This window comes from Shewanella putrefaciens (assembly GCF_016406305.1).
Classification (GTDB): Bacteria; Pseudomonadota; Gammaproteobacteria; order Enterobacterales; family Shewanellaceae; genus Shewanella; species Shewanella putrefaciens_C.
In genome coordinates this window covers 1490586-1548256 of sequence record NZ_CP066369.1, presented here as the reverse complement: position 1 = coordinate 1548256, position 57671 = coordinate 1490586, and the positions used below count along the sequence as shown (strand labels likewise).

Annotated in this window: 48 protein-coding genes and 1 pseudogene; 11 read left to right on the top strand and 38 right to left on the bottom strand. The window is 47.3% G+C overall.

Annotated elements, in window-relative coordinates; all coding sequences use genetic code 11:
* The first annotated feature begins 18 nt into the window (after positions 1-18).
* A complete protein-coding gene (locus JFT56_RS06605; protein WP_198782887.1) occupies positions 19-996 on the top strand; it encodes a LysR family transcriptional regulator in 978 nt (325 codons plus the stop codon).
* A 428-nt stretch (positions 997-1424) separates the two neighbouring features.
* On the top strand, positions 1425-3716 hold the full coding sequence (locus tag JFT56_RS06600) for an OmcA/MtrC family decaheme c-type cytochrome (protein WP_198782886.1): 2292 nt from the start codon (positions 1425-1427) through the stop codon (positions 3714-3716).
* 390 nt (positions 3717-4106) lie between these two features.
* Here JFT56_RS06600 and JFT56_RS06595 read toward each other — a convergent pair whose 3' ends face one another.
* From JFT56_RS06595 to JFT56_RS06550, 11 genes and pseudogenes are all read right to left on the bottom strand, one after another.
* The gene (locus JFT56_RS06595; protein WP_198782885.1) at positions 4107-4598 is read right to left on the bottom strand and encodes a nuclear transport factor 2 family protein; all 492 of its coding nucleotides are present in this window, start codon (positions 4596-4598) and stop codon (positions 4107-4109) included.
* A gap of 99 nt (positions 4599-4697) precedes the next feature.
* Positions 4698-5192 (bottom strand): AAA family ATPase, encoded by a 495-nt coding sequence (locus tag JFT56_RS06590; protein WP_198782884.1) that lies wholly within the window; start codon positions 5190-5192, stop codon positions 4698-4700.
* Positions 5193-5916: 724 nt separating this feature from the next.
* On the bottom strand, positions 5917-6591 hold the full coding sequence (locus tag JFT56_RS06585) for a DUF2982 domain-containing protein (protein WP_198782883.1): 675 nt from the start codon (positions 6589-6591) through the stop codon (positions 5917-5919).
* A 4-nt stretch (positions 6592-6595) separates the two neighbouring features.
* Complete coding sequence (locus tag JFT56_RS06580; RefSeq protein ID WP_198783510.1) at positions 6596-7294, bottom strand: YdcF family protein; 699 nt, start codon at positions 7292-7294, stop codon at positions 6596-6598.
* A 159-nt stretch (positions 7295-7453) separates the two neighbouring features.
* A complete protein-coding gene (mak, locus tag JFT56_RS06575; RefSeq protein WP_198782882.1) occupies positions 7454-8371 on the bottom strand; it encodes a fructokinase in 918 nt (305 codons plus the stop codon).
* Between the two features lie 68 nt (positions 8372-8439).
* Positions 8440-9243 carry a 3'(2'),5'-bisphosphate nucleotidase CysQ gene (gene cysQ, locus JFT56_RS06570; RefSeq protein ID WP_198782881.1) on the bottom strand — a complete coding sequence of 268 codons (804 nt, stop codon included), beginning with the start codon at positions 9241-9243 and terminating at the stop codon, positions 8440-8442.
* A 219-nt stretch (positions 9244-9462) separates the two neighbouring features.
* Positions 9463-9699 (bottom strand): pentapeptide repeat-containing protein, encoded by a 237-nt coding sequence (locus tag JFT56_RS20085; RefSeq protein ID WP_420136022.1) that lies wholly within the window; start codon positions 9697-9699, stop codon positions 9463-9465.
* Between the two features lie 38 nt (positions 9700-9737).
* Positions 9738-10712, bottom strand: a pseudogene (locus tag JFT56_RS06565) (SDR family oxidoreductase); the annotation flags it as partial.
* A complete protein-coding gene (locus JFT56_RS06560) occupies positions 10693-11454 on the bottom strand; it encodes a phosphatase (RefSeq protein ID WP_198782879.1) in 762 nt (253 codons plus the stop codon). The pseudogene JFT56_RS06565 and the gene JFT56_RS06560, both read right to left, overlap by 20 nt.
* Before the next feature lie 44 nt (positions 11455-11498).
* A complete protein-coding gene (locus tag JFT56_RS06555; RefSeq protein WP_198782878.1) occupies positions 11499-14720 on the bottom strand; it encodes a DEAD/DEAH box helicase in 3222 nt (1073 codons plus the stop codon).
* 215 nt (positions 14721-14935) lie between these two features.
* Complete coding sequence (locus tag JFT56_RS06550) at positions 14936-16759, bottom strand: DUF885 domain-containing protein (RefSeq protein WP_198782877.1); 1824 nt, start codon at positions 16757-16759, stop codon at positions 14936-14938.
* A gap of 604 nt (positions 16760-17363) precedes the next feature.
* Between JFT56_RS06550 and cspE the strand changes: the two genes are divergently transcribed.
* Positions 17364-17573: a cold-shock protein gene (gene cspE, locus JFT56_RS06545; protein ID WP_011790010.1), complete on the top strand. Its 210-nt coding sequence runs from the start codon at positions 17364-17366 to the stop codon at positions 17571-17573.
* Positions 17574-17688: 115 nt separating this feature from the next.
* Here the strand turns inward: cspE and JFT56_RS06540 are convergent, their stop codons facing one another.
* Complete coding sequence (locus JFT56_RS06540) at positions 17689-19635, bottom strand: monovalent cation:proton antiporter family protein (protein WP_198782876.1); 1947 nt, start codon at positions 19633-19635, stop codon at positions 17689-17691.
* Positions 19636-19805: 170 nt separating this feature from the next.
* Here JFT56_RS06540 and JFT56_RS06535 point away from each other — a divergent pair, with 170 nt between their 5' ends.
* Entirely contained in the window at positions 19806-20696 is an 891-nt protein-coding gene (locus JFT56_RS06535; RefSeq protein WP_198783509.1) for a GGDEF domain-containing protein, read from the top strand.
* A gap of 105 nt (positions 20697-20801) precedes the next feature.
* Here the strand turns inward: JFT56_RS06535 and tilS are convergent, their stop codons facing one another.
* The 17 genes from tilS to rpsB all read right to left on the bottom strand — a co-directional run bounded on the left by tilS (position 20802) and on the right by rpsB (position 40586).
* A complete protein-coding gene (tilS, locus tag JFT56_RS06530) occupies positions 20802-22184 on the bottom strand; it encodes a tRNA lysidine(34) synthetase TilS (RefSeq protein WP_198782875.1) in 1383 nt (460 codons plus the stop codon).
* A 61-nt stretch (positions 22185-22245) separates the two neighbouring features.
* Complete coding sequence (gene dnaE, locus JFT56_RS06525) at positions 22246-25719, bottom strand: DNA polymerase III subunit alpha (RefSeq protein WP_198782874.1); 3474 nt, start codon at positions 25717-25719, stop codon at positions 22246-22248.
* A 117-nt stretch (positions 25720-25836) separates the two neighbouring features.
* Positions 25837-26466: a ribonuclease HII gene (gene rnhB, locus JFT56_RS06520; protein WP_198782873.1), complete on the bottom strand. Its 630-nt coding sequence runs from the start codon at positions 26464-26466 to the stop codon at positions 25837-25839.
* A complete protein-coding gene (lpxB, locus tag JFT56_RS06515; protein ID WP_198782872.1) occupies positions 26466-27623 on the bottom strand; it encodes a lipid-A-disaccharide synthase in 1158 nt (385 codons plus the stop codon). The genes rnhB and lpxB overlap by 1 nt, the downstream gene beginning before the upstream one ends.
* A 114-nt stretch (positions 27624-27737) precedes the next feature.
* Positions 27738-28508 (bottom strand): acyl-ACP--UDP-N-acetylglucosamine O-acyltransferase, encoded by a 771-nt coding sequence (gene lpxA, locus JFT56_RS06510; protein ID WP_198782871.1) that lies wholly within the window; start codon positions 28506-28508, stop codon positions 27738-27740.
* Entirely contained in the window at positions 28505-28969 is a 465-nt protein-coding gene (fabZ, locus tag JFT56_RS06505) for a 3-hydroxyacyl-ACP dehydratase FabZ (protein ID WP_198782870.1), read from the bottom strand. Before fabZ ends, lpxA begins: the two co-directional genes overlap by 4 nt.
* Positions 28970-29000: 31 nt before the next feature.
* Positions 29001-30026: a UDP-3-O-(3-hydroxymyristoyl)glucosamine N-acyltransferase gene (gene lpxD, locus JFT56_RS06500; RefSeq protein ID WP_198782869.1), complete on the bottom strand. Its 1026-nt coding sequence runs from the start codon at positions 30024-30026 to the stop codon at positions 29001-29003.
* A gap of 3 nt (positions 30027-30029) precedes the next feature.
* The gene (locus JFT56_RS06495) at positions 30030-30527 is read right to left on the bottom strand and encodes an OmpH family outer membrane protein (protein ID WP_198783508.1); all 498 of its coding nucleotides are present in this window, start codon (positions 30525-30527) and stop codon (positions 30030-30032) included.
* A 63-nt stretch (positions 30528-30590) separates the two neighbouring features.
* Positions 30591-33071, bottom strand: coding sequence for an outer membrane protein assembly factor BamA (bamA, locus tag JFT56_RS06490; RefSeq protein WP_198782868.1), 2481 nt, complete (start codon positions 33069-33071; stop codon positions 30591-30593).
* 31 nt (positions 33072-33102) lie between these two features.
* Positions 33103-34473 carry a sigma E protease regulator RseP gene (gene rseP, locus JFT56_RS06485; protein WP_198782867.1) on the bottom strand — a complete coding sequence of 457 codons (1371 nt, stop codon included), beginning with the start codon at positions 34471-34473 and terminating at the stop codon, positions 33103-33105.
* 44 nt (positions 34474-34517) lie between these two features.
* Entirely contained in the window at positions 34518-35708 is a 1191-nt protein-coding gene (ispC, locus tag JFT56_RS06480) for a 1-deoxy-D-xylulose-5-phosphate reductoisomerase (RefSeq protein WP_198782866.1), read from the bottom strand.
* A gap of 4 nt (positions 35709-35712) precedes the next feature.
* The gene (locus tag JFT56_RS06475; protein WP_198782865.1) at positions 35713-36570 is read right to left on the bottom strand and encodes a phosphatidate cytidylyltransferase; all 858 of its coding nucleotides are present in this window, start codon (positions 36568-36570) and stop codon (positions 35713-35715) included.
* 20 nt (positions 36571-36590) lie between these two features.
* Positions 36591-37418 (bottom strand): isoprenyl transferase, encoded by an 828-nt coding sequence (locus JFT56_RS06470; protein ID WP_198782864.1) that lies wholly within the window; start codon positions 37416-37418, stop codon positions 36591-36593.
* An 82-nt stretch (positions 37419-37500) separates the two neighbouring features.
* A complete protein-coding gene (gene frr, locus JFT56_RS06465) occupies positions 37501-38058 on the bottom strand; it encodes a ribosome recycling factor (protein ID WP_198782863.1) in 558 nt (185 codons plus the stop codon).
* Positions 38059-38079: 21 nt separating this feature from the next.
* Positions 38080-38817, bottom strand: coding sequence for a UMP kinase (gene pyrH / locus JFT56_RS06460; RefSeq protein ID WP_198782862.1), 738 nt, complete (start codon positions 38815-38817; stop codon positions 38080-38082).
* Between the two features lie 68 nt (positions 38818-38885).
* A complete protein-coding gene (tsf, locus tag JFT56_RS06455) occupies positions 38886-39737 on the bottom strand; it encodes a translation elongation factor Ts (RefSeq protein ID WP_198782861.1) in 852 nt (283 codons plus the stop codon).
* Positions 39738-39857: 120 nt separating this feature from the next.
* Positions 39858-40586 (bottom strand): 30S ribosomal protein S2, encoded by a 729-nt coding sequence (rpsB, locus tag JFT56_RS06450; RefSeq protein ID WP_037458301.1) that lies wholly within the window; start codon positions 40584-40586, stop codon positions 39858-39860.
* 309 nt (positions 40587-40895) lie between these two features.
* Between rpsB and map the strand changes: the two genes are divergently transcribed.
* The 4 genes from map (at position 40896) to JFT56_RS06430 (ending at position 45736) form a co-directional block, all read left to right on the top strand.
* Positions 40896-41696, top strand: coding sequence for a type I methionyl aminopeptidase (gene map, locus JFT56_RS06445; RefSeq protein ID WP_198782860.1), 801 nt, complete (start codon positions 40896-40898; stop codon positions 41694-41696).
* A 21-nt stretch (positions 41697-41717) separates the two neighbouring features.
* A complete protein-coding gene (gene glnD, locus JFT56_RS06440; protein ID WP_198782859.1) occupies positions 41718-44291 on the top strand; it encodes a bifunctional uridylyltransferase/uridylyl-removing protein GlnD in 2574 nt (857 codons plus the stop codon).
* A 34-nt stretch (positions 44292-44325) separates the two neighbouring features.
* Positions 44326-45150, top strand: coding sequence for a 2,3,4,5-tetrahydropyridine-2,6-dicarboxylate N-succinyltransferase (gene dapD / locus JFT56_RS06435; protein ID WP_007646778.1), 825 nt, complete (start codon positions 44326-44328; stop codon positions 45148-45150).
* 232 nt (positions 45151-45382) lie between these two features.
* Complete coding sequence (locus tag JFT56_RS06430) at positions 45383-45736, top strand: DUF3718 domain-containing protein (RefSeq protein ID WP_198782858.1); 354 nt, start codon at positions 45383-45385, stop codon at positions 45734-45736.
* 124 nt (positions 45737-45860) lie between these two features.
* Here the strand turns inward: JFT56_RS06430 and JFT56_RS06425 are convergent, their stop codons facing one another.
* The 6 genes from JFT56_RS06425 to JFT56_RS06400 all read right to left on the bottom strand — a co-directional run bounded on the left by JFT56_RS06425 (position 45861) and on the right by JFT56_RS06400 (position 52607).
* On the bottom strand, positions 45861-47792 hold the full coding sequence (locus JFT56_RS06425) for an HD domain-containing phosphohydrolase (protein WP_198782857.1): 1932 nt from the start codon (positions 47790-47792) through the stop codon (positions 45861-45863).
* Positions 47793-47965: 173 nt separating this feature from the next.
* The gene (gene purU, locus JFT56_RS06420) at positions 47966-48781 is read right to left on the bottom strand and encodes a formyltetrahydrofolate deformylase (protein ID WP_198783507.1); all 816 of its coding nucleotides are present in this window, start codon (positions 48779-48781) and stop codon (positions 47966-47968) included.
* 301 nt (positions 48782-49082) lie between these two features.
* The gene (locus JFT56_RS06415; protein WP_198782856.1) at positions 49083-50564 is read right to left on the bottom strand and encodes a PTS transporter subunit EIIC; all 1482 of its coding nucleotides are present in this window, start codon (positions 50562-50564) and stop codon (positions 49083-49085) included.
* The gene (locus JFT56_RS06410; protein WP_198782855.1) at positions 50516-50980 is read right to left on the bottom strand and encodes a flavodoxin; all 465 of its coding nucleotides are present in this window, start codon (positions 50978-50980) and stop codon (positions 50516-50518) included. The genes JFT56_RS06415 and JFT56_RS06410 overlap by 49 nt, the downstream gene beginning before the upstream one ends.
* Positions 50981-51460: 480 nt before the next feature.
* Complete coding sequence (gene truC / locus JFT56_RS06405) at positions 51461-52300, bottom strand: tRNA pseudouridine(65) synthase TruC (protein ID WP_198782854.1); 840 nt, start codon at positions 52298-52300, stop codon at positions 51461-51463.
* Positions 52287-52607, bottom strand: coding sequence for a YqcC family protein (locus JFT56_RS06400; protein ID WP_198782853.1), 321 nt, complete (start codon positions 52605-52607; stop codon positions 52287-52289). The genes truC and JFT56_RS06400 overlap by 14 nt, the downstream gene beginning before the upstream one ends.
* A gap of 160 nt (positions 52608-52767) precedes the next feature.
* Here JFT56_RS06400 and JFT56_RS06395 point away from each other — a divergent pair, with 160 nt between their 5' ends.
* Positions 52768-53781 (top strand): DUF3549 family protein, encoded by a 1014-nt coding sequence (locus JFT56_RS06395; RefSeq protein WP_198782852.1) that lies wholly within the window; start codon positions 52768-52770, stop codon positions 53779-53781.
* Positions 53778-54164 (top strand): DUF3301 domain-containing protein, encoded by a 387-nt coding sequence (locus tag JFT56_RS06390; RefSeq protein ID WP_198782851.1) that lies wholly within the window; start codon positions 53778-53780, stop codon positions 54162-54164. Before JFT56_RS06395 ends, JFT56_RS06390 begins: the two co-directional genes overlap by 4 nt.
* Positions 54165-55858: 1694 nt before the next feature.
* On the opposite strand, the gene JFT56_RS06385 is transcribed toward JFT56_RS06390, so the two are convergent.
* Entirely contained in the window at positions 55859-56164 is a 306-nt protein-coding gene (locus JFT56_RS06385; protein ID WP_198782850.1) for a DUF962 domain-containing protein, read from the bottom strand.
* Positions 56157-56795, bottom strand: a complete 639-nt coding sequence (locus tag JFT56_RS06380) for a GNAT family N-acetyltransferase (protein ID WP_198782849.1) — start codon at positions 56793-56795, stop codon at positions 56157-56159. Before JFT56_RS06380 ends, JFT56_RS06385 begins: the two co-directional genes overlap by 8 nt.
* A 147-nt stretch (positions 56796-56942) precedes the next feature.
* On the opposite strand from JFT56_RS06380, the gene JFT56_RS06375 reads away from it, so the two are divergent.
* Positions 56943-57176: a DUF2789 domain-containing protein gene (locus JFT56_RS06375; RefSeq protein ID WP_198782848.1), complete on the top strand. Its 234-nt coding sequence runs from the start codon at positions 56943-56945 to the stop codon at positions 57174-57176.
* Positions 57177-57203: 27 nt separating this feature from the next.
* Here the strand turns inward: JFT56_RS06375 and JFT56_RS06370 are convergent, their stop codons facing one another.
* Positions 57204-57611 (bottom strand): DUF3192 domain-containing protein, encoded by a 408-nt coding sequence (locus tag JFT56_RS06370; RefSeq protein WP_198782847.1) that lies wholly within the window; start codon positions 57609-57611, stop codon positions 57204-57206.
* Positions 57612-57671 lie beyond the last annotated feature (60 nt).

The following is a 57671-nucleotide window of genomic DNA, read 5'->3' as shown; positions in this document are numbered from 1 at the left end:
ATCATAAGGTAAACTGAAATGAGCCACCCGTTACTTAAACAAATCTGTGAGCTAGACATTTTCACCCTACTCGTCTTCAAGAGTATTTTTGATACTGGGCATGCCAACACAACCGCGAAGACATTGGGGGTCTCTGCCCCGAAAATAAGCCGCAGTTTGAATGCGCTTCGCCTTGCCTTCAATGATGAACTCTTCTATCGACGCCAGCAGGGGCTAAAACCGACACCTCTTGCCGAAAGCCTTTATGTTGCCATATGTCAATTCACTGATTCTGTTCACCATTTAGAGCAATCGGCCCTCCAGAATCAAAATACCGCCAGTAATGCCGACTTACCGTTAAATGTCGCCGCCAGCAGAGGATTACTCAGTTTTTTAGCCCCCCAATTGTGCTCGCCAGATGTGAATGCACAACTTGGGAAAATTCGTTTACACCGATGGCAGGAAAACAGCGCCGAGCTTATCCATGCAGGTGAACTGGATTTTGGTATCTCATTAGAATATATCGATAATAAAGAGTTAACCCTTACGAGACTCGGGAGCATATCCAATGTGTATTTAGTGGCTTCAAAACACCATTCTATCTGGCAATCTGACTCACAAATCAGTTTAGAACAGATCTGCCGCTATCCGTTTTTATGCATTGAAATGAAAGGGTTTAACAATAAAATCGATCCCCTTGAACTCTTTTGCCAGCGTCAAGGAATCGTATTGCCTTCGATCGAAAAAGTGCTAGAGAGGGAGGAATGGTATTCGCATATATTAACCATGCAGAGCCTCGCATTTTGCACTAGCATCGATGTGCAAACGATTAAACACTTGCCCGGACTAAAGTTAGTACCACTCCCAGCGAGTGAGCTAAACCGTCTACACGATGGGATATTAACACCCCAGTATTTTTTGATCGAAAAGCCCAGAACCCATAGACGTTACACCCCTGAACAATGTGAACTTGTGGTCAGTTCACTGGTTAGTGCCTTGCTCCCAGAACACCTATAAGCCTCTCATCTCAGATTCAGGTAATTATTTAACGGCGTTAAATTTAAATGACATATGTTAAAAGCAGAACTAGCTAATCTTAAATGTACCCCGCCATAACTCAGTCAATATCTTCCCCATACAGCGTAAAAATCAAGCCAGATATGCGATGAATAGAGCTATATAACAGTCTCAACACCAAAGATTAATTGAGAATTAATTTCACTAACCACCTAAAATTAAAATAAATATTTGGATAAAGCTCAAATAAATCACACCAAATTTCAATTTTCGAAATACTTAATTTCAGAATATGGAATTACCATTTTAGGGTGTTAAATCATCGTTCACAAATTAGACACAAACTTGCAAATACCACTTTATAAGTAAGGCGTTCCTCCTATATTAGAATTACTGCGCACGCAGTCTATAGAAAGAAAAGGGACGCGATGATGAAAAACTACAATAAATCTCTACTGGTACTGGCTCTCACCAGTGCCCTATGTGTAACCGCCTGCGGGGACGGTGACGATGGTCAAGATGGCGCACCTGGTGCTCCAGGTACACCAGGCACCCCCGGAACACCAGGCACCCCAGGACTCCCTGCGGGATCTTTTGCTAAAACCGCTGAATCCATTACCGATCTGAACTTCACCTTAAGTCCTGCGGACATTAAAGTGACGAGCAGCGAAGGCTTCAGTGTTAAATTTTCTCTCACAGGTAAAAATGCAGGTAAAGATGTTCCCTTTATGGGACTCAGTCGAATTGCCATTTACTCGTTAACGGCCAATGAAAATACTTCGGGAACGGGTGCCCCAATCGAATGGCAAAACAATGCCATGGCAAACAATGTCGATACGACTTCGTTAACTTGTACCCCTACAGGCCTTAACGGTACAACCAAGGTATGTACATTAACCGAAGATACTGCAGCTCCAGGTACTTATACCGCCACTTGGGCCAATGATGGTACGGCCCCCATCATTAATCCAAACGATAACCCCAATGCCGTGCATAGGGTAATTTTACGTGCGTACAATATCACCAACAGCGCAGGTGTCGCTTTATCGGATAAAGTGCTATCTGTCCCCGTTGATTTTATCCCTGCAACTGATGAATTAGGTGTATCGGGTAAAGACACAGTATCGAGTGCAGCATGTAAAAACTGTCACGGTGAAGTAGACGGCCATATCGCTAAGATTGAAGCCCACCATAACTATCAGGACGTTAAAAACTGTGTAACTTGCCATAACCCTGATCAAGTTCCAAGTGATGCGCAACTGGCAGAAGGTTGGGTATTTGACTTTGGTCCAATGATCCACAGGCTCCATGCGGGTCATCACATTAGTGATAGCCTAAGCGGTGAAGCAAAAGAATATTTTGGTGAAATTGGTTTCCCATCGGATCTGAAAGAATGTAAGTCATGCCATGATGGCGCACCAAGCTATAACACTAATATTTATGCCAAAGCCTGCGTAGGTTGCCATATCAATGTCAACTTCGCCACCGGTGAAAACCATTCTGAATATGTTTTAGCTCAAGCCGATGATACTCAGTGTAAATCTTGTCATGGCAGCGGTAGCTTAACCCCCGAAGCCGTGCACAGTGTCGGTAAGCGTGCCGAATATGCTGAGCTGTTCAAAGTGGACTTTACCAGTGCAGCAGTCGCTCCATCTGCCACTCTGGGTATGAAGACCTTAACCTTGAAAGCCAATGTGACCATGAATGGCGCACCAATTGCTGACGGTACAAGTCTCGCTACCTATAATGCCACCAGTAATCCAACGGGTATGTTGGTCGCTAACGGCCTGTTGTTAGGTAATGTAGCAACTGACGGTACTGTGTATGCGTGGCGCGATGTCAAACCTACAGCTATTAGTCTAACCCTCGCAAACGGTACACTTTCTGGCGGTGTCTTAACCTTCGTGAAAGAGATCCCTGACGCACAAGCCGTCGGTACTATCTATGTGAGTTCAGAGGCCAATGCCTGTATCAAGGAGGGTAAAGTCAGCAGTTGTAATGCAACAGCGCTTGAATTTGGCCCTACAAACCCAATCGGTAACACTTCTCCAGTTAAGTTTTATAGCTTAGATGGCAGTGCAATCAGCACGGCTCGGATGACAGATCCCACTCGTATTACGGTAGAAGAAACAAAATGTAATGCCTGTCACGGCACCTTAGATTACATCAAAGGTTCTAGACACGGCACTTACACCTTTGACCAATGTATGAACTGTCATAACGATACAACGGGTTCAACATATCACCCAACAGTAGCCTACAAAGGCGAAGATGGTAGCAAGGTCATCAACCCAGATGTAACCTTTAGTAACAAAGACTTATTTACTGTGGCGCACCGTTTCCACAGTGGTAACTTCGATGTGATTGAAGGCATCTTCCGTAATGCTGAAGGAGAGTTAGAAGGTTATCCATCACCAGAAACCGCATGTTCTGCATGTCATAAAGATGATACCGCACTGTTCGCAAACGATGGTGGTTTAGCCTCTGGCAAACGCGCAATCAAAGTGGGTAGCAACTATATTACCCCCGTTGCTGAGTCATGCCGTAGCTGTCACGCTCACTCAGATGCGGCTGCAGTAGCTCACTTTAGAAGTAACGGTGCTGTGGTTGAAGCAGATGCAATGACAGATCCTAACCTACCAGTAGAATCATGCGCGACCTGCCATGCTGAAGGTAAAACCTATGGCATAGATAAGGTACACGCAGAGGTAGCACACTAGTACTAGTACCTTTGGGTTGCCCTGCACAACCCAGATTTCATCTCTGCAACTCATTGGGGACCTTAGGGTCCCCTTTTTTATAGCCTTTTTATCAAGTAATAAACAGAGAGAAAATGGCATACTCAATCGGCAAATAGGCTTCAATCTAGCGTCTAAATTTATGAACGAGAGCCATGGACTGCGAACTAGCAGTTAAATAACCTGAGATCGGTTTAACAAGCCATCACTGCAATAGCATTAAACTCCGCATTAGTGAGGTTCAGTTATGGCTTATTGTCTTTCAATTAATAGGCGATGGATTCCTAACTCTAATTCGTGAGTTTCGGATTAAAATTTCTATGGATTAACGCCAGAATTAAGCCGCGAAGCGGCTTCGGCTTGAATGAACGGTTAGGACTCACTTACGGGCCGGTGACCATAACTGAGCACCCGGGTAATCTCCCACTTGCCATTTTGCTCGCGCCAGATCATGGTGAAATCAGCCAGACCTTCACATGTGCCACTCGAGAACTGGCAGAAGCGGTGCGCCCCCTGTGCAATGGCACCAAAGCCCTTGATTGGATAGACCTTCAAGGAGCCCGGTACGATCTCGCGACTGAACTTGCCACAGACATTCTTGCGAGTGCCAGCGATCATGTCCTCACGAGTCCAGGTGACCCCACCGTTGTCATGGTAGAACTCAACGTCCACCGCAAAGTAACTGGCGTGTTTATCGAGTTCCCCTGACTCGGCGCAGTGGTTGAATGCATCGAACACTGCAGTGTCCAGCGCTGCCACAGTGTTGTAAAGGTTTTTGTGCTCGGGTGTAGTCTCGGCATCGGCCCCAAAGATGATGATGGTTGCGGCAAAGGCAGCAACTAGGGCAATGTTCGTAGATCTCATAAAATCAAAGACTCCTGAAAAGTGGGTTGTGAGTCCTAACGTCGCACTCTGCGGAAATGTAGGGACCCCAGCGAGTAAATGTTCTGTAGCAGTACCTTGTTATGCATTCCGCACCACTTTAATTATATTGAAGCCTTCCTCGGGTGTGGGGGCCATAAAATACTTTGTAACCAGCTCAAACATCTCTGTTGTATCAGTTGCGGCTCTTTCAGGCTGTTCTATACATCTTTTCCCAATCTGTTTTAGGCAGATTTCATTTGGCAAGTCGATGTATACCAGGCTATGCGGAGCTTCGATCTCGGAGAAAACACTCCGAAACCAATCTCTCTGCGAAAGAGCATTGGCTGGAAAGTCCATCACTACACTGGTTCCCGAAGACAAAATAGATTGAACCAGCTTTTTGATCTGTGGCTTAAGTAGATTTGAATATTCAATATAGTCATTAAGTGATGAAATCTTATTTGGGTAGAGTGCCGCAAGCCATTCATCTTCAGAAAGCAAAACTGCATTGCCTTCCCGCGCGATTTCAATAGCCTTAGTAGATTTTCCTGCCCCCATTTTGCCACAGAAAAAGGTCAATACTCCTTTGCTCATAGTTTCCTCTATTTTGATGCATAACGTCTTAGTATTTATGCGCTGCGCGGTTTGCAGGGCATAAATCGCTCATTGACTAAACCTCAAATATGGCCACTGCCACATCCCTGTAAATGGGTATAAATGATGCTATAGGAATTCGCTTTTTGGCGGTAGCGGTTTTTTATACAGTTTGGTGGGTAATCACTTGATATCGTTTTAGCTTTATCATTTTTCGCGCTTATTTTTTGTTGATGAATCGCTATCTAACGACTCAAAACTCTAAGGAATACACCTCCCCTCGGAGTTGCCGCAGGGTATTTGCGTTCGTTGTGTGATCGAGGCATGGATGCCGAGATAGCGTCAGTCGAATCAGGGACGAGCGTCTGACGCGATAGCATAAGGACGTTAAATGCCCAAGGGGCTTTCAACTCCGTTGGGGGCGTCTTGGAGCATCCAAGGAGGATAGGACGAGCAGTCCTCCTTGGTCGGGTGTGGGGTGAAGCCCCACGACTTTGATTTTGATTAAAAAAATTCAAACTACGGAAAAGATGAGATACATAACTTCTAAGTCGAACCATCAACTTTTCTATAGGCAGAGCTTTACTTGGCCTATTCCCCTTTTGAACTGCGAAACAGACAATGGGGCAATAGCTTTTTAGCTAAACAAATAGCAGAAGTGTTAGTTAAGATTGGCATTGTTGTACCAGTGATCTTCTCGTTTTCGTAGAGCCCTTAGGCCTAACTATGACATCCCCTGTACAATACGCTGCCTTAGCAGTTTAATAAATTCTTTGGGGTCTCGGTCCAAACTGTCGTGGGGAATATACAGGTGATATCCCAAGTGGGTATTGAGCATCACACAGCGGTGACCAAACATCGCTAATACGCCGCGATAACGGTCCCCTTCGACCACCAGCGGGCTAAATTCAGCCCCAAGGTACGTTTCGAGGGTGGCAAGATCCTCCTGCTGGGAGGCCGCCGTGACTAACAAAGGGCGCTGCTCCGTTAATAATCCCGCGGCTAAACGCAGGGAAATATTATCGAGTATGGGATTCAGGTGCTTGAGTTTTATCCCTAAATAGGACAGTTCAATCGTATCTACGCCCTGCGTTACCCTAGGAATATCGACCCGCTGAATATTATCCCAAGTGATGAACACCTTGCCGCGGCGATGGAAATAGGTCAGCCCTTGTCCATCGATATTAATGGTCGTTTCCGGTTCATATACCTTAGCTAAACCTAAGATCAACGCTATGGCACCCAGACTGAAAAAGACTAAACCTAGCGCCATCAAATCGGGAAAAATAATAAACAAGCCAAAGCCTAACATAACAGCACTGGCACCAATCCAAGTTAACGTCAGCCCATTGCGCTTAGACAATGGCCGAATCGAGACTACATCTGACTCTAAAGTCATCACTTTATTCCTGTTTTACCCATAACCATAAACGGCCAATATATTCATGGATAGCCCGTTGGGAGGCTAATAAATGATCCCCCGTCACGCGCCAGCCAAAGTCATCCCGCGCAATAAAATCCGTTGGCGCCGCACTAGGATGTAACCCTTTCGCAGCGAAAATCGCCATCGCCCTTGGCATATGGGAGGCCGAAGTAACTAAGCGAAAAGGTTCCTCCCCTAGCTCCCATTTGGCATATTGCGCTTCTTCTAAGGTATCCCGCGCGAGGGGAAATTGAATGATCCTATTCTTGTCAACGCCCAGCTCAGAGGCAGCCTTGGCCATCATTTCAGCATGGGAGATCTGGGTAAGTTCTCCCCCCCAACCGCTCACCAGCAACTTACAATCCTGACCTAAGTTGAGTTGCCGTATGCCTTCAGAAAGTCTAGCAAGGGCTACGGCAGAAAGTGATTGCACCGCCGTTGCACCTGGGATATCGGAATGGGCCGAACCTAATACCATCACATAACACTGGCCGGTAATGGGAGTCGAATTAACGGGATACTGCGCTTCTAACGGCCGCACTAGGATATTGACACTCAGTTGGCTACCGAGAATAAGTAACAGGAAAAACGCACTCGCAACTAGGCATTTAGCGAGGCTGCGACGACGCCAAACAAATATTGAAACCAGTAATAACAACAGGATAAAGGGAATAGGCATGATCCCCTGAGAAACCACTTTTTTGACCCAAAACAGGATATCCATACCAAGCCCCCTCAAAAAAGCGCCATCATAGCATCAAAAGTGCCATAAACGCATCGCCCAGCATTACGCTGGGCGATGGTAAAAAAATCAACACGGGAAATGCATTCGCAGGGATTATTTTTCCCATAACCAAGCGGCGCCGCGAACGCCCGATGAGCAGCCATAAAGATTTTGGACCACTGGGGTACGACATTCACGGCCAACCACATAACGGGTTAATAAGGCAGGTAATTTGGGATAAATCGCCTCAACATTTGACATGCCGCCCCCCAGCACAATCGCATCGGGATCGAGCAGATTAATCACATGGGCTAGTGATCGGGCTAGCCTATCCATATAGCGATCAAAGGCCGCGACGGCGATATCATCATGTTGATCGACTAATAACATAATATCAGCCCCCGATTTAGCGGGCGCTCGGCTGTTGCCCGCAGTCTCGAGTGCCGCATTATAATCGCGGACAAAACCCGTACCGGAAATAAAGGTTTCAATGCAGTCTGGGTTACCACAAAAACAGCGAGTAGTGTTGAACTCCTCCTTGGCCATCCAAGGCAGTGGGTTGTGTCCCCACTCACCGCCGATCCCATTACCGCCAGCATGGACTTTACCGTTAATCGCCACACCAGCGCCGCAGCCCGTACCGATAATCACGCCAAATACCACAGATTTACCTGCGGCTGCGCCATCGACCGCCTCAGAAACCGCAAAGCAGTTCGCATCATTGGCGACACGCACTTCACGCCCAAGCAGTTCACCTAAATTCACATCGAGCGGATGGCCGTTAATCCAAGTGGAATTGGCATTTTTAACTAAACCTGAATAGGGGGAAATAACCCCGGGAATTCCCACCCCCACAGTGCCTTTTTCACCTAAGGTTGCTTCGGCTTCATTGACTAAATCGACAATAGCATTAAGGGTTGCCTGATAGTCACGCGGTGTCGTGACACGCTTGCGAAATAGCTCATTGCCTTCTTCGCCTAGGGCCACTAATTCTATTTTTGTTCCGCCTAAATCGATGCCCATGCGTATCATGAATCGCTCTCCAATTTTATCTTGCCATGCTATCGAGTGAATATGCCGCACTCGATCCATCGTTATCGTTATGCTACCCAGCCAGGGGCTGTGGCAATAAAGTAAGGGTTTAATATTTCTGGTTTTTGATTGTAGGTTAAGGGTAAACCAGAGTCATAACAGACGACGCTTCCGCCTGCGCTTTCCAATACGGCCTGTGCTGCGGCCGTGTCCCACTCGCTAGTCGGGCCTAATCTAGGGTAGAGATCGGCCTCCCCCTCTGCCAACATACAGAACTTCAAAGAACTGCCCACGCTTAACATTTGATGCGGGCCCAAACGCTGCAAATACTCGGCGATATCAGGACTCAAGTGCGAACGACTGCCGACAACTATTGGCGTCTGCCGTGGGTGGCTCGCCCCCATTAATGGGCTTTCCAGCCCTGCTTTTTGCCGCCAAGCACCCAAATGTTTTGCACCATAATAATAAGTGTCCAACACGGGGGCATATACAACACCAGCTACTGCAACACCTTGATGAATAAGAGCAATATTGACCGTAAACTCACCGTTGCGCTTAATAAACTCTTTGGTGCCATCTAAGGGATCGATCAACCAATAGGTGTCCCATTGCCTGCGTTCATCCCAACTGATTTCGGCGGCCTCTTCGGACATCACGGGAATACCCACAAATCGCTCGGCCAGAGATGCCACAATCACCCTGTGGGCGGCAATATCGGCTGCCGTCACAGGGCTATTATCCCCCTTATGGCTTACGGAAAAGTCCTCTTGACCATAAATCGTCATAATGGCCTCGCCAGCGGCTTTGGCTATCTGCACCACCGCCAGCAAATCTTGCTTAGTAAGGGTCGCCACTGTCGTCTTATCTGTCATTTCGATGTCCTTTATCCGTTGAGTATCTTGGCATTATGCCACCGCCATAGATTGAAAATTAAGAACAAATTCATCATACATCGAGCAAAATAGACTAAGAAAATCACTGACACCTATTAGGCCAAGGGCAAAAGCACTTAGGCTACCCGAGTCTAAGCCAAGCCCAACCGACTGAAAAGAGCCGTAAGTACAGCTGCATTCGTATTCACAGATGTTAACTCAGGCCAAAATGGGGAATCGCGGCGCACGACAAGATTCACATGCACAGACTAGAGTGATTGCAGCATAGCCTTGAGCTGTTGCCGCCAATCCTGCCACGCTATCGACATAAGAGGGTCTTGATGCTCCTGTAAATTGGGAGTCTGTAAATTGGGTGCCAGTAAATTGGGTGCCAGTAAATTGCGAGTCGGTAAGTGTTGTGTCTGCAGCTCTGGCATAGCGATAAAATGCTGCAATTTTTCACTGCAAAGTGCGCTGTAGCTAGGCCTTAGTGCAAGGGATTTTCCCTGCATCAAAGCCTTAGCGGCATAGCCTGCGCTATCGATTGGCACTAGGGGAATTTGCTGGGTTAACAGCTTAAATTGAAGTGCTTGACGCTGGATCTCCCGGGCAAATTGATACCAACTGCATTCACCAAGGCCCGCGTAATGGAACAACCCCTGTCCCTGCTTGAGGATCAACTGCCACACAGTGTACGCCAGCGCATCACTCCAAGTGGGCGAGCCGATTTGATCGTCAATCACATTTAGGCTCGCTTGGGTTTGCATCAGCTTAAGCATGGTTTTGACAAAATTATGCCCATCTTGGCCGTAGAGCCAAGCGGTCCTAATCACTATGGCGCGCTCACCTAGCAGTCTAAGTACCGCATCCTCGCCCGCCAATTTGCTCTTACCGTAAACGGACAGAGGCGAAGGCGAGTCAGTTTCTAGGTAGGGAGATATTTTTTGCAGCTGACTGGCCTCGAAGCTCACTGCACCGCCGTCAAAGGCGTCGTTACTAATCCTTTTACGGCTAACCCCTTCGCCACTAATCCCTTCTCCGCTAAACACCTTGCCACTAAAGACATAGTCACTGGAGATATGTACTAAACGTGCATCGAGATTAACGCATTGTTTAGCAAGAAGTTCAGGGCCGAGTGAGTTAACCCTGTAGGCGAGTTCTGGCTCACGTTCGGCGTCATCTACCCCATTATAGGCGGCGCAATTGATGACCCAATCGGGGCAATATTCGCCAAATGCCTTCGCGACCGCCAACGCATCACTAATATCAAGCTGCTCTCGCGTCAGGGGAATTAACCTAAATGACTGAGTGCTAAATGCCTGAGTACTAAATGCCTGGGCAATAGTGCTGGCCCTACGTTGCAGCGCCTTAGCGAGTTGGCTATCGGCCCCCGTGATAAGCACGGTTTGCGGCCCATTAGCCGTGGTATTCCCATGGTTAGCCAAGAGCTTATTTACCCTTGTTATCATTAAAAAGGGCTACCAAATCGGCAACGGTTTGATGGCCGCGGCCAGCTAAAAAGGCCAGCAATGCCCCGGGGCTGCGATTCAGTAAGCGAGATTCGGGATAAGCCACTGCATCGATAATGGCTTTAGCGCAGCCAAACTCCCCTAAACTAAAGGCCACATGGGAGTCAGAGCCCATAACCAAAATAGTTCCAAATTCCTTTGCCGCCTGAGCAATGGCGGTGCAGTTGGCTTCACTGCCTTTGCGGGACACCTCAAAGGAGGAGTTATTGATTTCCAATGCCACGCCATATTCGGCGGCGGCGCGGGCAACGGCTTCAATATCTATGGGATAAGCAGGATTCCCCGGATGGGTAATGATATCGACCTTACCGCTTTTGATGGTATTGATCATCGCCTCTGTATGGGTTGCCTTATCCGAGGGCGGATAAACTGGTTCATGAAATCCCGCGAGCACTATATCGAGCTGGGATAAATAATCCCCAAAGTAATCAATCTCGCCGTCGATATTTTTGATATTGGCTTCAATACCACGCAAAATCCCGACGCCATCCACCATGCGGGGCAACACCCTTAAATTCACAAAATGCCAAAAATGCGGCGCATCGGCCATGGCTGGCCCATGGTCAGTGGTCGCAAACAAACGAATGCCCTTCTGCTTGGCCACGGCAATATAATCGTGAATGGTACTGTACGCATGGCTCGATGCCACGGTATGGGTATGAGTGTCGACTTGGTACTGCATGGTTCACCTCTGCCAGATAATTCAACCAATTAAATACATTAGAATTAGCTAAACAGTGACAACAACTCTTCGGCACTGCCTTGCCATGTTCCCTTGCCTTTGCCCTCGAGAATACTGTCCGCCAAACTTTGCTTATGTTGCTGCATTTCTTGGATTTTTTCCTCTACAGTTCCTTCGGCAATCAATTTATATACAAATACGGGTTTTTCTTGGCCGATGCGATGGGCGCGGTCAGTGGCTTGTTTTTCCGCGGCGGGATTCCACCAAGGATCGTAGTGAATAACCGTATCGGCGGCTGTGAGGTTAAGCCCAGTTCCACCCGCTTTTAAACTGATTAAAAAGACGGGCGTGTTCCCCTCCTGAAACCTATCAATCTGCGCTTGGCGCAAGCGAGTCTGCCCAGTGAGCTTACTGTAATCCATATTTAAGGACTGTAACTCGGCTTCGATCAGGGTCAACATGCTGGTAAACTGGCTGAAAATTAAGATCTTACGCCCTTCTTGCACCATCTCGGGTAAATTTTGAGTAAGCCAGTTTAACTTAGCATTATTCTTCACCTTTTGCGCCTGCTCTAGCTTCACCAAGCGCGGATCGCAGCAGGCCTGACGCAACTTGAGCAGTGCATCCAAAAACTCGATATGGCTGCTCCCAACTCCCTGGGTCGCAAACAGATCCCGCAGCTTTTTCTCCATGCTTAAGCGGATGCTCTCGTAGAGATTGCGTTGATCCTTTTCAAGCTCTAAGGTCTGGGTAATTTCCGTCTTCGCCGGTAATTCGGTGATAACTTGATCTTTGGTTCTGCGCAGCACAAAGGGGGCGATACGCTGGCTTAATATCTTAGCCTTTTCGCTATCACCATAACGCTCGATGCTGTGTCTAAAGGATTTGTTAAAAAAGGCATTTGTGCCTAAGAGGCCTGGTAAACAAAAATCCATTAAGGATTTTAGCTCGCCGAGGTGATTTTCCAGCGGTGTCCCCGTTAAACATAGTCTAAAGGGCGACTGCAATTCTTTGATGATTTGAGTCACTTTCGCTTGGGCATTTTTTATCTGCTGGGCTTCATCGAGTATGATATGTTCAAAATTATGTGACTGATAATATTCATTATCCCGCACCATTAATGGATATGTCGTCACCACTATATCGTATTCGGTTAAGCGCTCGAGCAAAGGTTTACGCTGGGCACCGTGGATCACCACCAGCGTTAGCGAAGGGGCAAATTTTGCGGCCTCTTTGGCCCAGTTGCCCACTAAACTGGTGGGGCAAATAATCAGGCTCGGCCCGCGACTCGCCCCCGCAGCGCCAAATTCCCGCTGCTTGAGCAAAAAGGCTAAGGTTTGAACCGTTTTACCGAGTCCCATATCGTCAGCTAAGATACCACCGAGCTGATATTCCTTTAAAAAACAAAGCCAATTTAACCCTTGCTGCTGATAATGGCGCAACGTGGCCTTTAGCGTGTCAGGTACTGCGACCTCGACTACGCCATTAAAGTTTTCGAGCTTTGTCGCTAACTCAAGGACTCGCTGGCCATTGAGCAGCCGAATATCACTCTCAGCAAAGTCATTGAGTAGATGGGCGCGATATTTAGGCAAAGCGACACTGTTGCCCCTATGTCCATCGAATAACTCTAAAATAATGCTCACTAATGGCTTGATCACACTGGCTTTAACCTTTAGCCAAGTCCCATTTGGGCTTGGGAGCAACAATTCCGCATGATCCGCGGGCTCGCCATGCTGTTTAAGCCAAGTGGCAATGAGGGGCAACATGGGAATGCTTTGCCCATCAATATCCGCATTGAGCGATAGGGAAAACCAACCTTCCTGGGAGTCATCCAGTTCAATCGCCAACGGAGTATCAACCACATTTAGGTTAAAATTATCGGCATAACACACTTGGTAACCCCTGCTTTCCAAGATGGGGATACATCGTTCGATAAACTGTAACCACTGTTTAATTGCCACGGGTACAGGGCCTAAACTCCACAGACTGGTTAAGCTAGCGCTATTGGGGAGAGAAGAAGGGGCGAGTTCAACGAAGTTTAAGCCCATCAAACAATCAATCGCATCCTTTTCCAATGCGAGCTGCCGCGCAACTTGGTAAGTTTTCCCTCCCTGAGTGACTAAAGAGAGTGCTTCATCGATATAACGACCACCCAGCACGACATCCTGATAGACAAACTCCAGCAACAGGAAGGGCTGCACCAGAGTAAACTCAGGTAACGCCAATGACGTTAATGTTAACCGGATCTGTAAGGGCGCGCGCAGTTCGACAAAATCAATCGCAAGGGGGGTTGGCACAGTTTCAACGGAAAAATGTTTTATCAGCTTGTGACTCACAGTTTCAATCTGCGAGCTAGGTACAGGCGGCATATGATTTAACAGCATTAATTTATCAATACCAATGTCTGTTTCTACAGGCCCAATCTGGAAGTAATCCAGTTCAATATAGGCTGGCGGCTCTGTGGGAATAAGCTCCCAGTTATCCTTACCCACGAGCACCAATTGCATCTGTTTATGCTCGTTATCTATGTCATTCCAAATAAATGTCGGGCTTACGGGTTCTCCTCGGCTCAGGGCTATTCGACTTTCCTCCCAAAAACAACGCTCGGTTGCGAGCATTTTATCGAGGGCCACCGCCCCTAATTGTGCCTTTAAATACAGGCGAGAGGCGCCGTGACGGCGGGTAGACATAATAAGGTTGAGAATGAGCACATCTTCGGCCCCGATCCAGGCGGGCATAAAATATTGCACATCGGATAGGGCTATTTTAGAGCCCTTGCTATAAGCCCCATTCTTGGCTAGTTTGCCGCGGCGTAGCTCGATAAAAACACCGTTGTCATCCTTCGAAAGCACATAGAGCACCCTATCCTCATAGAGCTGTTCAACCTCATAAAGCTTAGGATCATCGGCCTCATCAAGTAAATGTAACCACTGGGCGATACGTTGATCTTCAACGGTTTTATCACTGAGTAAACTGTAAAGTACGGCGGCAATATGTTTGCAATGCCCAGTCGCAGGACAGGAGCAAAAGCCATTCATAATCAATTTATGGTTAACGCTGAAGAGGCGAATATCCTGACGGTAGGGCGTTCGCTCCGTACCACTGACTTGTCCCTCAATATGGCGAAAATCGGCGTTGGCCTTTGCACTTATCACTCGCCCTTTCATCACATAATCACGGGCGCGCATCAGTGTTGGCGGAGTGAATAATGACTCGATAGCACTTTGAGTCAATTGGATAGGTTCTTGGGGGGACAAGCGATTCATCAGCAAAACCTTGAAACGACATATAGCCATAGGGGCAATAGCGCGCTATTGCTCGCGGGCATTTAATAATGAGTGATTGGGATTGTATTGAAAGCATTGGCGGAAAGCCAGAACCCCAGCAATGGGAACATACCTTCGAGCCACCAAAAGCGGTAACTCGAAGGTATCGGACGGGGAACTAACCGCAAAAAAGAGAAGCTAAAAAAGCTTAATTATCAGGTTTTACTTTTCGTTTCCGCGATATAACGGTCAACGAGCTTCTCCAGAATATCTAACGGCACAGCGCCATTTTTAAGCACAACATCGTGAAAATCCCGCAAATTAAACTTATCTCCAAGTGCCGACTTAGCCTTCTCCCTTAACTCTAGAATTTTCATCATCCCGACTTTATAGGCCGTCGCTTGGCCCGGCATCACTATATAGCGCTCAATTTCAGCGGTCACATCACGGTCGGACATCCCAGTGTTTTTCTTCATATAGTCAATGGCTTGCTCACGGGTCCAACGGCTATGGTGAATACCTGTATCGACCACTAGACGCACAGCGCGGAACAGCTCCGCCTGCAATCGACCGATATTATCAAAGGGATCATTTTGGAAACCCAGCTCCCAAGCTAAACGCTCACTGTAGAGTGCCCAACCCTCAATATAGGCCGTAAAAGGCGCCATCTTGCGGATAAGCGGCTGACCTTCTAACTCCATGGCAACGGCTATTTGAAAGTGATGCCCAGGAATACCCTCATGGTAGGCCAAAGTGCGCATGCCATATTTAGGCGTCGCCTTGATATCATAGAGGTTAGCGAAGAAACGACCGGGGCGACTGCCATCAATGGCGGGCTGTTGATAATAGGCACCTGGCGCCGTTTTCTCTTTAAATTCAGGAATACGCACCACTTCCATGCCCGCTTGTGGACGAATACGGAAGGCATCACCGAGTCCCGCATTCACTTCATCGAGGATCCCTTGATAATCGACGAGAATTTGCGCCCTACCCGCATCGCTATCCTCGTAGTAAAACTTAGGATCGGCGGCCAATGCTTCAATCGCAACCGAGAAACCTTGACTCACATCGTAACCCTGGGCGGCTAAAATAGTCATGATCTCGCTCTGAATACGGTCTACCTCAGCAAGTCCTTTGTCATGGATCTCATCGGCGCTGTAGTTAGTCGTGGTGAAAAACTTCAGTAACTGCTCATAGGCAACATCGCCCTTAGGCAACGCCCAGTAACCGTCATCCGTTCCCGCTTTGGCTTGTAACTGGGTAAAGTAATCGATAAATAATTGATATGCAGGGTGCACGTAAGCTTTTATGTTCGCTTCAGCCGCAGCCAATAAACGCGCTTGCTCATCGGCACTGATATCCGTTTCAGCCAATTTAGTTTTGAATGAACTGTAAAGAATATTGTCTTGAATCGGGGTCGCGACAAAATCCATCATCTCGGTCAGTACCCGCTCAATCACGAACTTGGGCGGAATAATGCCCTTAGATTCGCGCAGAATGAGCCCTTCCATGGTTTGGGCAAATTTAGTTTGCACTAATTGCAGACGGGCAAGGTAGTTTTCAGCATCGTCGACCGAATGAACCTGATGCTGGGCTTGCATAAAGCTGGGGTAACCATTTTGCACACCAAACAGCTGATTCAGTGGATAATTATGGTAACGATAGGGTTCGGCTGCGAGGGCAAAATCGGCCAGATAGAGGGCGATATCCTTAGAGATGCGTTGATTTTCATCTAAATCCGTATTTTGATAACTCAGCAATGTATCCCGCAGCACCCGCACTTGGGCAAAGGTTTTATCCATAACCGCGGGGCTATTATCATCTAACAGTGCATTATGCCCTGTGATCCCAAAGGATTCTAAGAAGCCCAGAGAAGTTAAGGTTTCAGGGCTCTCAAACGCCATTTGGACAACACTTCGGTCTAAAAATGCACGAAAGAAAAAGGGTTTCTTCGCAAACCATTCATGTGCAGCTAAGGCACTCAAAAGCAAGACTACAATTAAACTACCGAGTCCTATTCGTTTTAATACTGTTTTCAAACTTAAGTCTCCATGTCTTATGATCTGACAACCAATCTGTGGGCTATAACCTACGTAATCATTAATGTGCAATCACTGATGTGAAATCACTTATGTGTAATCACTAACTAGAGCAGCAAACGCCCTACTCCGCAGCGATAATATCATCAGCACATTTAAGCAACAATTTAATAACGTAACCAATCATTGCAATATGTCCGTAGTATGTCCCGCCATTTAAGCTGCCATTTAAGAGAATTTTTTTTGAGCACTAAAACTTATTTATTCAAGCCTATTAAAGGGTGAAATAACCCTATCTAGTTGAATACGTGCAGTTAAAAAATATTTTATTTTCAATATCTTTTAAAAGTCCCCCCTTAGGGAAGCCAGAGATTAAAAATAAAACTATACAAAAGGTCAGAGTGTGTTAATCTGCACTCCGGCCTGTGATTCAGACCTATTTATAAGCAATATTATGTTTTTGAAAACCTTCGCTGCACCCTGTATTTTGTTTGCTGTCATGAAGCTTTCCACTCATAACTTATCATCAATGTAAATAATTCTATTTCTGGCTAAGTTCCCGCATAATTGCGAATTATTTTGTTTGAAAATTTTGGAGACATTCATGTCTAAAACTACTGGTGTAGTTAAATGGTTTAACGAAGAAAAAGGTTTCGGTTTTATTTCTCCTGACAATGGTGGCGCTGACGCATTCGTTCATTTCCGCGCAATCGTTTCAGAAGGCTTTAAAACCCTTGGTGAAGGTCAAAAGGTTTCTTTTGATATCGAACAAGGCCAAAAAGGTCCTCAAGCTGCGAACGTTGTTGTTCTGTAATTAATCACTATCTCGCAAGGGATAGATTAATCGAATAGCAAATTGCAGACAAAAATGCCGACATTATGTCGGCATTTTTATATCTGTATTTTCATCCCTCAACAGCCGCTAACCATTAGCCATGCAAGAGTTTGGCTTCGACTTTTTCAAGCCTTCGGGGTTTACCGACCACCAGCAAAATATCCCCTGCACTGAAAATCCAATCCTGTCCGGGATGCTCCACCTCAGCCCCGCCACGACGTATTGCCCTTAGCTCAACCCGCAGCAAAGCCCAATCAATATCCGCCACCATCTTACCCACGGCATCCGCACCGCGGGGCAGCGATACCGCATGCAGCGACTCTAAGGTGAAGTCAGTTTCAGCTCCCGAAAAAAAGCCATGTAAAAATTGATAATGATTACGCCGCTCAGATTCCAAGCGCTTTAATATCCGCGCTAGTGGCACCCCGCACTGATGCAACACTTGGGACACTAACATTAAGCTCCCCTCTAAGGATTCGGGGATCACTTGGTTGGCGCCCGCCTTTTGCAGTTGTTCTAAATCGCTATCATCACGGGTTCTAACTAATATTTTTGCATCGGGAGCAAGCAGCTTACACAGGGGTAATGCCTCTTCTAAACTACGGGATTCGCAAAAGGTAATCACGATCATCTTTGCCCTCTTGATCCCCACCTGCTTGAGGATCGCTCTTTTACACACATCCCCAAAGTAAATGGGCTCCCCCCCTCGGCGAGCCTCGGAAACCCTTGTAGGGTCAAGATCTAATACAAGATAGGGTACGGCTTCCGTTTTTAAAAATCGGGCTATGGTCTGCCCCACCCGTCCATAGCCAAAAATAACAACCAAATCATGATCATCTGTCACGATAGGCACTAGATCATCCCTATGCTGTGATTGGCGTATCCCCAACATCCATTTTGCAATATCGACACTATGGCGCACCAACCAAGGGGCAATGCTCATCGACAGCACGGCGACCATGACGAGCATAGTACTGATTTCCGTGTCTAAAAGCCGATAATTAACGGCAAGGGCTAATACGACAAAACTAAATTCACCGACCTGAGCCAAACTCATTGCCGTGCTCAACGCAATGCGAAATGGCTCGCCGATAAGCCGTAGCAGTCCATGAATAATCAATGCTTTACCTAGCACAACCGCCAATAGGATCAGCAATATTTGCCACCAAAAACGCATCACTAACTCAAAGTTCAGCATCATGCCGATAGAAATGAAGAACAGCCCCATGAGTAGATCGCGAAACGGCCTGATATCCGCCTCGAGTTGCCGCCGATATTGACTCTCGCCTAAGAGCATCCCCGCCATAAATGCGCCAAGGGCCATAGATAACCCCAACCATTGGGTAAATGCCCCCGTCACTAAGGCCACCACCAGTGTCGATAGGACAAAGAGTTCATTGGAGCGAGAACGCGCAACTTCATCGAAGAGTCGTGGCAATGCCCACTTGCCAAACGCCATCAATAAAAAGAATGCCAAAATCCCTTTAAGCAGGGCAAAAGCTATGCCCGCTAGCATTAAGGGCTCATCATTATTCGCGAGCAAGGGCAGCAGAATGAGCAGAGGAACAACGGCTAAATCTTGAAATAACAACACACTGACAGAAAGCTCACCGTGGCGACGCCTAAGCCAGCCCTGCTCGTTAAGCAATTTAAGCACTATCGCAGTGGATGACAGGGCAATCGCAGCGCCTATGACTAAGGCTTCAATCCAATGGAGTCCACAGAGTAAGGCCACCAGCATAGTCAGCAAGGTAGTGACCACAACTTGGGCGCAGCCAAGGCCAAATACCGTTCTGCGCATCGCCCAAAGTCGAGGGACTGAAAACTCAAGTCCCAAAGTGAACATAAGCAGCACCACTCCGAGCTCGGCCACCGACTGCATTTGCTGTTGAGTAAACCAGTGGAAACCACTTGGACCGCTGACCACGCCCGTCAATAAATAGGCCAAAATGGCAGGCAGCCCCATACGTCTAAGCAGCGCAATAGCAACAATAGCAATCACTAACATGAGTAAAATTTGGATCAAGAAACCGTGTTCCATGGACTCGATAACCCCTGTCAAATTGCTGGCGCGTCAAAAATACCTCAACGAGCTTTAAGCTTAACCGAATGACAAACAAAGACAAATTATATTAACAATGATTGCGGCATGGAAATTGCTTTACGTAAGTCAAATGACGTACCGCAATTCTCTTTGCTGGAGTAATAATGATGGATTTTGGCCTAGCGACAAGCTTGTATCCTGACGAATACCACTATCCCACAGAGGCATATAGCTCGAGTGCGCAGCAACTGGACCTAGTGCAAGTGATCCAGCAGCTGCATGCAAGCTTAGATCCGAGGACAGTCTTTGCCTGTTATGGCAAAGTGCTGGGACAATACCTGCCGGTTCAAGGGATACGTCTGACCAATGATGAATATAGATTGAGTTGGGGAAAACGCTATGGCATTAGCCTTAAACGCCAATTACTCAATGGCGGGATGCAGCTCAATCTCCACTATCAGTTGCTCACGCCGCTCACGCCTTCACAAAAGCTCATGCTGCAAGAAATAGAATCCTTGCTGCTTCAGCCTTTGCTCAATGCCATGCAATACCAAGAAATGTCGATGCAAGCCATGTTTGACTCGCTGACGGGCTTAGGTAATCGGCATTACTATACCCAAAGCCTTAAAAATGCCATCGCCAGAGCCCATCGAAAACAAGGCTCGGTATCGCTTATTGTGTTGGATTTAGATAACTTCAAACAACTTAACGATAGGCATGGGCATAAGTGCGGTGACTATATTCTTAAGGAATTTGGCGACATTATTCGCAGCACAATACGCAACACAGATCAGGCGTTTCGCATCGGTGGCGATGAGTTTGTGATCATAGTACAGGGGAATATTCACGCGGCGGGATTACTGTGCGAGCGCATAGTCACAGCCACAAACCAACACAATAGCTTCGACCAATTTGGCGTCAGTTGCAGCTTAGGCGCTGCGGAATCGGGGGAGGCATTAGAGGCCGAACAGGTCTATGAACTGGCCGATAAAGCCTTATATCGAGCGAAAGCATCCGGTCGAAATGGTTACCAACTTAACCTAGAACAATTATCTTAGTGGCGGGCAGGGATGCTCATTTGCCGTTAACTTTTAGCCTTTAGAACATTTACCCCTTAGAGAGTGAACTTAAGACCTTGAATTAACAAGCGTCACCCACTCGCATCAAGCAAACACTATACCCACCCCATCGCCTGCAACACAAAATGCTTTTTCAATCCACAATCCCTGCGCCATCACTAACTGTTCACCGTAAAAAAGAAAGCCTATCTGCCCACGCAGCCAAGGTGGGACAGCGGATTCCTGCAGTAATTTTTTAAGCTCACGTCTCTTACTACGATAATGGGGATGGCAGCGCAGTTGCCCCGGCAATAGATATCGAACGCTCACAACTTCATCGGGCAGGGGCAAACGCAGCCGCGGCCCTGAGGAGCCGAGCCTCAATTGCAACGGTTCTCCCTGTGGCAAGGCGATACAAAGCGAGTCAGACTCCGCCTTTATCAAAGGTTTGAGACTATCACTTGGGATCACAATGTGAGTATTGATGAGCTTTTTAGGGGGCGTAAAGCGCGACACATACAGCTGATTGGCAAAACGGCGCAGCTCACAATCTCCAATGCGGATCTGTACCTTTGCATCTTCTTTAGCGCTCAGTAGCTGATGGATAATTTGGTTGAGTTGTACCAAAGAAGGTAGTGCAAATCCCTGTGATTCAATAAAGCCACGTAATAATAGCGATTGCCAGCGGGGTGTCTGCGCCGCAAACCCTTCAAGATTAAACACAGTTTGTTGGCTAAAAGTGGCCTTAGTGAGCCACTGGGGTAAATGCTCACTAACAGTGCTATCCACTATGGCTTGCTGCTCTGCGCACAGAAACGCACTGCGGCTCGCAGTAGTGGCAATACTCGGCCAACGGGCCTTCAAACGGGGAATAATCTCAAGGCGTAAAAAGTTGCGGTCGAACTTATCGTCTTGATTACTTTCATCTTCGATATGGGTTAAGCCATGATGGTGAGCAAATTCTTCAATCTGGACACGGCTCACATCCAATAATGGCCGAATTTGAGTCCCCTTCTCTAGGGGCTGAATTTGCCCCATGGCCGCGAGTCCCTTAGGGCCTTGGCCCCGCTTAAGCGCCAGCAAGAGGGTTTCGAGTTGATCGTCCTCATGGTGCGCCGTCAGCAAATAATCCTCGGCCCCGAGGTGTTGTTCAATGGCAAGGTAACGAGCGCGCCGCGCCTCGGCCTCTACACTCACCCTAGCACCGAGTTCCAACGTCACAGACTCAATAGTGACAGGCAGACCATAGAAGCTCCCTCTGGTGACACAATGCTGCGCCCAAGCGTCGGCATTTGGGCTAAGACCATGGTGGACATAAATAAGTTGGTAGCTAAACTCGCTATGCTGTTTAGCATATTCAGCAAGGCCAAAGGCAAGCACCTCAGAATCGACTCCGCCACTGTAAGCCAACACTAACTTACAACCCGCTTTGATCTTAAGCGAATCTAAAAAGCCACTGATATGGGCACAGAGTTCGGGGACTGACATCGATTATCCTTTGATAATACGTTATAAATCTGGGCCTTAAGCCAAAGGCCCATTAATCACTTTAAAACACAATCCGCACTTTGTTGGGGCCGAGTAAGGTTTCGAGGGCAAAGACCAATTCATCGCTAGGATTGACCCGCCAACTGTCGGCTAATCTAAACTGTCCCCTAGCCTGAGTTTGACTGTAATTAATGAGCACTGGCACAGCACCGTTTCGCCATGGGCCCATTGCCTGCTCAATACTGTCTAACATAGCTGGGGTTAACTGCGCCGCGTCGAGGTCAACCTCGAGGGCCTTGGCGAAATGGCTACGCGCCTCACCAATATCGATAATATTGCGCGCCGTCATACGGTTACCGCCCGCAAAATCATCGAAGCTCACCTCACCTTCGCAGATCAGGATCCGGTCTTTTTCGAGCAAATGATTAAACTTCTCGAAGGCTTCGGTAAAGAGCATCACTTCTAAACGCGCACTCTTATCGTCTAACGTCAGTAAGCCCATTTTAGAGCCGCGCTTAGTCAGCATCACGCGGGTCGCCACCACTAGGCCCGCCGCTTTGACGGTTTTACCCCGCTCAGTGGGATGCACATCCTTCAAACGGCCGGAGGTGTAGTGCTTAAGCTCTTTTAAATATTGATTGATCGGATGACCGGTCAAATACAAACCTAAGGTTTCACGCTCGCCTTCGAGCCAAATTTTATCTGGCCATGGTGTGCATTCAACAAATTGTTGCTTGCTGTCTTCTGGCTCACTGTTGAGCAAGCCAAACATATCGTGCTGCCCGATAGCCTGTGCCTTGGCGTGTTGATCGGCGGCGCGCATCGCCTCGGGCAAAGTGGCCATCATAGCGGCGCGGTGTGGTCCGAGCGTATCTAAGGCGCCGGCGCAGATCAGTTTTTCAATCACGCGCTTATTGAGCTTTTTCAAATCGATACGAGCACAAAAATCGAATAGGTCTACGAAAGGACCATCCTTACGCGCCTCTAAAATCGATTCAACCGGCCCCTCTCCCACCCCTTTAATGGCGCCGATACCATAAACAATGCGTAACTCATCATCGACGGTAAATTTAAACAGGCCCTTATTCACATCGGGTGGGATCAGGGGGAGCCCCATACGATCGCACTCATCGACGAGGGTGACGATTTTGTCTGTGTTATCCATATCCGCAGACATTACCGCCGCCATAAACTGGGAAGGATAATGGGTTTTTAGCCACAGGGTTTGGTAGGAGACCAAGGCATAGGCGGCGGAGTGGGATTTGTTGAAACCGTAACCGGCGAACTTTTCCACTAAGTCGAAGATTTTCATCGACAGATCGCCGTCGACCCCGTTTTTAATCGCGCCCTCTTTAAAGATACTGCGCTGCTTAGCCATCTCCTCGGGTTTTTTCTTACCCATTGCTCGGCGCAGCATGTCGGCGCCGCCTAAGGTATAACCCGACAACACCTGCGCTATCTGCATTACCTGCTCTTGATACAAGATAATGCCATAGGTTGGCGATAACAGTTCTTTTAAGGACTCATGCTGATACTGGGAATCGGGGTATGACACTTCCTCACGGCCGTGCTTACGTTCGATAAAGTTGTCCACCATGCCCGACTGCAAAGGGCCGGGACGGAACAGGGCCACCAGTGCGATCATATCTTCGAAACAGTCGGGTTGCAGACGCTTGATCAAATCCTTCATACCCCGGGATTCAAGCTGGAATACCGCAGTAGTTTCATAGCGTTGCAGCAATCTAAACGAGGCCGGATCGTCAAGCGGAATGGCTTCAATGCGTACTGGCGGCCGGCCATTTTTGACCTCCACCTTGTTGATCATCTCCAGCGCCCAATCGACAATAGTGAGAGTACGTAACCCCAAGAAGTCGAATTTCACTAAACCCGCAGTTTCAACGTCATTCTTATCGAACTGAGTGACGGGGTTTTTACCCTCTGCATCGCAGTACAAGGGCGAAAAATCGGTGATTTTAGTCGGCGCGATCACCACGCCCCCCGCGTGTTTACCCGCGTTACGGGTCACGCCCTCGAGTTTACGGCACATGTCGATAAGATCTTTTACGTCTTCATCGGCGTCGTAGGATTCCTGCAGCGCAGGCTCGACCTCGAAGGCTTTAGCGAGCGTCATCCCGGGCTCTGGCGGAATGAGTTTTGAAATGCGGTCAACAAAGCCATAGGGATGACCTAGCACGCGGCCAACGTCGCGGATAACCGCTTTTGCCGCCATAGTACCGAAGGTGATAATTTGCGACACCGCATCACGGCCGTATAGCTCGGCCACATGATCAATCACCTCATCACGTCTATCCATGCAGAAGTCGACGTCAAAGTCGGGCATAGAAACCCGCTCAGGGTTGAGGAATCGCTCGAATAGCAGGTCGAATTCCAATGGGTCTAAGTCGGTAATTTTAAGGGCATAGGCCACAAGTGAGCCCGCACCCGAACCACGACCCGGTCCTACGGGGATGCCATTGTCCTTACCCCACTGGATAAACTCCATCACAATCAAGAAGTAACCCGGGAAGCCCATCTGGTTGATCACTTGCAACTCGATATCGAGGCGCTCATCGTATTCGCCACGTTTCTCGGCGCGCACCAGGGGATCTGGGAATAAAAACTCGAGCCGTTCCTCTAGGCCCTTCTTCGAGCAATCCACGAGGAAGTCTTCGATAGACATATCCCCCGTGGGGAAGTTAGGCAGGAAATACTCGTACAAACGTATAGTCACATTACAACGCTTGGCAATTTCCACCGTATTGGACAGCGCGGCAGGAATGTCGGCGAATAGCTCGCACATTTCATCTTCACTGCGTAAATATTGCTGCTCACTGTACTTTTTAGGGCGGCGGGGATCGGCAAGGGTAAAACCATCGTGGATCGCGACGCGAATTTCATGGGCGTCGAAGTCTTCAGGTTTGAGGAACACCACCTGATTGGTCGCGACCACTGGAAGGCTCTTCTCCTGCGCTAGGGCCACCGCCATATGCAGGTAACGCTCCTCATCGGCACGACCCGTACGAATAAGCTCGAGGAAATAACGATCGTTAAAATGGGTTTGATAAAACTCGCATAGGGATTCGACCTGAGTGCCATTGCCCTTAAGCAGCGCCTTACCGAGATCGCCCTCTTTGGCGCCCGATAACAATAAAATCCCTTCGTTATAGGTGACAAGCCACTCTTGATCTATCACCACTCGCCCCGCCACTTGGCCACGCAAATAGGCCTGACTGATAATTTGGGTCAGATTCTGATAACCGACATTGTTCATCGCAATTATGGTTAAGGCGCATAATTCACCTTCAAACCCAGGCACTTGCATCCAAAAATCGGCCCCGATAATAGGTTTAATCCCCGCGCCATGGCAACCACTGTAAAATTTAACTAAACCACAGAAGTTGTTTTGATCGGTTAATGCCACCGCAGCCATGCCTAATGCCTCAACTTGGGCAAGAATAGGCTTAACTTTGGCTACGCCATCGGACATAGAAAAGTCACTGTGGACACGAAGATGCACAAAACGAGGATCGGACATAATTAGGATTATCTTTGGATAGCAGGTTAACAATAACTAAAAAGCAGACTAGCAAAGTCATGCACCTAGGGCTAGTGACTTTGCTGGATAACTGGGACTATGGCGTAAAAATACGCGTTAGCCCTCCAGTAATGCCTTGACGGGTTTAAAACTTTTCCGATATTGGTCAAAAACGCCATGCTGGGCAATGGCCTCAAAATGCGCCTTAGTGGGGTAGCCCTTATGCTTGGCAAAACCGTATTGGGGATAAGCGGCATCGAGCGCGTCCATCTCACGATCACGGGTCACTTTGGCAATAATCGACGCCGCACTGATGCTGGCAATTAAACCATCCCCTTTAATGATGCTATGGCTGGCAATTGACAGGCCATTGTGGCTAAACGCTGGGCTACGATTACCATCTACTAACACCAGCTTAGGCGCGATGTTAAGCCCAGCTACGGCGCGCTGCATGGCGAGCATAGTGGCGTGTAGAATATTAAGCTCATCGATTTCTGCCGGGGTTGCGCGGCCAACGTGGTAACACAGGGCCTTTTCACAAATCTCATCGAACAGCGCTTCGCGGCGCTTCTCACTGAGCTTTTTCGAATCATTGAGTCCACTGATGGGCTTACTGGGATCTAACACCACTGCCGCAGTCACGACATCGCCGACCAAGGGGCCACGGCCCACTTCATCGACACCGGCAATGAGTTCCTGCGAAAAGGCCCTAATATCGGAGTCGGTTAACAGTTTAAAGACAGCCACTAATTGGTCTCCTTCGAGTCGACGAGCGCAAGCACGGCTTCGGCAGCCTTTTGGCTGGCATCACAACGAAGCATCCTATGGAGCCGCTCAAACTCCGCTTTAAGCGGTGCAAAATCGCGGTTAAGTTCAACCGTCACCGCCGCGGCAATCTTCTCTGGGGTGCAATCGTCTTGAATAAGCTCAGGCACCAACTCCTTACCCGCTAAGAGATTTGGCAACGAAAAACGCTCTACCTGCATCATGCCCTTGGCGATACGGTAGGTTAATGGACTCACGCGGTACGCCACGACCATTGGACGCTTGACCAACATGGCCTCTAGGGTCGCGGTGCCAGATGCGAGCAAAATGCCATCGGCGGCGGCCATCACTTCCCGAGATTGGCCTTCGACCATGTGAATTTCCAGATCCGGCGCAAAATCCTTCAAGGCTTGCTCAAATTGCTCACGGCGTTTTTGATTCACCAACGGCGTCACAAAACGAATATCGGGGAAGTTCTGTTTAATCAATAATGCCGCTTTGACAAAGGGCTCGGCTAATTGTTTTAACTCTCCGCCACGGGAGCCCGGCAAAATAGCCAAATATTCGGCATCGGGATCTAACGCCAGCAACTGACGAGCATTGAGTTTATTGCTCTCAAAGGGAATATCGTCCGCTAAGGTATGGCCGACAAAGGTACAAGGCACTTGATGCCGATCGTAGAAGGCCTTCTCAAAGGGCAGCAATGACAACACCATATGGGTCGCCTTGGCGATTTTAAAAATACGCTTAGGGCGCCACGCCCACACGGATGGGCTCACATAATGGACAGTTTTAATACCGCGCGCTTTAAGTTTAAGCTCGAGGCCGATATTAAAATCCGGTGCATCTATACCGATAAAGCAATCGGGCTTAAGTGCGGTGATCTCTTTAATCAAGGATGACCGCACTTTTAATAAGCGAGGTAGACGGGATAGCACTTCAACAATGCCCATCACGGCGAGTTCTTCCATCGCAAACAGGGATTTGAAGCCTAGGGCTTCCATGCGAGGTCCACCGATACCGACAAAGCGCGCATCGGGATGGGTCTTTTGCAGCGCAGCCATTAAACCTGCACCTAAAATATCGCCCGAGAGTTCTCCGGCAACCATGGCAAACACTAATGGAGTTTTATTGCTCATAAACCAATCACATCTTATGAATTAATGACAGTGGATGAGGTAAAAAACATCATTCCAAGCCCATAAAACAAAAGGGCATAAAAATGCCCTTTTGTTTTTTATGCATTCATCGAGTTAGCGAATAATGCCACGGCTCGACGATTTAACAAATTCAAGCAGCAATTTCACTTGTTCATCGTTCTGTGCATCTTCAGCTAAGGCTTCAATCGCTTCTTCTACCGTTAAGCTGCTGCGGTATAAGGTTTTATAGGCACGGCGAACCGCCAATTGGCTTTCCTTAGAAAAACCGCGGCGCTTCATCCCTTCGCTATTTAAACCGCGCGGAATGGCCGGTTGACCCGATGCCATCACAAAAGGCGGCACATCTTGCAAGATCAAAGAGTATCCAGCGGTAAAAGCATGGGCGCCGATATGCACAAACTGATGTACACCCGTCATGCCACCTAAAATGGCCCAATCACCCACATGCACATGGCCGGCGATTGACGCATTGTTCGCCAGAATCACATTACTGCCGACCACACAGTCATGTGCGATATGCACATAGTTCATAAACAGGTTATTCGAGCCGATTCGGGTCTCACTGTTATCTTGAACCGTACCGCGGTGAATAGTCACATGCTCACGGATAACGTTGTTATCGCCAATAATAAGGCGTGTCGGTTCGCCAGCGTATTTTTTGTCTTGGCATTCTTCACCCACGGAGGCGAATTGGAAAATACGGTTGCCTTTACCGATAACCGTTGGGCCCTTCACCACTACGTGGGAGCTTAACCAACAATCGTCACCAATTTCGACACCCGCGCCCACGTAACTCCATGGGCCGATAGTGACGTTTTTACCAATTTTTGCATCGGGATGCACAAACGCTAATGTATCTATCACTGACTAATCTCTCTGCGGGCACACATGATTTCAGCGGAACAAACCACTTCACCATCCACTTTGGCCTCACCGTAGAAGACGCCAATCCCGCGGCGCTCTTTAATCATTTTGACATCAAAATGGATTTGATCACCAGGCACAACCACACGTCTAAAACGCGCATTGTCGATACCGGCGAAATAATACAGCACGCCCGGAGGCGGCACGTCGTCGCTCATGGTCTTAAAAGCAAGTAGACCTGTCGCCTGTGCCATCGCTTCTAAAATCAGCACGCCAGGCATCACTGGCTGGATCGGGAAATGCCCCTGAAAGAAGGGCTCATTAATCGTCACGTTTTTAATCGCATGCAGACTCTCACCTGGGGTGAAATCTAAAACGCGATCGATTAATAGGAATGGATATCTATGGGGCAGATACTTAAGGATCTCCGTAATATCCATAGTGTTCATTTGATTAGACACGAACCTTGTTCCTCAAATTGCCTTGGGGCAATTAATCTGGTGTTTTTAAATTTTTTTCAAGCGTCTTCACGCGCTGAAACAGCTCGTCTAATTGACGGAAACGCACTGTGTTTTTACGCCAAAGTTTATTGTCCATTGCCACAGTGGCAGAAGAGTATAAACCGGGCTCACGCACTGTACTGGTAATATTGGTACTACCGGAAATATGCACACCATCGGTAATGGACAAATGGCCCGCAATAGCACTATTGCCACCAATAATACAATATTTACCGATAGTGACACTGCCCGCAATGGTGGTACTGCCCGCAATGGCGGTATTCTCACCGATAATATCATTATGGGCAATTTGCACTTGGTTATCGATAATCACGCCACTGTGGATCTCGGTATGGCCTAATGCTCCGCGATCTACCGTTGAATTCGCGCCAATCTCAACCCGATCGCCAATACGCACACCGCCCGTTTGCGGGATTTTAATCCACTGGCCACGCTCATTCGCATAACCAAAGCCATCGGAACCCAATACGGCGCCCGAATGGATAATACAATCTTGACCGAGTTGCACATCATGGTACACAGTCACATTCGCCCACAGACGAGTGTTTGAACCTATGATGGCATCTTGTCCAATCACAGTGCCTGCGCCAATCTGCACATTTTCACCGAGGATAACATTCGCCCCAATAACAGCGTTGGCACCGATAGACACGCCTTCCCCTAGCTGGGCAGAAGGGTCAATTTGTGCCGAAGGATGAATACCCGAGGCCGCCTTAGGCGTAGTGTCTAAATACTGGGCAACACGGGCAAAGCCCACGTACGGATCTTTTACGATTAATGCAGTACCTTGATAGTCCTGCGCATCTTTAGCCGACAATAACACCGCACTCGCTTGAGTTGCCTCAAGCTGAGCACGGTATTTGCTGTTGGCTAAAAAAGAGATTTGACCCGCTTTGGCATGTTCTAGGGTCGCTACGCTGGTTATCACTAACGTATCATCACCTTGGATCACGCCGTCCAATAACAGGCTTAACTCTTTTAAAGTCACACTTTTCATCTATTACTTGCCTTTGCTTAAGGCTTCAACCACTTTGCCACTGATGTCAGCGTTTGGCTTAACATAAATGACGGCACCACGTTGTAAGACTAAATCGTATTTTTCTTTTTCAGCGATAGTGTTAATGGCTTTTTGCACTTTAACTAACAGTTTGTTTTGCTCTTCACCTTGACGACGACGTAGGTCTTCATCCAGTGCTTTGCCCTTTAACTGATATTCAGATTTTAGCGACTCCATTTTACGAACCAGTTCCGTTTTTTGCGCGTCATTCATTAACGCGCCATCACGTTGCTGCTTCTCCATCAGAGAACGCATTTCTTCTTGCATTTTCTGAACATCTGCCATGCGATCACCAAACTCCGCTTTCAGAGATTGAGAGATCTGTTCACGTTGTGGTAACTGTTCAAACACAGCACCCATATCCACTACGGCAATATTCTCAGCTTGTGCTGCTAACGGCGCACCTAATAAAACTAACGTCATCAGGGCACGATTTACCATCTTGTTCAAAATAGACTCCTTTACCTTTGTTATATTCAGCAAAACCTGCCGAGTGTATGCCTTTTAAAAAGTTTTGCCAATATTGAACGAGAAGATCTCTGTTTCATCGCCTTCGTATTCTTTTATTGGCCACGCCAAACTAAATACCATAGGTCCCATTGGCGATAGCCACTGCAGACTTAAGCCCCAGGAAGCCCTGATACGGGATGGATCGCTATAATCCTGTAACTTATCAAATTCATCCGCTGGCAGAGTTTGGTACGCGTTGTAATCAAACTCAGTGTCCCAGACGTTACCCGCATCGACAAAGAAGCTAGTCCGAACCGAATTCGTATAGGCTTCATCTAAGAATGGAGTCGGAACAATCAACTCCATACTGGCCGTTGCAATGGCGTTACCACCAATAGAGCGGCCTGAACTGACCTGAATACTATTTGGATCCCCAGGTAAGCTACAGCCATCGCCCGATGGATCCGGCGCGCAGGGTTCACTGCCACGATAGAGGTAGAATGAACGCGGCCCCACAGAGTTAGACTTAAAGCCACGTAAGGAGCTACTACCACCGGAATAATAGTTTTCCCAGAAAGGTAGGATCTGATCGTTATCGTTAAATTGACCATAACCGTTACCATAACCTAGGCGACCGCGGGCCAGAAGCACAAAGCTATGGCTGCGATTGATTGGCTGATAGAAGTTAGTGTCAAAGTCGGTCTTAAAGTACTGTAAATCCGAGCCAGGTACAGTCATCTTACCGCTTAAACGTTGTGATGAACCGTCCGTTGGGAAGGTGCCTCGGTTCAAGGTACTACGGTACCAACCTAGGTTTAACTCGAAGTTATCGAAACTCAAGTCTGCATTTGGATCATCATCACGGTAGATGTTGTAGAAACGCAGCGCCTGTTCATAGGCAGAGATTTCAGAAATCGTGTTATGGCGATAACCAATACCACCGTTGATACGGTTGTATTCGTTGATCGGGAAACCTGAGTTGAGCGCCACACCGTAAGAACTGTTTTTATAGCGTTCTAAGTTCGCTTCATTGGCATCAAACTCGTTCCAATAAATGCTCCCCCCTAAACTCACCCCATCTTTGGTCCAGTAGGGATCGGTATAAGATAAGTTCACGTTTTTAGAGTATTTGTTGGTACTTAAGTTGATACCGGCCTGATTTCCCGACCCGAGGAAGTTATTTTGTTGCACACCAAACTGCAGACTTAAGCCTGATTCAGTACCATAACCCACGCCGGCGTTGAATGAGCCCGATGGCTGCTCTTTCACTTTAACGGCCACATCGACTAAATCGTCTGTGCCCGGCACTTGAATAGTCTCAGTATCGACGGTTTCGAAGAAACCAAGGCGGTTAAGGCGAGCTTTCGATTGCTCAATTTGCGCCGAGTTTAACCAAGCCCCTTCCATTTGACGCAGCTCACGGCGCATCACTTCATCTTTGGTAACAGTGTTACCGCTGAAGTTAACCGAACGCACATAAACCCGTTTACCCGGTTTAACGTTGATATTTAAGGTCACTTCCTTAGTCTTATCATCGATTTCAGGGTAGGTTTTAACTTCAGGGTAAGCGTAACCGAAACGGCCTAAATACTTGCTGTACATTTCTTCGGTGAAGGTCACATCACCGCCGTTGTACATATCACCCGCTTTGATCGGCAGAATTGATTGCATCAACTCTTCACGGCCCATCAAGTCGCCCGTTAGGTTGATCTCTTTCACTTTATATTTCTCACCTTCATTGACGTTGATGGTGATATATAAACCTTTACGGTCAGGGGTCATAGCCACTTGAGTCGAGGTGACTGCAAAGCGGATATACCCTTTATTGTGATAATAGGTTTTGATGGTCTCGAGATCGGCCTGTAGCTTTTGCTTCTGATAGCGGCGTTCGCCAAACAGATCCCACCAAGCCACATAATCTTTGAGTTCTAGCATGCCGATAAGCTCGGCATCGGTGAACTCTTTGTTTCCGACCACGTTAATTTGGCGGATTTCAGCCGCTAAACCTTCGGTAAATTTGAATTTTAATTCGACGCGGTTACGGGGCAAGTTAATCACCTGCGCTTCGACTTTGGCGCCGTATTTACCCACACCGTAATAGAAGTCCTGCAGACCCTTTTCAATACCGGTAAGCATAGTACGGTCTAAGGATTCACCGACTTTAACGCCAGAGCCGTCCAGACTTTCCTGTAACTGCTCATCTTTAATGTCTTTGTTGCCTTCAAAGGTCACGGCACTGATGGTTGGGCGCTCAGTGACTTTCACCACCAATACACCACCGTCACGACTCACTGAGACATTCTCAAAGTTAGTCGATGCATACAGGCTTTTAATGGCTTGTTGAATTCTTAACTGGTCAACAGTGTCACCTACTTTTACTGGTAAGCTTAACAAGGCAGCACCCAGTGCCACTCGCTGCAAACCTTCAACTTGGATGTCGGTCACTTCAAACGGTTGGAAAGTATCCGCCAACACAGTCCCTGAAAACGACGCACCGACGAATAACATCGAGGCAAAAAGTTTATTCAATCTCATAGAGCACTTCTAATTATTAGTCTGTCCTTGCTCAGAGTCGGGCAAAATCATTGAAAAGCGCAATGCTCATCAACATCAGCAATAGTGCTGCCCCAAATCTGAATCCTATTTCCTGCACCTTTTCAGATACAGGTTTACCAGTTATTACTTCAACAAAGTAATACAGCAGGTGTCCCCCATCGAGCACGGGTAAAGGCAACAAATTGATGATGCCTAAATTCACACTGATGAGCGCGAGGAACCCGAGAAAGTAGACCAAGCCATAGTTTGCACTACTGCCCGCACCCTGTGCGATTGAAATGGGTCCACTCAGGTTTTTCACCGACACGTCGCCGGTAAATAATTTGCCAATCATCTTAAAGCTCACAACAACAAGTTGCCATGTTTTATCGGCTGCTATGCCCAAAGAATCGATTGGTCCATATTCTAGTTGTAAACGCATATTCTCGGGCCACTGTGCCTGAGCTGGGCTCACGCCTAATACCCCGATTTCCTGCCCTTCGCTATTTTTAGCGCTCGACGGGGTGACAGAGACAGTAAACTGCTCTCCACCACGACGCACAGTAAGCTCCACAGGCACATTGGCAGAATGTTGAATAATGTCAACAAAAGCCTGCCAATCGGTATAATTTTCGCCATTTATGGCAACTAAGATATCACCGACCTTAAGTTCACTTTTTTCGGCGGCGCTACCCTCGCTAATTAATGCAATCGTGGGCTCAATTTCGGGTCGATAAATACCTAAGCCCAAAGTGGTGATTGGCGACTCTTTTTCAGGGTCGAAACGCCATTGACGGGTGTCTAAGGTATAAGTCCGCGAACTCGAATCTAAGCCCTGTAGGCCATTTAACGGGGCAAGGGAGATAGTTAAATTATCATCACCAATATGCCCAACCAAGGCTAAATTCACTTCCTCCCAGTTACGCACAGCTTGGCCCGATATTGCAGTCACTTGCATAGGTTCCGCCACTTGAATTTGCGCCGCTGCGGTTCCTGGGGTCGTCGAGGTGATAACAGGTTTAAGGGATGGCACGCCAATCAAGTACATAAAATACAGTGCTATTATGGCAAAAATAAAATTGGCGATAGGGCCAGCGGCCACAATGGCGATGCGCTGCCATACGGTTTTACGATTGAAAGCCTGATGTTTTAATTCATCGGGCACATCTTCTACCCGCTCATCGAGCATTTTGACATAGCCGCCGAGCGGGATCATCGCGACCACGTATTCGGTGCCATCTTTGCCCACTTTGCGCCAAATCGCCTTACCAAAACCAATGGAGAAACGCTCGACCTTGACGCCACAGCGGCGCGCAACGTAGAAATGGCCGTACTCATGGGCTGTAATTAACAGTCCCAATGCAACGATAAAAGAACCTAAGTTCCATAAAAAATCTAACATTCCACTCCTTATGTCATCCGTTAATCGGCATTAATCAACTATGCCTAAGCGATCTTGGCCAAGATTTCCCGCGCATAAACCCGCGTTTGCGCATCTAACGCAATAATATCCTCGATACTTGTCATCGCCCCTTTGGGGATAGCCGCTAAACAAGCTTCGTTGACTTGAGCTATTTGCGTAAAACCAATTTGCCCTTGCAAAAATGCGTCGACTGCCATTTCATTGGCTGCATTTAATACGGTTGTCGCCTCTTGACCTTGGGCACAGGCCTCCATTGCCAAAGCCAAGCAGGGGAAACGTTCAAAATCAGGTTCATAAAAGCTTAACTGTCCGACTTTGAAAAAATCTAAAGGTTCAACGCCCGAATGAATTCTTTGCGGATAAGCCATGCAATGGGCTATCGGCGTACGCATATCCGGGTTACCCATTTGGGCAATCACACTGCCATCTTTGTACTGCACCATAGAGTGGATCACACTTTGTGGATGGATAACCACCTTAAGTTGCTCTGCCTGAGTGTTAAACAACCAGCGCGCCTCGATAAACTCTAAGCCCTTGTTCATCATGGTCGCCGAATCAACCGAGATCTTCGGCCCCATGGACCAATTCGGATGTTTACAGGCCTGTGCAGGCGTCATGGCGGCAAGACTACTTAAGTCCGAGGTTAAAAAAGGGCCACCTGAGCCAGTTAGCAGGATATGGGAAATCCCCGAAGCCGCTAAGTCGCAGCGGCCTAAATTAGCCTGCACTTCCTGGGGTAAACATTGGAAAATCGCATTATGCTCGCTATCGACTGGCAGTAATGTCGCGCCAGAAGCTTTAGTCGCCTCGATAAACAGCTCGCCCGACATGACTAAGGCTTCTTTATTAGCCAACAATACCCGCTTACCCGCCCTCACAGCGGCGAGTGTTGGGACTAGACCTGCGGCGCCGACAATTGCCGCCATCACAGTATCCACCTTGGATGAAGTGACTAAATCGAGCAATTCATCTTCACCACTGGTGACTTGGATATTAAGCGCGGGCGGCAATAACGCTTTTAATGCCAAAGCAGCCGTCTTATCAACCATATGGGCGATTAGGGGTTGATGCGCCACACAGAGGTCGAGCATCTTATCGACACTCGCATTCGCCACTAACCCATAAACGCGGTAAGCGGCAGGATTGGCTGAAATCACACTAAGGGTACTGGCACCAATAGAGCCTGTCGCACCCAAAATCACCATATTTTGCATAGCGTTACATCCAGAATGCAATGTAGATCAGGGTAAACACCGGCAAGGCCGCTGTCAGGCTGTCGATGCGATCGAGTACACCGCCATGCCCAGGGAGAATCGTTCCCGAATCTTTGATACAAGCAGCGCGTTTAAACATACTCTCGGACAAGTCGCCAAGGGCCGAAATCAGCGCCACAAAAATCGTTACCGCGACCACTAATCCCAGCTCTTGCTCGGGGGAGACATACATAACCCCCGCCACAACCACCATGGTCGTCGCTAATCCACCTACTAAACCCTCAAGGGTTTTAGCCGGGCTAACCGCGGGCATTAATTTCGTTTTACCGATAGCCTTGCCAACGAAGTAAGCGCCTGAATCCGCCGCCCACACAATCAGCATCACCAGAAGCACTAAAGATGCTCCATAGTAAGGCGAAATCTGCGAGCTGATAGACTTAAGGGCTATCAGCGCCACAAAACAAGGCACTAAGGTTAATTGTCCAAACATGGACTTTAACATGGGATTTTTTTGCCAGAGTTTAGCGCTTTTAGGGTAAGTCACCACCAGCAAAAGCGAAATAGCCCACCAAAATGTACCAATCAAGATCACGGCTAAATAGATAGGATGCAACTGCCCCCGAAGCCACACGGCATCGATTGGGACAATTAAATTTATGGCGATTAATAAAATACCTAGGGTGCCGGTGAAGCTCCATTGGGTGACATCGCACTGACTATCGATAATCCGACCCCATTCCTTAGCGGCAATAAGAAAGACGGCAACTAAAGCCCAAGCAAAGTATTCGACAGGGAGTAAGAAGATCGCCCCCAAAACTAATGGAATTAACCAAATTGCTGTTATTATTCGTTGTTTTAGCAAAAAAAATCCCTCATGACGTTTTACAATGCGCGCATCTCATCAATCTGACTTCCCGTCAAACCGAAACGGCGCTGGCGACTGGCAAAAATGGCAATCGCTTCATGAAAAGCCTGTTCATCAAAATCAGGCCAAAGGGTGTCAGTAAACACCAACTCTGCATAGGCCGCCTGCCACAGCACAAAATTGCTGATACGACAGTCCCCACCCGTGCGGATCATTAAATCAACTTCACTCTGATTTTGCATGCACAAATGTTCACTTAAGGCTTCTTCGGTGAACTGACTGCTGGTCATTTCGCCAGTTTCGACCTTTTGTGCTAACTTTTGCGCCGCTTGCAGTATGTCCCAACGACCACCGTAATTGGCGGCGACATTTAGGACAAGCCCCGTATTCTCAGCGGTTTTTTCTTGGGCTGCACTAATTTGCTTTTGTAAACGAGCGGAAAAACGACTGATATCACCAATAATGTTGAGCTTAACCTGATTTTTATGCAGCAGTTTTATTTCACGCTGCAGCACAGTAAAAAACAATTCCATCAGCAAGCTGACTTCTTTATCGGGTCTACGCCAATTCTCGCTGGAAAACGCAAATAACGTCAGCGATTGGATCCCTAATTGACTCGCAGTGCTCACCGCACGTCTCACCGCTTTAACACCGGCCTTATGTCCCATGACTCGTGGTTTGCCCTGGGTTTGAGCCCAGCGGCCATTACCGTCCATAATGATGGCAACATGCTTAGGTAATGACTGTTTTACGAGTTCGGGTAATTGTCCAGGCAAGGTCGTTTGAGCATAGTGTTCACACTCGTCCGACCTAGATTGCGGATCAAATTCCACTGTGGATGACATCTATTACAACCCTTTAAAATAGACAAACGCCGTGTAGTATACCCCTACACGGCGCATCAACTCTAGCTTATCGAGCTTGAGATTAGACTTCCATCAACTCAATTTCTTTGGCCGCTAAAATATCATCGACCTTTTTAATATGAGCATCGGTGAACTTTTGTACTTCATCTTCAGTGCGGCGAACATCATCTTCAGTGCATTCTTTGGCTTTCTCAAGCTTTTTCACTTCAGAAATCGCATCACGACGGACGTTACGGATAGCCACACGGCCCGCTTCCGCTTCGTTACGCACGACTTTGATGAAATCTTTACGACGTTCTTCTGTCAGTGCAGGTAACGGAATACGTAAGGTTGCGCCGGCAGACATTGGGTTTAAACCTAAGTCTGAGCTCATGATCGCCTTTTCTACCGCTTGAATAGCGCTACGGTCGAACACAGTCACGGACAGAGTACGAGAGTCTTCAACGCCGACGTTAGCCACTTGGTTCAGCGGGGTCATAGTGCCGTAGTAAGACACTTGGATTGAGTCTAACAGGCTAGGGTGTGCACGGCCGGTACGCACCTTAGCCATTTGGTTTTTAGTCGCTTCTACACACTTGCCCATGCGCTCTTGAGCATCTTTTTTAATATCTGTAATCACGTTAAATGTCCTTCTTGGTCATTAAATAACTTTTTTCGCTCGGATCAATGTGCCTTCTTCTTCACCCATAATCACGCGACGTAGTGCGCCGGGTTTGTTCATATTGAACACTAGGATAGGCATGTCATGGTCACGCGCCATAGTAAAGGCAGCTAAGTCCATTACTTTTAATTCTTTTTCAAGTATTTCACCGTAAGTTAACTCGTCGTACTTAACGGCGTCGGGGTTTTTCATTGGGTCGTCGGAGTAAACACCGTCAACTTTGGTGCCTTTTAACACGACTTCGGCTTCGATTTCAATGCCACGTAAGCACGCCGCAGAATCAGTAGTACAGAAGGGGTTACCCGTACCCGCGGCAAAAATCACCACTCGGCCCGATTTTAATAAGCTTATCGCTTCAGCCCAATTGTAGTCATCGCACACCCCTTTTAATGGGATTGCTGACATTAGACGAGCATTAACATAGGCACGGTGCAAGGCGTCACGCATAGCTAAGCCGTTCATCACCGTTGCCAGCATACCCATGTGATCGCCCACCACACGGTTCATGCCCGCTTTTGCTAAGCCTTCACCGCGAAACAGATTACCACCACCAATGACCACACCCACCTGAATGCCTAACTCTACCAGCTCTTTCACTTCCTGAGCCATGCGATCTAATACTTTGGGATCGATGCCGAAGCCTTCGTCGCCCATCAGTGCTTCGCCACTTAATTTTAGAAGAATGCGTCTAAATGTAGGTTTTGGATTGGTGCTCATAATTTTTATCCTGGTCATAACAAGACCGCAGCCATTGCTGCGGTCTTGGGGGTATTTAGCGTTGGCGATTAAGCCTTTTTAGAAGCAGCGATTTGAGCAGCAACTTCAGCTGCGAAATCTTCTTCTTTCTTCTCAATACCTTCACCCACTTCTAAACGAATGAAGTTAGTGACTTTAGCGCCTTTCTCTTTCAAGAATTCGCCAACAGTTTTCTTTGGTTCCATGATGTAAGCTTGGCCAGTCAGAGAGATCTCACCGGTGAACTTCTTCATACGACCCACAACCATTTTCTCTGCGATGTCAGCAGGCTTGCCTTCATTCATAGAGATTTCGATTTGCAGAGCTTGTTCACGAGCCACTACGTCAGCTGGAACGTCTTCTGGATTAACGTATTCTGGCTTAGAAGCGGCAACGTGCATTGCGATGTGCTTCAGAGTTTCGTCATCAGCGTCACCGGTTACTACTACACCGATACGCTCACCGTGACGGTAAGAAGCTAATTTAGCACCGTCGATGTACTCAACGCGACGAACGTTGATGTTTTCACCGATTTTAGCAACTAAAGCAACACGCGCTTCTTCGAACTGTGCTTTTAAGTCTTCTAAAGCAACTTTAGACGCTGCAGCAACGTCTAATACTGAGTTAGCAAAACCTAAGAAGTTAGCATCTTTAGCAACGAAGTCAGTTTGGCAGTTTACTTCCAACAGAACAGCGAAACCTTCGCCGTTTTTGATCAGGATAGTACCGTCAGCAGCGATGTTACCGGCTTTCTTAGCAGCCTTAGCAGCACCAGACTTACGCATGTTGTCAATTGCTAACTCCATGTCGCCGTTGGTTTCTTCTAACGCTTTTTTACAATCCATCATGCCTGCGCCAGTACGCTCACGCAGTTCTTTAACTTGGGCAGCAGAAATTGCCATTGTTAAATCCTCTCTAAAAATTCGACTAATTTGCAGATATAAAACAGGGGCCGTATGGCCCCTGTTAACCAATCAAAAATCTTGGTTAATAAGGGTGATGATAATCATCCCGCCTTATTATTATTCGGCTTCTACGAAACCGTCTTGCTCAGCTTGAACAGCCAGATCTTGACCACGGCCAGCTTTAGCAGCAGCAGCTACAGAAGTAGTGTACAGGCGAATAGCACGCATCGCGTCGTCGTTACCAGGAACGATGTAGTTAACACCATCTGGCGCAGAGTTAGTATCAACAACTGCAACAACAGGGATACCCAGGTTGTTAGCTTCTTTAATAGCGATATGCTCGTGGTCAGCACCGATGACGAATAATACGTCTGGCAGGCCGCCCATGTTCTTAATACCGCCTAAAGATTTTTCCAGCTTTTCAAGCTCACGAGTACGCATCAGCGCTTCTTTCTTGGTCAGCTTGTCGAAAGTACCATCTACTGATTGGCTTTCCAGTTCTTTCAGACGTTTGATTGACTGACGAACGGTTTTCCAGTTAGTCAGCATACCGCCTAACCAGCGGTGATCAACATAGTACTGGTCACAAGACAGAGCAGCTTCTTTGATCGCTTCGCCAGCAGCACGTTTAGTACCAACGAATAATACTTTACCTTTCTTTGAAGCAACGTTGCTGATGAAAGCCAGTGCTTCATTGAACATTGGCACAGTATGCTCAAGGTTGATGATGTGAACACCGTTGCGAGCACCGAAAATGAATGGCTTCATTTTTGGGTTCCAGTAACGGGTTTGGTGACCAAAGTGGACACCGGCCTGAAGCATATCGCGCATTGAAACTGTAGTCATTTCTATTACCTTAAAATTTAGGGGGTTAGACCTCCACGTATCCCATGTCTTCGACCCCGCAGAGAATAACTGAGGGCACCCCGAAGAATGTGTCGACACGTGTGTGATTTAGTATTTAGACAAATTGCCATGTATAATGGCCGCCATCTTTAGTTTTGCCATCGCCCAAGAGCAGATAAAGCTGAGCTTGGGTAATTCATCAAGACTTAAACATAACGGCGCGCTTTATACCATAAATAGCCCTAAAGCACAAATTTTTGCATAGGGATGGCGTGGCCAATAGACATCGAAGACACAAGAGAAAACGCAATGAGTATCGTCATTAAGACAGCAGAAGAAATCGAAAAAATGCGTGCAGCGGGTAAGCTTGCCGCACAAGTGTTAGAAATGATCGCCCCCTATGTGAAGGCCGGCGTCACCACTAATGAACTCAACGATATCTGTGCCAAATACACCGAAGAGCAAGGTGCGATTTCCGCTCCGCTTAATTACCATGGTTTTCCTAAGTCAATCTGCACTTCGGTGAATAACGTTATTTGCCATGGCATCCCCAATGATAGTCCGCCATTGAAGAATGGCGACATTCTCAACATCGATATCACTGTCATTAAAGACGGTTACCACGGCGACACTTCAATGATGTTTTTAATCGGCGACGTAAGCCCGAAAGATAAGCGTCTGTGCCGTATCGCCCAAGAGAGCCTGTATTTGGCGATCCGTAAGGTGCGCCCCGGTTTAAAACTGGGTGAAATTGGTAATACTATCGAAAAATTCATCAAGGCCAGCAAAACAGGGCTTGAGAAATATTCCATCGTGCAAGATTATTGTGGCCACGGTATTGGTGCCGGTTTCCATGAAGAGCCTCAAGTCATGCACTACCGTAACGGTGATAACACGATTTTGCGCCCAGGTATGTGCTTTACCATTGAGCCGATGATCAACGCCGGTCGCCACACTACAGTGCTCGATCGCAATGATAATTGGACTGTGACCACCTCCGATGGTAAAAACTCAGCCCAGTGGGAACACACTTTATTAGTGACGCAAACTGGTGTTGAAGTGCTCACCTTACGTGATGAGGAAGATTTTCCGCGCTTTATCAATCACTAAATAATCCAAACAAGGGACTCGATGAATACAGCTCAGCTCGCAAAACTTGCACTAATCGAACAAAATCAAACGCTTTTAGCTAAATTTAAAGCAAAAGCCCCGATTGAAGAGCTCGTCACGCAGCGCTGCCAATTTGTCGATTCCCTCGTCAAACAGGCCTGGGGCCAACATGGCCTCCATGCCTATGACATCGCCCTTATTGCGGTAGGCGGTTATGGCCGGGGTGAATTACATCCCCACTCCGACGTTGATTTGTTGTTTCTGTTTGAGGGCGGCTTATCCCCCGCAGCCGAAGCTGCACTCAGTCAATTTATCGCCTTCCTATGGGATGCTAGTCTCGAAATCGGCCACAGCGTACGAACATTAGACGACACCCTAAGACTGGGCCGCGAAGATATCACTATCGCGACAAATCTTTTGGAAGCGCGGTTAATCGCAGGCCCAGAATCCCTATTCGACCGTTTATATGACGCCATTCGCCAGAGTGATTTTTGGACTTCCAGCGATTTTTTTATCGCCAAACGGGATGAACAGAATGCACGCCATGCCAAGGCCAGCGCCTTCGATTTAGAGCCCAACTTAAAAAGCTGTCCGGGTGGCCTTAGGGATATTCAGACTATCGCCTGGGTCGCCATGCGCCACTTTGGCGCGTCAAGGCTTGAAGAACTGGTTCAGTACGACTTTTTGGAGCCCGCCGAGTTAGAAGAGTTGCTCGAATGTCAGTATTTTCTGTGGAAGCTACGCTTCGCCCTGCACATGGCCATGGGCAGGGATGAAAACCGCCTACTCTTCGATGTTCAGCGCCAAGTTGCTGAATTGATGGGATATGAAGACGCCACCCAGCTTGCTGTCGAGCAAATGATGAAACGCTACTATCGCACGGTTCGCCGGGTGATGGAGCTCAACGAAATGCTGCTGCAACTGTTTAAGCGAGCGACACTTGGCCATACCAAGGCCCTTGAAATCCAAGCGATTGATAATGACTACCAACGCCGCGGCGCCTTTATCGAAGCCCTACGAGAAGACTTGTTCGACAGTGGCGAAGAAATCGTACGTCTGTTTGTGCACGTGGCAAAAAACTCCAATATCAAAGGCATTTACGCACCCACACTGCGATCACTGCGCCGCGCGAGACGTGCCCAGCCCCAAGCCTTGCAAGAAAACCCGCTCTGTCGCCAAGCCTTTATGGAAATTCTGCGCCATCCACGGGGGATTGTGGCCCTGTCCTTAATGCATAAACACGGCGTACTGTCGGCCTATTTACCCGCCTGGCGCCATATTGAGGGGCAAATGCAGTTTGACCTGTTCCACGCCTACACGGTCGATGAACATACCCACAGATTGCTGCTGAATATTGAACGATTTTCCCAGCCAGAACAAAAGGAAGAATTTCCCTTAGGCTCGATTCTGATCAACCAGCTACCCAAAAAAGGCTTACTGGTATTAGGCGCTATCTTCCACGATATCGCCAAGGGCCGCGGCGGCGATCACAGCAAACTGGGATCAAGCGATGCCCTCGCCTTCTGTAAACTGCACGGCTTAAACGACCACGATGGCCGTTTAGTGGCTTGGCTGGTCGAGAATCATCTGGTGATGTCAGTCACCGCCCAGCGCCGGGATATTTCCGACCCCGATGTAGTAGCCGACTTTGCCAATAAAGTCCGCGATGCAGTGCATTTAAGTTATCTGTATTGCTTAACCGTCGCCGATATCTGCGCCACCAACGAAAAAACCTGGAACAACTGGAAAGGCTCACTGCTACGCGACTTATACTTTTCGACCCAAAGGGTACTTGCCCGCGGTAAGGAAAAACCCGTCGATATTCGTGCTAGGGTGCGCGAATACCAAGCCAAGGCCAAGAAAGAACTACTACGGCGCGGTCTCAAAGAAAAAGATTTAGATACCCTGTGGCAGCGTTTCAAAGCGGATTACTTTTTACGCCATCAGCCCAATCAAGTCGCCTGGCACGCCGAAGCGATTTTAAAGCATAAACAACAGGATGAGCCCTTAGTGCTCGTCTCTAAGCACACTACCCGCGGCGGCACAGAGCTATTTGTCTACTGCCAAGATAGGCCAAAATTGTTCGCAACTGTGATGGCGGTGCTCGACAATAAAAATATCAACGTCCATGATGCCAACATCATGACCTCAAAAGACAATTATGCCCTCGATACCTTTGTGATTTTAGAGCAGGATGGTGAGCCCGTAAGCCAGTTGTCACGCATCCAAAGTATCCGCAAGGCACTTGAAAAAGCCCTGTCGAGCGACAGCCCAAAACTGCCACGCTTTCGAAAACTGTCGCGTAAGATGAAACCTTTTAATGTGCCAACACAAGTCAGTTTCCTCGAAAGCAGTCGCCATGGTACAAGTATGATGGAGCTTATCGCCTTAGATACGCCGGGCCTATTGGCTAAAGTGGGTGATATTTTTTACCGTTGTAACACAACACTGCTCGCGGCCAAGATCACCACCATTGGCGAGCGGGCGGAAGACTTTTTTATATTGCAGACCAATGATGGCCTGCAACTTAATGAAACCCAAGAAAATACCCTTAGGGAAGCGTTAATCAGCGCCCTTAGCGCAAGTCATACCTAATCAGTTTAATTAACTAAACCAGTGGGAGAAGTAAATGGAGGCTTTACGCCAACGTATTGAGGCCGCTTTCGAAGCGCGCGCCGACATCACACCAAGCACAGTCGACGCCAGCGTGCGCAGCGATGTGCAACATGTCATCAATATGCTCGACAAAGGTGAAGTGCGGGTCGCCGAAAAGATCGATGGCCAGTGGCATGTGCACCAATGGCTGAAAAAGGCGGTATTACTGTCCTTCCGTATTTTCGATAACGCGGTTATCGATGGCGCAGAAACTAAGTATTTCGACAAAGTGCCGTTAAAATTTGCCGAATATGATGAGGCACGTTTTAAGGCCGAGGCTATTCGTGTGGTGCCTTCTGCCACAGTGCGTAAGGGCTCATTTATCGGCAAGAATACCGTGTTAATGCCATCCTACGTCAACTTAGGTGCCTACGTTGATGAAGGCACTATGGTGGACACTTGGGCAACCGTGGGCTCATGTGCACAAATCGGTAAAAACGTGCATTTATCTGGCGGTGTCGGCATTGGTGGCGTACTTGAGCCATTGCAAGCGGGCCCGACAATTATTGAAGATAACTGCTTTATCGGTGCGCGCTCTGAAATTGTTGAAGGCGTAGTCGTCGAAGAAGGCTCAGTGATTTCTATGGGCGTGTATATCGGCCAAAGCACTCGGATTTATGATCGCGAAACCGGCGAAGTGCATTATGGTCGTGTCCCCGCAGGCTCGGTTGTCGTCTCTGGCAATCTACCCTCAGCCTGTGGCAAGTACAGCCTTTATGCTGCGATTATCGTTAAAAAAGTGGACGCAAAAACCCGCGGTAAAGTGGGTATCAACGAGCTACTGCGTATTGTTGATTAACCTTCAATCCTGAGGGTTAAGTCACAATAGACTAAAATGCCAAGCCCCTTGCTTGGCATTTTTTATATCCTAAAACTCTCCCTTTTCTCTCAAAAAAACACATGTCGTTACACAGAGACACACACAGATCCAGATCCAACATTTAGATACACTTGACCGCCCAAATACCCCTGCAAACTCCTCCAAAAGCAACTTAACTGAAAAAGGAATATCCCTCAGCAAGGAGCTTAATATGAAATCTACATTGGCAAAATTAGGTGGTATAGCCGCATTCTGTGCACTGGGTATAAGCACTCATGCGTTTGCAGCAATGGATCCACAGCTTGAAAATACCCTGATCGCGGTATGTAAAGCAGGTGCCAGCAATAGCTTGGTATCCTTCAATGGTACGATGAAAGAATATCGGATTAATGAAGCACGAATATTTCCACGTTTAGTCTGCAATGGTGAAAATTTTCATCAGTTCGCCTTGAGTCAAGGTGCCGAAAAAACCGCACAACGCATAGGACGTTATGTGCAAGGTCAAGTGACTATTAAAGATATTACCGCAAACACTATGGATGAGGTCTATGCCGTTAATTTTTAATCCATTGAATGTCCGACTCTAGAGGCGTCATTCAGGCGCCTTTTTTTTGACTGACCGATTTATTAATAAACTAATTAATTTATTGATTCATAATGTGTAATCTGTGCACAGGCGAACAATAGGGTCAAATCAAACGCTCAACCTCTTGCCGCTCCTTGTTTGCCATCGCTATCGCTCGCCAGCCAATGACACCTATGGCTTGGTGCGCTTTATTGACGACCACAAGAAACTCAATGTCCAATTGATTAAGCTGCTGCAAAGCATCCTCTGAGGTCGCGACATCGTTGATGATAGGCACAGAGTGCTCCATAATTTGATGGGCTTTTTTACGAAGAAAGGCCCTATCCTGTTCCCGCTCTGCGGCAGTGCCTATTAAGGGACTCAACCAGTAATCTAAAAGACGCTGAGTAATCATGCCGATGATTTTGTGCGTTTCATCCAACACCACGGCAACTTTCGCATGGGCGGTTGTTAATAAGCGCTTGATATCGGCAAGCTCATGGTCAAGTGTCACAGTCACTACCGGTTCTAATGCCGCTGAGCCGATATGATCACTGATGCTCAGCTCACGGTTAATTAAAATCTCTAAGCAGGTTTCCACTATTTCGGGATCGAACAGCGTACCTTTGCCCGCCCGTAATACTTCGGTCATTTTAGCCAAGCCCAAGGATGGCCGATAAGGTCGGTGGGAGAGTATTGAATCGACCACATCGGCAACCGCAATGATCTTGGCCTCGTAGAGAATGGCTTTATCTTTCAGTCCTAGCGGATAACCCGAGCCATCGAGCCGTTCGTGGTGCTGTAAAATCATCTGTTTAATCGGCCAGGGAAACTCCACACCTTCAACGATTTCCGCCCCATGCTGCGGATGAGTTTGGATTAACGCGTACTCTTCCTTAGATAACTTAGAAGGTTTAGTGAGGATTTGTGACGGTATGGCGAGCTTCCCTATGTCATGCACTAGGGCACCTATTTTAAGTCCTTCTAAACGCTGCGGTTCTAAGCCAAGCTTTTCTCCAATCAAATAACTTAACTGGGCAACTGACTTTTGATGCCCCGCGGTATAGGCATCCTTCAGTTCTAGCGCCTCTGAAATCGCGCTGATCAGCTGAGTTAATGAGTGAGATAACTGCTCTTTTTGGGCCTTAATGATTTTTGACTGGCGGGAAACGGCCCGTAATGACCGAGGTAACTCTATGGTATGCCAAAGAATACTCGCAAAGGTAAGCAAAGATCTTGCATCGCTGCGAGTATAAGGTTCATCCCTGCCTATCACACAAACTAAGCCGACCATTCGAGCACGAAATAAAATCGGCACCGCCATATAGCGGCCATTTAGCAGCAACTGATCAAATCCTAAATCCCCCCGATGTGGCAGATTGTCCCTGTCGTTATGGATAATGGGCTTATAGTTTTTAGCACATTCAAGCCATAAACGGCACTCACGCTCCGCGACTTGAATACCTTCTTTAACAAAATCCGTCGTATTATTTTTAGGGGTGGGATATTCGGAACGCGCAGCCAGAGTCAACGAACCTAACTTCTCGTTATGCAGCAAAATAAAACCATAATGGCTCCCCGTTAAGGACATGGCTTTAGATACTGCGACTTTAAATACATCTTCTTGGGGAGATTTAATAACATCTTCAATATGTTGCAGCCATGCATCACTTGCTTGAATCGCACGTCGGTAATCCGAGTGTAATTCTTTAATCTGTGGGTCTTCAAAATTGGTGTCAGATAGGATCAAATTCCAGCCCACATTGGGCACTAAATGCAGCGAAAAATGTAATCGCATGCCTTGATCATCTTGTAACTGAAACCCCACAATTTGCCTTTGCTGGCGAGCAATATCGGCACAGAGTTCAGCATTGAAGGCGCTAAAAAGTTCTGAGAGTGGCTGATTGATGATTTGTGCTGCAGAGCGCTTACAACGGGCGTAAAAGGCTTGGCTCATGCGCTGCACTCGAAATTGCCCATCGAGTTGCGCCCATGATAGCTCTAAATTGTCAGGTAGATCCTTCACCCCAACGATAAGACTTCGACTAGTTGACATTCATCACTCCCATCCATGACTAGCGCACTGGATAAACACTTTACGGGTACTTGCCAGAATACTCTAATAAAAGCTTACTCAACAATTGGATAATATATAAATGGATATTGCCATGGGTCAATGGGGCGAAACTACCGACGTTAAGCTGCCCCAACCTTCAGCGAAAAGCGCCCTTAAAATACAATGGTTTTATTACCATAAACGACCACTTGCTCGTTGAGCACCAGCTGCAGAGCCTTGCTGAGCACACTCTTCTCGACATCCCGCCCCGCCCTCGCCATTTCTAAGGCGCTGTAGCTATGATCGACGGGAATAACATCCTGCTTAATGATCGGCCCCTCATCGAGGCAATTATTCACAAAATGGGCGGTCGCCCCGATGATCTTCACCCCGCGCTCCCAGGCTTGACGATAGGGCGCGGCGCCAATAAAGGCGGGTAAGAAGGAGTGGTGAATATTGATAATTCGATTCGGATATTGCGCCACAAAATCGGGGGTTAATACCCGCATGTACTTAGCCAAGACTAAATAATCGGGTTCGTATTGCGATACCGCGGCAAGCAGCGCTTGCTCGTGTTGCGTTCTGTCTAATCCTTCATGGCTGACTAAATGGAAGGGAATATTGAACTTCTCCGTCAGTTCCCGCAGCGCGTTGTGATTACCAACCACGGCCGCAATTTCAACACTGAGCCCACCGTAATAGGCCTTCATCAGTAAATCGCCTAGGCAGTGCGCTTCTTTAGTCACCAGCACCACAATGCGCTTTTTACCAGCACTGACTAAGGTCATATGATTCTGTGCTGGCAGTACATCCCGCAGATCCTGCAGTAACTGCTCGCTATCGAATATCCCTTCTAACTCAGTGCGCATAAAAAATCGCCCCTGAGCATTATCCACAAACTCACTGTTTTTAATGATATTGAGTTTATGGTTAAAACATACGCCCGTGATCTTAGCGATAAGCCCTTGGGCATCGGCACAATCTGTCATTAGGATTTTACGTGCTAAGACTGGCTGAGCTTTCAATGCTGGTTCATGCTGTGACTGCAAAATCTGATCTCCTCTATGGTCCCTCATTCGAGTGTGCCATAGCTCATTACATCAAACAGCAGAAAATCTAACAAATAACGAGATAAAACCGACATTTCAGAAGATTCATTCGATAAACCCCAAAATTTAAGCCACAAATTTGGGGAATCTAAGGCGATGGAAGCAATATTGAGGCAAGCAAATGAATACCACACTAAGGATCGGGAGATATCTCGGCCAATATTGATCAAAACCAATAGACTTAACGGCGAGTATCCAAATAGCGCTGCAGTACTTTTCGCAGGGTTTCAGCCTTAGTGCCATACACCACTTGGACACCTTTTCCCATCACAATCACGCCCTTGGCCCCTAGCTGGCTCAAACGAACTTTATTGACCAATTCAGGTTTATGCACACTCAAGCGCAACCTGGTTAAGCAGGCATTCAACTCAACAATATTCTCTCTTCCGCCAAGTGCAGCAATGATCGCCCTTAAACTCTCCTTAGCCCCTTGATGCTCTTGTCGTTCGAGTCGACCGGGGGTTTTTAAATTAAAGGCTAAAATACTCAATCTAAACAAAAGGTAATAAATTATCGCCGTTAATGGGCCAAGGAAAATAAACCAACTCGTATTGCGAGAAAGGGAAAACAACAGCGAAAAATCCACCAGCCCGTGGGAAAACACTATGCTGTGGTGAATATCGAGCAGAATGCACACCGAATAGGCAAGGCCTGAGAGTAACGCATGAATTAAAAACAAAACCGGCGCCACAAACATAAAGGCAAATTCGATAGGTTCTGTCACCCCAGTCAACCAACTCGCCGCCGCGGCCGAGAGCATAATGCCGGCCACACGATTGCGCTCAGACCTATCGGCACAACGCCACATGGCAAGGGCCGCCGCGGGCAACCCCCACATTTTAATCAAATACCCGCCGGCAAGATTGCCCGCTTGGGGATCGCCCGCTAAATAGCGTGCCACTTCGCCACGGATAACTTCCGACCCCTGCAATTGATATTGTCCCACTTCCAAATAGAAAGGCGCATTCCAAATATGATGTAGCCCTAAGGGAATGAGCAAGCGCTCTAGCGCACCATACACGCCAAACGCAATCGCGGGCTTCTGATATACGGCCCAGTCCGACACTTGCTCAATCAGAAGTGACAGGGGTGGCCAAACATGGGCAAGCCCATAACCTAAGCCCATGGCCAAAGGAATAATCAGTAAAGATGCGCTACGCCGCCCCTCGAAGAATGAAAAAATGGCTGGCAATTGAATATATTGGCTCCAACGCACCGCAAGACAAGTGATACCGCCGAGCAACATACCACCCGCAATGCCAGTATCTAAAGTCTCCATCCCGAGTAAGGGCTGGGTTGGAAGTCGGTATAGATCGGCAAGGGCCGCTAGGGTTGCCGTCATCACCCCATACCCAAACACGGCGGTAAATGCGGCAATGCCTTGATCGCGGCAAAAACCTATGGCCACAGCCACCGCAAACAGCATGGGCATAATGGCGAAAATCAGCTTACCCACGGCCAACATCAGCACGGTAAGTTCAGCGGGCATAAAAGGAATCGGGCTTACGGTTAACCCCAACATCACTCCTGCCGCCGGTAAGATAGCAATAGGAATGAGTAACGCTTGGCTTAGGCGCTGGGCAAATTTAAACCATTGTTGAGTGACAAAGTGACCTAAGCGGCGAGCTCGGACTTGACGACTTGATTCCAACGTTCCAGCCATTTTATTGCTTCTACCTCAGGTTCCATGGTTTCACAGGCATCGATTTCAAGACGCTCAAGAATAGGTTTAGCGCCTAATTCAACCAGTAACTCATCAACTGACTTACCCGCACCACAGAAAGTCTCGTAACTCGAATCCCCAAGTGCAATAACACTGAATTTAAGCTCGGGTAAATAGGGAGCGGTATTTTTTAAGTGATAAAACCAAGGCTGAATATCATCGGGTAAATCACCTTGCCCCGTGGTCGAGGTCACCACCACTAACAACTCATCCTGGGGTGGAGTGAAATGGGCAATCTCGTCCGGTTGCCATAGTTTTGCCCCATAACCGAGTTGAATTAATGCCTTTTCTAAGGTTTCGGCCGTAAACTGTGCACTACCATACACAGTGCCAAACACCAGATTCACCTTTTTCATGGTATACTCCATTCTGCACTATTAAGCTGAACTTACTTTATTCTCAGGCTTTAGGGCAAGTAACGACGTAAAATATTTATAAATCAAGTTATTGAGCATGAGGAAGGCGACGGATGCGACAGACCACTAGGCTAAAACACCTCAAGCAGCATCACAAAACCACCAAAACTAGACGTAAGCACTACTTCCACGCCGCCCAGCAGGACCTTCAATCCCCTCTCGCTCCGACACCCGGTTTTTCAACCTTAGCCAATATGATGCAAAAGCTGTGTCCACAGGTGACAAATACTTCCATCATACAAGACTGATAACAACACAGGTGTAGATAGGCACTTAACGAATTGCCGTGGCCAGTCTCACTTTGATCAATCCCAGATAGATAATATAAAAGACGCTCGATAAGCCACTCAGCCCATTTTAGGCAGGTTTTTGCTCGTCCTTAGCGATCAACTATTTAGCAATCAATTATTTAATAATCAACTATTTAGCAATCAAGAGTGTCGGCTCTTGGCTGAGTACGGCATCATCCCAACCAAGACCGGAAAATACCTGCTCCCATTGTGGCTCAAGCTCAGTCTCAATGCTGATCCGAGTTTGGGTTACGGGGTGTGTAAAGGTGAGTTTTTTAGCGATAAGCCACAGGCGATTCAAGCCAAAATGTTCCCGGAAAAAGGCATTCTGTTTGCCATCACCATGGGTGGTATCACCTAAAATCGGATGACGCAAATGGGCCATATGCCTTCTTAGTTGATGCTTACGCCCCGTTTTAGGGCAAAGTCGCACTAACGCAAAACGACTCGTTGGATATCGTCCTGAAGGATATGGAATTTCCGCATTGAGCAAAGGCTCATAGGCAGTGACGGCATCCTGCGCCGCTTTATCCTGGCTTGCGTATTTATCCCCCACTTCATCGAGTTCAACTTTGAGGGCATAATCGAGCACACCTGATTCATGCATATTGCCACGAACTAGTGCAAGGTATTGTTTTTCAACAGTATGATTAGCAAATTGCTCACAGAGGTTATTGGCTATCTCGCTACTTTTGGCAAACACTAATACACCGGAAGTAGGCCTGTCTAAACGATGCACGGGAAATACATGGCAACCCACTAAATCCCGGGTCAACTGCATAGCAAAAAAACGCTCACGGCGGGCCAAATAACTACGGTGAACGAGTAAGCCTGCGGGCTTATGGATCGCAACTATATGTTCATCTTCAAATAAAATAGTCAACTCAGGCGCTTGCTCATCACAGTCACCTTGGGTGGCGGTGTCTAGTGCAGCATCGGGCATATCCAGCCATGCATCATCTTGGTTCATTTAACAACATATCCAATTCGTTTAAGACACCAATTAACAACTGTAATTGGCCCATGTTTTGCCACACATGCTGTGCCATTGGAGCAATAGCAATTTGCGAGGGCAATGGCTGCCCGGCGTCAATCAGCGCTTGCATGCGGGGGATAAAAATAAACTGTAACCATTGCTCCAAGGGCATAAGATCACAGGCAAAAGGGGCTGTGCTTGCCATGGCCTGCACGGAGGGGGCTGTGGTTGACCATAACCCTGCTTGACGTAAGCAATCGGATATTTGTGCTAGTTTTGTTCGCGTTTGACTATATAACATTGATTTCAAATCCACTGCACATTTAGCGCGGGATAGCGACATCCCCAAGATGCCCGCACGCTCATTCGGCCGATTAAAGTCCGGCAATCATACCATCCAGACGCACTTCCCCCTATAATGTCACCCATTTATTGAGCCTTTTTGATGATATTGTAGCCAAATGACTGAAATTACTACTCTTAGCCAATTTTTAACCACAGCCAAAACCCAGTTTCAAGTGTATGACCTAGGTCGCAGGGTGCAGCATATTGATCTGCTGGCGTTTCATCAAATCGAATCCCTTGCAACTCCCTATCCTTATCCAATACAGGGACATGCGCAATTTGCCATTGTATTTTGGGATGCGAGCCAGCAACACTTTATTTGGTTTCTAAAACTGGCCTTAGATGAACAAGGATTACTGTCGCCCGCGCCACGGTCACAATTTATCGAAATGGTGTTATCGGCCCTAGGGCAAGATCCCACCCAACCACTGAGTGATGAGCAGCAAGAACGCTTAGCCAACAACCCTTTTAGCTTTAAACCAAGCCAAGAAAAATTAGCGGTATTCAATGCATTAGTACGTAAGCAATTAGGACAAAGGGCATCAACACAGTATGAATTTGCAATGCAATACCTTGCTGGTCAAATCGCTCCCAGCCAATGGCAACAGGTAGGAATGCAAGGAATTGCCGATGTATGCGTGCGAGTTAAAGAGCAAGACCATGAGGCACACATTATTGCCAGTTTTGATACGACAGCAATGGAAGTGCAAATCGCCCTTTGCCAATGTTTAGAGCATGTGCATTTAAGCCCAGCACTTGCCAACAAAATTTTTGACAAGTTCACCCTGGCCCCTGTTGAATACAAAACCTATTTTCTTCGCGCATTAGCCTCCAATAACGAGTTAAGCCAAAAGGCATTTATTCATTTGCATCAAGCATCACAGCTAGATGCCAATAGCCTGCTCAGTATTGCAGGACGTAATTGGACTGTGCTAAAGCAAGAGGTGAGTCGCAGTATTTACTTAGAAGCACTAGCCCTTCAACCCCAAGCCTTTTTTAATCAGGTCTTTGCTGATATTGTGGCTATCCCTAGTTTACGCAATCAACTACTAGGTGAATTAAGAAATCCCAATCGTAGCGTTCAACTATCACAGGCCATAGGTGGTTTGTTTAAGGCGGCAAGCAAATGATGTCAGATTTACTGTTAATTATTGCATTGGTCGTGATTGCCGCATTCTTTTGGCAACTAAGACAAATGGCAGAATTAAGCCGTATTTTTGCCGAGAAAGAATGTTGTCGGCAAAAAGTTCAGCTCCTAGCGATTGCAATGGAAACCGCCCGCCCAAGCCTAGGTGGGACGACAGGAATATGCTGGAAAGCTAAATACTTATTTGAATTTAGTACCGACGGTATCAACCAATACAGTGGTCATATTTGGATGCTCGGCAAAAAAATTCAAAAAATTGAGTGGCCAATCTTCCCTGAGCCAGAATGGCATGAAGCGCCTACAGCGCAGGGTAAATTTGGCGGTTGTGGTACGCAAAGCGGCTGTAGCTCAGGCAAGTGCCATTAAGCGACTGACTATCGAAAAGGCTCAGTCTCAATAGTCAAACCAAGTCATCAATCCCCATAAAAGAAAGGGCGCGATCCTAAGATCACGCCCTTCTGTTCTCTGTTAAGCTATCCCGCTATTATTGTGCTCCCTGCACCATCCATGCGTAAACAAGCATCCTGCACATCCTTGCTCAATCCTTGATATTTCCCTGTACCTAAGTACTTCCCTATCTCTTGGCGTTCCTTTTACCAAGCTTGCTCCTTCCTGAGCGGTTCCACCATCATCCTTGAAATAGGTATTGAAGCATCCCTTCTAGTGCACTCCATGTGCCATTGCAGTCCTATGCAATTAGGCTATCTGTCCTTGATAGTCTTCCCTTCCGTGGTGTCTATGCGCTCTCATCCTGAAAGCTTATCTCCTTCTCACTCCCTCAGTGCTCATCCTTTAAACACTGCCCAGTCGTCCTGACCGCTAACATCCTGTTGTCTGTAGTTCCGTCTACAAATGAAGTTTACGACAGTCGTGGTGAGGCTTACGCTGCTGAAAATAAAAAGATCCACTGCAATATTAACGACACAATTAAAAATCAAACTTAACATACTGATTAAATAATATTTGATGAAAATGTGACGGCTTTTATCAGTCGAATAATTTACAAATTACTTACATGCTTGTGAGACATATCTCACAAAGAGATTGGCAGTTTTTATCCTTCCCAATGAATTTGGCAGGCTGACTAATGGATCGGCAGATTAAATTAGACGTAAATAACCGTATAAAAGAGCAAAAGTCAGTTAACTGATTTAATTTACAGCTGGGGATTGTTAGACATGGACATTTTGACGCACTCACCTGTTTCTCTGAAGTTGTGACTCTAATGGCTAAATACAGGCGGTGAACTCAGTTAAAAATAGCAAACCTAGATAAAGTCCTTTATCCCTTGCAGCTTGCAAAATAAAAAAAGAAAGGGCGCACTTAGTGCGCCCCATTTATCCTTTGTAAGCCTTCCTGCTCGATTCGTGCTCCCTGCACCTTCCATGCGTATGCTTGCTTCCTGTCATCCATGAGCTAATGAGTGTTTTAACACTCAGTCCCTTAATCCGAATCGTCCTGTTCGGAGCCTGTCACATCCTATGACCTAATCCTATTGCACCCGCATCCTGCTGATGTATCGTCCATGAATTGAGTACAAGCTGTTCACCCTTATACTATCCTTTCACACTATCCCTAAATACTATCCTTTATCTCGATACTTCCTGCACCGAGAAGCTTAATCCTTAAGCCCGTCCTGTATTCGTCCTGAAACCTATCATCCTGACAAGTGCGCTGTCCTATTATCATCCATGAACAAGCAACCCTGCTTTTCCTTAGCCTATCTTAGGCAGATGACAGTTTTCCTACCGTCACAGGTTCAAATCCAAGAACCTAAATTTGTAGCCTCCTGCGTCCCTTTCGCCTGTCTTGCAATCCATGCTATCCATCTGCTTTAGCGATGAATAAATTCTACGCCAATCCTGTTATTTTTGTTTCGTGAGAAGAACACACCTTAGCTTAAAATTTGCACAACCGAGAGCAATGCAAACTTAAGATATTGATTGTAAATTGTTTTTAAAAACACAGATGACAAAACAATCCAAAAGAAAACATTTTATCCTACAGTCTTTGTAAGCAATATCTCACAAGGGGATGAGCATCTCACTTGTATAGATTCTTTAGCGCTTCAATAAGTTGCGCAGCATCTGTGCAAACATCACCCAATCGCTCATTAAACTATACAAAGGATATTGAAATGTCGCGGGTCGATTTTTCTCAAAAATGAAGTGCCCAACCCATGCAAATCCATAACCCACAATAGGAATAAACCACAATAGCCAGCAGTTATGGGTGACTATGGCGCCCACCAATAACAGCAACACTAAACTGCTACCGATAAAATGCAGCCACCGACACGTCTTGTCTTGGTGCTGTGAGAGGTAAAAGGGATAAAAATCGGCAAAACATTTGTATCGCTCATTCATCTTGTTGACCCGCATAAAATAATAATTGCCCTGGCACACTGCCAATAACCAATTCGCCCAGTGAGACAAAATCATGCTGAGTCAATAAATGCGTATGGCTTTCTTGAGTCGTAAAAACCCCGATACCATCGAGCTCGGGCTGTTCATCACACCAACTTACAACCGCTTGTACGAGCTGATGACCTAAGCCTTTGCCCTGTTCGTTCAAAGCTAAAGCAATAAACTGCAAGATCCCACAGTGATTGCTAGGTAACAATTCCAAAATTGTCGACTCTTTTTTCATTATAGCTTGGGTCGATTGCCATCCCGTACCGAGCAACATTTTTAAACGCCAATGCCAATAGCGCCCTTCCCCAAGTGGCACTTCTTGAGTCACGACACAGGCCACGCCCACTAAACGTTCTTGATCAAACAACCCTATTAGTGCTTGTTTTTGTTGCCATAGCGTATTGAGTTCTTCACGAATAGCGGCGCGCAATTTTTGTTCGTAGGCAAACTTATCAGAAGTTGCGAGCGCTTCGACAAAGAAGGGATCATCATGGTAGGCATTGTAAAGAATTGAAGCGGCAACACGTAAATCTTCGGCGGTCAAATAAACTGCACGACACTCGTCCAAGGTTTTATTGTCCATTATTAGAATTCCTTGATTTAGATCACACTCTTATGAGTACTAATCAATGTAACAAGGAAACAAGAAAGTGCAAATTTTAATCATAAATTGCATTTTTCAGCGAGTCGCATACCCTAAGTTAAGGCACATATTGGAAAGGCATAACAAATGGATACCACACCCGTAGATTTAGCACATTTATTTGAACAACTGGGATTGGATAATCACCCCGCAGCCATAGTGCAATTTATCGCGACCCATAAATTAGCGCCACACATACACTTAAGCCAAGCGCCCTTTTGGACATCGGCCCAGAAGAGCTTCATTATCGAAGCCCTAGAAGCCGATGCCCAATGGACTGAGCTTATTGAGCAGCTAGATACTCAGCTCAGAAAGCCCTAATCTCGCAGACTTTGCGGCTAGGCTCGGTTAGATTTTGCTATAAGCTGTATCACCCCAGCCCACTAACGCATTGTTGCTAAGGACGATGGGGGTACATTCGTCCTTAGTGGTTTTACCGTCACTATGGGTATGTTGGGTTCGATAAAAAAGCACTAACACTTCTTTATTGGCTTCACCTTGCTGAGCACTTTGTTGAATATAAGCTTCGCTCAAATCAGCGGTTCCCATTAGGGTCATAACTTGGTCTTTACTCATGCCAAGGCTGAGTTTAATTAAATTATTGCGATTCTTTTCCTGCACTTTTTCCCATGATTCACTGCTATCCCAACCCGATTCTCCATCGCCAACATTGACCACGCAGCCGCTAAGACCTAAGCTTGCAAGCCCTAAAAAAGTAACTGCGATAAGTTTGCGATTAAATCTAGTATTCATCATATGACTTCCTGTGTAATTGTTATTGAGATGCTGCAAAAAGCAAAATACACGCCAAAAATA

Excerpts from the sequence above, each read along its gene's own strand:
- JFT56_RS06585 (WP_198782883.1), bottom strand. The coding sequence starts at position 6,591 with ATGACTTTAGAGTCAGATGTAGTCTCGATTCGGCCATTGTCTAAGCGC.
- JFT56_RS06470 (WP_198782864.1), bottom strand. The coding sequence starts at position 37,418 with ATGTCATCCACAGTGGAATTTGATCCGCAATCTAGGTCGGACGAGTGT.
- rpsB (WP_037458301.1), bottom strand. The coding sequence starts at position 40,586 with ATGACTACAGTTTCAATGCGCGATATGCTTCAGGCCGGTGTCCACTTT.
- JFT56_RS06560 (WP_198782879.1), bottom strand. The coding sequence starts at position 11,454 with ATGCAGTACCAAGTCGACACTCATACCCATACCGTGGCATCGAGCCAT.
- JFT56_RS06535 (WP_198783509.1), top strand. The coding sequence starts at position 19,806 with ATGGATTTTGGCCTAGCGACAAGCTTGTATCCTGACGAATACCACTAT.
- glnD (WP_198782859.1), top strand. The coding sequence starts at position 41,718 with ATGAATACAGCTCAGCTCGCAAAACTTGCACTAATCGAACAAAATCAA.
- JFT56_RS06390 (WP_198782851.1), top strand. The coding sequence starts at position 53,778 with ATGATGTCAGATTTACTGTTAATTATTGCATTGGTCGTGATTGCCGCA.
- JFT56_RS06590 (WP_198782884.1), bottom strand. The coding sequence starts at position 5,192 with ATGAGCAAAGGAGTATTGACCTTTTTCTGTGGCAAAATGGGGGCAGGA.
- JFT56_RS06370 (WP_198782847.1), bottom strand. The coding sequence starts at position 57,611 with ATGATGAATACTAGATTTAATCGCAAACTTATCGCAGTTACTTTTTTA.
- JFT56_RS06425 (WP_198782857.1), bottom strand. The coding sequence starts at position 47,792 with ATGTCAACTAGTCGAAGTCTTATCGTTGGGGTGAAGGATCTACCTGAC.
- dnaE (WP_198782874.1), bottom strand. The coding sequence starts at position 25,719 with ATGTCCGATCCTCGTTTTGTGCATCTTCGTGTCCACAGTGACTTTTCT.
- JFT56_RS06410 (WP_198782855.1), bottom strand. The coding sequence starts at position 50,980 with ATGAAAAAGGTGAATCTGGTGTTTGGCACTGTGTATGGTAGTGCACAG.
- JFT56_RS06555 (WP_198782878.1), bottom strand. The coding sequence starts at position 14,720 with ATGAATCGCTTGTCCCCCCAAGAACCTATCCAATTGACTCAAAGTGCT.
- dapD (WP_007646778.1), top strand. The coding sequence starts at position 44,326 with ATGGAGGCTTTACGCCAACGTATTGAGGCCGCTTTCGAAGCGCGCGCC.
- pyrH (WP_198782862.1), bottom strand. The coding sequence starts at position 38,817 with ATGAGCACCAATCCAAAACCTACATTTAGACGCATTCTTCTAAAATTA.
- JFT56_RS06605 (WP_198782887.1), top strand. The coding sequence starts at position 19 with ATGAGCCACCCGTTACTTAAACAAATCTGTGAGCTAGACATTTTCACC.
- JFT56_RS06375 (WP_198782848.1), top strand. The coding sequence starts at position 56,943 with ATGGATACCACACCCGTAGATTTAGCACATTTATTTGAACAACTGGGA.
- mak (WP_198782882.1), bottom strand. The coding sequence starts at position 8,371 with ATGATACGCATGGGCATCGATTTAGGCGGAACAAAAATAGAATTAGTG.
- lpxD (WP_198782869.1), bottom strand. The coding sequence starts at position 30,026 with ATGAAAAGTGTGACTTTAAAAGAGTTAAGCCTGTTATTGGACGGCGTG.
- cspE (WP_011790010.1), top strand. The coding sequence starts at position 17,364 with ATGTCTAAAACTACTGGTGTAGTTAAATGGTTTAACGAAGAAAAAGGT.
- bamA (WP_198782868.1), bottom strand. The coding sequence starts at position 33,071 with ATGAGATTGAATAAACTTTTTGCCTCGATGTTATTCGTCGGTGCGTCG.
- JFT56_RS06385 (WP_198782850.1), bottom strand. The coding sequence starts at position 56,164 with ATGAATGAGCGATACAAATGTTTTGCCGATTTTTATCCCTTTTACCTC.
- JFT56_RS06540 (WP_198782876.1), bottom strand. The coding sequence starts at position 19,635 with ATGGAACACGGTTTCTTGATCCAAATTTTACTCATGTTAGTGATTGCT.
- JFT56_RS06580 (WP_198783510.1), bottom strand. The coding sequence starts at position 7,294 with ATGCCTATTCCCTTTATCCTGTTGTTATTACTGGTTTCAATATTTGTT.
- map (WP_198782860.1), top strand. The coding sequence starts at position 40,896 with ATGAGTATCGTCATTAAGACAGCAGAAGAAATCGAAAAAATGCGTGCA.
- truC (WP_198782854.1), bottom strand. The coding sequence starts at position 52,300 with ATGAACCAAGATGATGCATGGCTGGATATGCCCGATGCTGCACTAGAC.
- JFT56_RS06400 (WP_198782853.1), bottom strand. The coding sequence starts at position 52,607 with ATGTTATATAGTCAAACGCGAACAAAACTAGCACAAATATCCGATTGC.
- JFT56_RS06595 (WP_198782885.1), bottom strand. The coding sequence starts at position 4,598 with ATGAGATCTACGAACATTGCCCTAGTTGCTGCCTTTGCCGCAACCATC.
- lpxB (WP_198782872.1), bottom strand. The coding sequence starts at position 27,623 with ATGAGCAATAAAACTCCATTAGTGTTTGCCATGGTTGCCGGAGAACTC.
- JFT56_RS06495 (WP_198783508.1), bottom strand. The coding sequence starts at position 30,527 with ATGGTAAATCGTGCCCTGATGACGTTAGTTTTATTAGGTGCGCCGTTA.
- JFT56_RS06430 (WP_198782858.1), top strand. The coding sequence starts at position 45,383 with ATGAAATCTACATTGGCAAAATTAGGTGGTATAGCCGCATTCTGTGCA.
- JFT56_RS06415 (WP_198782856.1), bottom strand. The coding sequence starts at position 50,564 with ATGGCTGGAACGTTGGAATCAAGTCGTCAAGTCCGAGCTCGCCGCTTA.
- purU (WP_198783507.1), bottom strand. The coding sequence starts at position 48,781 with ATGACAGATTGTGCCGATGCCCAAGGGCTTATCGCTAAGATCACGGGC.
- rseP (WP_198782867.1), bottom strand. The coding sequence starts at position 34,473 with ATGTTAGATTTTTTATGGAACTTAGGTTCTTTTATCGTTGCATTGGGA.
- JFT56_RS06395 (WP_198782852.1), top strand. The coding sequence starts at position 52,768 with ATGACTGAAATTACTACTCTTAGCCAATTTTTAACCACAGCCAAAACC.
- ispC (WP_198782866.1), bottom strand. The coding sequence starts at position 35,708 with ATGCAAAATATGGTGATTTTGGGTGCGACAGGCTCTATTGGTGCCAGT.
- JFT56_RS06600 (WP_198782886.1), top strand. The coding sequence starts at position 1,425 with ATGATGAAAAACTACAATAAATCTCTACTGGTACTGGCTCTCACCAGT.
- cysQ (WP_198782881.1), bottom strand. The coding sequence starts at position 9,243 with ATGACAGATAAGACGACAGTGGCGACCCTTACTAAGCAAGATTTGCTG.
- JFT56_RS06380 (WP_198782849.1), bottom strand. The coding sequence starts at position 56,795 with ATGGACAATAAAACCTTGGACGAGTGTCGTGCAGTTTATTTGACCGCC.
- tsf (WP_198782861.1), bottom strand. The coding sequence starts at position 39,737 with ATGGCAATTTCTGCTGCCCAAGTTAAAGAACTGCGTGAGCGTACTGGC.
- tilS (WP_198782875.1), bottom strand. The coding sequence starts at position 22,184 with ATGTCAGTCCCCGAACTCTGTGCCCATATCAGTGGCTTTTTAGATTCG.